The sequence below is a fragment of the Robertmurraya korlensis NBRC 107688 genome (assembly GCF_001591645.1).
Taxonomy (GTDB): Bacteria; Bacillota; Bacilli; order Bacillales; family Cytobacillaceae; genus Robertmurraya_A.
Genome location: NZ_BCVH01000011.1, coordinates 115,343 through 161,054, shown reverse-complemented (window position 1 = coordinate 161,054; position 45,712 = coordinate 115,343). Strand labels below are relative to the sequence as shown.

Genomic DNA, 45,712 nt, shown 5'->3' with positions numbered 1-45,712 from the left:
CGATTATATTTACTATTACAACAATGTACGGATGAAAGGAAAATTAAAAGACATGAGTCCGATTGAATACCGGACTCATGTCCAACAGGTCGCATAGAATATTTGTCTAACTTTTTTGGTTCACTTCAACCAGGACGTTTTTCATCACAAATTATTTCTTTCCAGCTAACCACTCTGCAACGGTCGAAGCATCTGCACCTTCGAGAAGTCCCTTCGGCATTGCGCCCTGGCCATTGGCAATTACATGTTCAATCTCTTCTTTTGATAGACTAGCACCAATCGCATCAAGCTTTGGCCCTACTCCACCTTCAAGGTTTCCACCGTGACAGCTTGAGCATTTTTGCCCGTATAGCTTTTCAGCGTCTCCCCCAGTAGCTGTCGCCGTGTCATCGCTTGCTTCTTCTCCACCACCACAAGCAGCTAGTACAAATAGCGATCCCATCAATACTGCAAGAAGCTTCTTTTTCATCCAAACTCCCCCCTAAGGAAAAAAATACATAGTCGGTAATATTATACCAATACTAGGCTCGTTTGAAACCCTCACCGAGCACCTCGGAGGCATCCATAACGATGACAAATGCAGATGGGTCAATGGTTTTTACTAGTTGTTTCAATTTAGTGAACTCTGTTTGGTCAACCACACACATAAGAATAGGCCGCTCGTGATCCGTATACCCACCGTATGCTGATAGTTTTGTCACACCACGGTCGATTTTATTCAGTATGCCTTCGCGTACTTCCGCCTGTTGGTTCGTTATAATCATCGCCATTTTCGAGCGCCCAAGACCAATTTGGACGAGGTCAATTGTCTTTGTTGTTACATACAAGGCAATCAATGCATACAAGCCGCGTTCAATATCAAACACGATCGCAGCAGACAGGACAATTAACCCGTCGATAATCGCTACGCATGTTCCAAGTGTGAGCCCCGTGTATTTATTAATAATCTGAGCCGCCAAATCCGTCCCACCTGTTGACGCTTTTCCACGGAACACAATGCCTAACCCAAGACCCACTCCGATTCCTCCGAACAAGGCACCTAACAAGGGATCATTCGTCCAAGGCTCAGTTTGATTTGTTAAAAAAACGACCAAGGGAAGAAAAATCGTTCCTACTAGTGTTTTCATACCAAAATTCTTCCCTAGCAAAAGAACCCCAGCAATAAATAAAGGAATATTAAAAGTCCATTGAACAATAGCTGGTTCAAATCCAAACAGGGAATATAGAATGGTCGATATCCCACTGACTCCACCAGAAGCGATTTGATTGGGTAATAAAAATAAGTTAAACGCAACCGCCACGATAGCGGATCCAATTAATACATATATGTATTCTAATAATACTTCTACCTTCGGATGGACCCCAGATGTCTTTTTTCGATTCATAAACCGTGTCTCCTTTACCAATACCTCTTTTCAATAACTAGGCGAGTATAGCATGGAGCAAAAAGGTTGTAAATGCCACTGTACCAACGTGTTAAAGGGCTAAAAAACCTTCTTATTAATATGTGAGTTTCCCTATAGAAACATACAAATAAGACCGGGCATGTAACATGCACGGTCTTATTACTGTTTATTGACGATTCCAACAGCAATCGTTTCTAGAAAAGGACGAACGTTGGTGGATCGGATTTTCGCATAACGAATCATCATAATGACATCGTGTAGCTCCTGTGGTGATAGAAGCTCAATGGACCAATCAACAAATTCCTCATTGGAGATGGTGTAGTTTTTCGTAGGGACTTTAATTTGTTTATATGTACGTAATTCGTCACGTAAAAGTCGTTTATAATATTCATACTTTAGCTCCACCAGTTCATCCTCTTTGCGGAGTTTATCTGTTAGATAGAGCATGGATTGCTCGTTAATCATAACTATTCATTTCACCTCTGTCTAGCACTGCTCGCATTCCCTTCATAATGATATCAAAAAATTAGCAATGTGCCTATTTCTTAAGCCTTTCTTTATTATTTTTGAAATCCTTTTATCTATCAAGGGCATTTCGTATTAATTTTACCGCTTTTTTCCTTCCTCTCAATCGTATCCCTTGACATACGAATGAATAAATAGAAACATTATATACTAAATGGGAATGAACTGTAGGAAGGATGATTGCATGAATGAAAAAAAACTTGGTTCGGTATTTTACATATCCGTCATTATTATTAGTTTATTTGTTTTATGGGGACTATTTGCACCAGAGAACTTGGCAGCGTCTGCAACTGCGGCACTCGCCTTTACAACAGGGGCTTTTGGATGGTTTTACCTATTAGCTGCCTTTATCTTTTTAGTATTTGCGGCATACTTGGCATTTGGACCATATGGGAAAATCAAGCTTGGGAAGGATGATGATGAGCCCGAATACTCATACTTTTCATGGTTCGCTATGCTATTTTCTGCAGGTATGGGGATTGGACTGGTTTTTTGGGGAGTCGCTGAACCCATTACTCATTATATTGATCCCCCGCTAGATTTGGCAGAGGGGCAAACAGCAGAAGCAGCTCGTTATTCGTTACGATACTCCTTTTTCCACTGGGGTCTCCATCCATGGGCGATTTATTGCATCATTGCCCTTGGACTAGCTTATTCACAGTTTAGAAAAGGAGAATCTGGACTGATCAGTTCCACCTTTCGTCCTCTTCTTGGAAATCGGGTCGAGGGTCCGATTGGAAAAGGAATTGATACATTTGCTACGATCGCTACGACGTTTGGTGTGGCGACTTCACTAGGATTAGGGACACTTCAAATTAACAGTGGCCTTTCCCATGTAATGGGAATACCAAACAACACTACCATTCAAATGATAATTATCGCTATTGTCACCGTCCTTTATATGGTTTCTGCCACCACAGGGCTTGATAGAGGGATTCGTTATTTAAGTAACATGAACTTAGGACTGGCTGTCGGAATCTTATTATTTGTGATTATCGTTGGCCCAACCTCCTTTATCTTTGATGCCTTTACCACTACGATTGGGGGCTATTTAGGAGACATCATTCAGATGAGCTTCCGATTATCTCCTTTTACACAAGGAACATGGGTAGGCGCTTGGACCTTATTCTACTGGGCATGGTGGATTTCGTGGGCGCCATTTGTCGGAACGTTCATTGCTCGCGTGTCTAAAGGAAGAACCATCAAGGAGTTTGTCCTAGGGGTATTACTTATCCCTACACTGTTTGGTACCATTTGGTTCTCAGCTTTTGGAGGCTCTGCGCTTTTCTTTGAGCTTTTTGAAAACAGAGGAATTGTCGATGCCGTGAGTAACGACGTAACAACTGCGCTCTTTATCACCTTAGAGCAATTCCCACTCGGAACCATTTTAGCTGGCTTAGCTACATTGTTAATTATTACGTTCTTCATTACCTCTGCCGACTCGGCTACGTTAGTTTTAGGAATGCTTACGTCCAAAGGGGTGTTGAATCCGGCGAATTCGACTAAAATCATATGGGGTTTTCTGCAATCAAGCATCGCTGCGGTGTTGTTGTGGAGTGGTGGGTTGAATGGACTTCAAACCGCTTCCATTGTCGCCGCCTTGCCATTTGCCGTGATTATGGTATTTATGGTCGTATCCTTGAGTAAGTCCTTAAATGAGGAAGTACGTGAGCAGAAGAGGATTGAGAAAAAGCGCAATAAAAAACTAGATGAGCTTTTAAAAGAGAGTGAGTTATAGTGAAAAAGCCTTCTAAGCAAGTGTGCTTAGAAGGCTTTTGTTTTTATAGACTTAACTTCGAACGTAAGTAGGCGTTGATGAAGATATCCAGATCTCCGTCCATAACCGCCTGCACATTTCCTGTTTCTGTATTGGTACGGTGATCCTTTACCATCGAATATGGGTGGAAGACGTAGGAGCGAATTTGTGAGCCCCATCCGATTTCCTTTTGCTCTCCACGAATTTCTAGAAGCTCTGCTTCCTGCTCTTCGATCTTTTTCTGATAAAGCTTAGCTTGTAGCATTTTCATCGCACGCTCACGATTTTTAATTTGTGAACGCTCCGTTTGGCACGTTACCACCACGTTGGTCGGAAGGTGGGTAATACGAACGGCAGAGTCAGTCGTGTTAATATGCTGTCCACCCGCACCACTCGCACGGTACGTATCAATTTTCAAATCCTCTGTACGGATATCGATTTCAATTTCATCATTGAACTCCGGCATAACTTCACAAGATACGAAGGAAGTATGACGACGACCAGATGAATCGAACGGTGAAATACGAACGAGACGATGTACCCCTTTTTCTGCTTTTAGGTAGCCGTAGGCATTGTGGCCTTTGATGGCTAGAGTAACACTTTTAATCCCCGCTTCATCACCTGGTAGGTAGTCCAGTGTTTCCACCTTGAAGCCTTTCTTCTCTGCCCAGCGAGTGTACATACGAAGAAGCATCGAACCCCAGTCCTGCGACTCGGTTCCACCCGCACCTGGGTGAAGCTCTAGGATCGCGTTGTTTTTATCATATTCCTCACTTAATAACAGCTGAAGTTCGAATTGAGCAAGACGCTCAGAAAACTCCTTCAACTCAGTTGCAAGATCGTTTTGCATTTCTTCATCTGTTTCTTCACGAACAAGTTCATAGGTTAGATCTAAGTTTTCGTACACTTCGTATAGGTCATGAAATTCATGTACCTGATCCTTTAATGCATTTGATTCCGAAATAACCGCCTGTGCAGCCTGCTGGTCATTCCAAAACTCTGGTTGAAGCATGACATCGTCAAGCTCCGCAATTCGTGCCTCTTTGTTTTCTAAGTCAAAGAGACCCCCTAAAGTCCGCTAATTTCTTAGCTGTTTTTTCAAGCTCATTGCGAATATCCGCTAATTCCATGTGTGTGCCACCTCTATAAGAATTTTAATATAATCGTATTCCATAAAAAGAGGACGGTAGATTCCGTTGCTACCGACCCTCTATGTTTGTGTTTGGTTGAATTGGGAGCTGTGTTGCGAATCGCAAGTATTTTGTGAGGATCGCAAATATATTACTAAAATCGCAAGTAATTCCTGAGAATCGCAAATATATTACTAAAATCGCAAGTATTCCTCGAAAACAACTGCAATTTCAACCAAGAAATCTCCAAATCCAACCACTAAACCCTTTATTTTGCCACTAGTCTAGGCTTCCGCAGCAGTTTTTATACTTTTTGCCGCTTCCACAGATACATGGGTCGTTACGTCCAACGTCAAGTGCCTTTGTTACAGGCTTTTTCTTAACTGCCTTATCGCCGTCTTCCTTCGGGTTCACCGCTTGACCCTTTGCAACCTCTTGACGCTCCAGGTTGTTGCGGATTTCAGCCTTCATGACGTACTTCGCTACATCCTCTTCGATGGCTGTGATCATGCTTTCAAACATTGCAAATCCTTCGTGGTTGTATTCGCGAAGTGGGTCAATTTGACCGTACGCACGTAAGTGAATCCCTTGACGAAGCTGATCCATTGCATCGATGTGGTCAATCCACTTCGAGTCAACTGCACGAAGCACAACAACCTTTTCGAATTCACGCATTTGCTCGAATGAAAGCTGCTCTTCTTTTTCGTCGTAGCGCTCCTTCACTTTAGCAAGGATTAACTCAGAGATTGCCTCTGGCTCTTTGCCACGAAGGTCTTCAACCGTTACGTCACCCTCGTAAAGAAGATTTCCGTTCACATAGTCAATGATTCCTTGTAGGTTCCACTTATCGCGGTCCTCAAAGCTTGGTGTGTGAACTTCTACGCTTCTGCTAACGACCGTTTCAATCATTTTCTCTACGATCTCTCGTAAGTTCTCAGACTCAAGAACTTCGTTTCTTTGAGTGTATAAAATCTCACGCTGCTGACGAAGTACATCGTCGTAAGACAGAAGCTGCTTACGCGCATCGAAGTTGTTTCCTTCTACACGTTTTTGTGCGGATTCTACGGCTCTTGATACCATTTTACTTTGGATCGGCTGAGAATCATCCATTCCAAGGCGTGTCATCATTGCCTTCATGTTGTCTGATCCGAAGCGGCGCATCAGCTCATCTTCCATAGAAAGATAGAATTGCGTTACCCCTGGATCTCCTTGACGACCAGAACGTCCACGAAGCTGGTTATCGATACGACGGCTCTCGTGTCGTTCCGTACCAATTACAGCTAATCCGCCAACTTCTTTCACACCTTCACCAAGCTTAATGTCCGTACCACGACCAGCCATGTTAGTAGCGATCGTTACCGAACCTTTATGACCTGCTTCCGCAATAATTTCTGCCTCACGCTCGTGATTCTTCGCGTTTAATACATTATGACGAATACCTTTTTTAGAAAGATATTTGGAAATCAATTCAGAAGTTTCGATTGCAACGGTACCAACAAGTACTGGTTGACCCTTGCTGTTTCGCTCGGCAATATCCTCTACAACGGCACGGAATTTTCCGTCCATCGTTGCGTAGATTAAATCGGCACGGTCATCACGAGCAATCGGACGATTCGTAGGAATAACAACAACATTCATGTTGTAAATGTTGCGGAATTCCTCTTCCTCTGTTTTCGCCGTACCCGTCATACCTGATAATTTTTCATACATACGGAAGTAGTTCTGGAACGTAATCGTAGCAAGCGTCATGCTCTCGTTCTGAACTTCAAGACCTTCCTTCGCTTCAATTGCTTGGTGAAGACCATCGCTATAACGTCGGCCCTTCATCAGACGACCCGTGAATTGGTCAACGATGACGATTTCGCCTTCCTGAACGACATAGTCCACATCTAAATGCATGCTCGCGTGAGCTTTAAGCGCTTGTCCGATATGGTGATTCAATGCTACATGACGGATGTCGAATAAGTTCTCAATCCCAAAGGCACGCTCCGCTTTGTTGATTCCGTCTTCTGTAAGCTGAACACCCTTTGTTTTTTCATCGTATGTGTAGTCTTCTTCTTTTTTCAGTGTACGAACGAATGCATTCGCTTGAATATAAAGAGCTGTCGACTTTTGGGCAGAACCAGAAATGATTAATGGTGTACGTGCTTCATCTATAAGGATCGAGTCCACTTCGTCAATTACCGCATAGAAAAGCGGACGCTGTACCTTTTGCTCTTTGTACAGAACCATGTTGTCACGAAGATAGTCAAATCCAAGTTCATTATTCGTTGAATACGTGATATCACAAGCGTAAGCTGCTTGCTTTTCTTCTTTTGAAAGACCGTTCGTATTTAGACCAACTGTTAAGCCTAAGAACGTATAAAGCTGACCCATTTCCGTCGCATCACGACTAGCCAAGTATTCGTTCACCGTTACGACGTGAACACCTTTTCCAGACAAGGCGTTTAAATACACGGGCATCGTAGACGTTAACGTTTTCCCTTCACCTGTCTTCATCTCGGAAATGTTCCCTTCATGAAGAGACGCGCCCCCCATTAGCTGAACAGGGTACGGGTATAGTCCAAGAACACGCTTGGCCCCTTCGCGCACAACCGCAAACGCTTCAACAAGCAGATCGTCCAGTGACTCTCCACCTTGATAACGAGACTTGAACTCCTCCGTCTTAGCACGAAGCTCATCATCGCTTAATGCTTCCATCCTTGGTGCCAGTTTTTCAATCTCTTCACTCAGTTTTGTCAGGCGTTTTAATTCTCTTTTATTCGGATCAAACACTTTATTTAACATTCCAAGCATTTAGAACGCTCCTTTTTGGTAATGGCTATTATGTAAAAAAATCGCCAGCTTGCATGGCGAAGCTTCGTTATTCGAATGTTTACCTTTTATTTTATCACTTTTGGGTACTCAGTGCCAATAAGAGTCAGAGAGTATTACTTTAAATACTCGTCCTCTTCCAGTTCAATCTGTAGGTCTTCTAATATCAACGCTCGTAGCTCTCGTAACTCAGGAGTTAGCGTGGTCTTTAAGTCCTTGACGATTCTTCCAAGACTAGTAGAAGATACCCCCGTCTCTAAGGCAAACTCATTGATCGTCAAATCCACCAACGGGTGAACCTCCATTGCCACATACTGAACAGCCGCTATGTACACAGATTTGTTCTTCACCTGCTTCGGCTTGATTTGACAATAACGATTCCAAAGGGCGATTCCCGTTCCTGTTAGTTCCGGAGGAGAACCGTAGCTCTTAAATTCTTCAATTAATAGCTCAGCAATCACCTTGTGAACCGGAAGTGGCCAGTTAAAGTTATCAGTATTTACTTCAGCTGATAAAAACTGAATTTCGTTCATCACATACAGGAGCTGATTTTTCAAAAACTCGATCGGATCATCGTATTTACTCTCAGCGAACTCATGCTTGATAAACTCCTCATCCCTTTGATCGGACTCACCTTCAAGGTCAAAGAAGGTCGGGAAAAAGATCCACTCATCGCGATAAGGAACAATAAATCCGAAAATGAAGGAGTTCGGCTCGGCCGCTGATGGCTGAAGAAGCTTAATATGAAGATGCTCATCCGTCAGCGTGTCCTTCATCTCCACACTGGCTGGGGTTAGCTCGAGCATTCTCCCCGCCACTGGTCGCGGGCTATGCCAGGAAGCAACGATGTCTCGCAAACCCGCTCTTGTAACCGTTTTATCACGGTGATTAATGAAGTCTTGTAAAAACGTTTGTCCTTGATTCACTTGTTTGAAAAGTGCGAACCACACCGTGTGAATAAATCCAAAAAACTCTATTTCTTTTTCATCGTCAACAAGTGCTGGAAGAACATACCGATCAAAATCTTCATCGATTTCATCGCCATACATATAGTCGACATCACTAATCACTTTTGCCTGAATTTGCTCAATCTCACGTTCAATTAATGAGTTTATCGATATGGCTTCTTTTAAGCCACAACATTTTTTATACTTTTTCCCGCTCCCACATATACATGGGGCATTTCGGTTAAATGATGCTGCCATTCGGTTCTCCTTCTTTATCAAGGCTCTTTTCTTAAACTTTGTTGTTTTGGAGATAAAAAACGCTTAACCTGAGCTACAATACATAGCAAAATAGACTCCAATTGTAAGAAAAGAGCTTGCATTCTTAATTTCAAGCACAAAATAGCTAGTTTCCACGTTAAAATCGGCTTTTAGATTTTAACAACAATCTATGTGGACATAGCCTTTATCCAAATCTCTTACCCTTTAGTGTAAACGATTCTGTCCAAATACAAAAGCTATTCGGAAGAAAATGGGTGGAGTTTTTCCATATAAAAAACACTTCTTCACTTAGGAAGAAGTGCTGGGCTATTATTTTACTAGTTCTAACTCAATCGGGATAAACTCTTCTACAGTCTCCCCATTCGCTACTTTAATCGCAGCTGTGATTCCATTCTGACCAATAAGTGCTGGTTTTTGTGCAACCGTTGCTGTCATTCTTCCGTCTTCTACCGCCTTGACTGCATCCTCCGTTGCATCAAATCCAACTACCACTACATCTTTTAAACCTGCTGCTTCAATTGCTTGAAGAGCACCTAAAGCCATTTCGTCATTATGAGCAAATACTGCTTGAATGTCTTTGTTTCCTTGAAGAATATTTTCCATAACTGATAATCCTTTAGCACGGTCAAAATCAGCTGTTTGTTTCGCAGCAACTTCTAATGTGCTTACTGCATCTACTGCTTCGTGAAAACCTGCCCCGCGTTCACGTGCGGCTGATGAACCTGGAATCCCCTCGATTTCAACTACTTTTCCTTCATTTCCGATTTGTTCTAGAATAAATTCCCCAGCCATCTTTCCTCCAGCGGTATTGTCAGAAGCAATATGTGAAACGACTTCTCCGCCTTCAGCACTTCGATCTAACGTAATAACTGGTACATCTGCATTGTTAGCAGATTCAATCGCTGCCACTACGGCTGCTGAATCTGTTGGGTTAACAAGCAAGACGTCCACCCCTTGTTGCAGTAAATCTTCGATATCATTTACTTGCTTTGCTGAATCATTTTGTGCATCTACCACTACGATGTCAATTCCTTGTGCCTTTGCTTCTTCTTCAGCGCCTTCTTTTAATGTCACAAAGAACGGATTGTTTAGAGTTGATATAGAAAGACCGACTTTAATCGCATCACTTTTCGTTCCACTCGCTTCTTTTGCCTCTTTAGAAGAACCTGGTGGCTCTGTTGAACAGCCAGCTAACAAAATCATAAACATCGCAAGGAATACGAAACCTTTGAACATCTTCTTCATATAAAGACCCCCTAATAATAGTTGAATGGTTTATGCTGCTTTTTTTCGATCTAGTAAGACGGCAAGTAAAATGACACCCCCTTTAACCACTTGTTGATAAAAGGAGCTCACATTCATGATGTTTAATCCATTATTTAATACCCCAATAATTAGAGCACCTATTAACGTTCCAAAAATCCAACCTCGTCCGCCAGAAAGACTCGTTCCGCCTAGTACAACTGCTGCAATGGCATCTAATTCATAGGAAGCTCCTGCTGTCGGTTGAGATGAATTCAATCGTGAAGCGAGAATGATCCCCGCTAATGCAGATAAAAGACCAGTGATCGAGTAAATCCAGATTTTCACTCGATCGACACGAATGCCGGATAGAATGGTTGCTTCCTCATTCCCACCAATCGCATACACTCTTCGGCCAAATGTTGTTTTCTTTAAAATAAAGTACAAGATTCCGTATGCGACCATCATATAAATCACGGGTACCGGGATCCAAGACACATACCCTTTCCCCATCATTTCAAATAAAGCACTTTCAGATAGTCCGGTAATCGGTCGTCCATCTGAATACACCAAAGTTAACCCTCTAAAAATCGTCATGGTAGCGAGTGTGGCAATGAATGGAGCAACCTTCCCTTTGGTAATGATGAATCCATTAATCGCACCCATGATCGCTCCTGCCAATAACCCAATCAATATCGCTAAAATCGGATCCATTCCTCCAGCTAGTAAACTAGCAGTTATCGCAGAAGATAATGCCAGGATTGAACCAACAGATAGGTCAATTCCACCGGTTAAAATAACAAAGGTCATACCAAATGCAATAAGTGCATTAATGGATACCTGACGCATAACATTTAAGATATTATCAACCGTCATAAAATTATCACTGACAATTGCTAAAACGAACGTGATAATAAATAATCCGATTAACGGCCCTAATTTTTGAAGATTGAACACCTTTAATGAGGACGCTTTCATTTTAATTCCCTCCAGTTGCTGCTTGCATGATTTTTTCCTGATCTGCTTCGTTTCTTAACAGAGTCGCTGATACCCTTCCTTCATGAATAACTAAAATTCGGTCACTCATCCCTAATATTTCAGGCAACTCCGAAGAGACCATAATAATCGCAACACCTTGTTTTGTCAGTTCATTCATTAATTGATAAATTTCCTTCTTTGCCCCCACGTCAACTCCTCGTGTTGGCTCATCTAAAATTAAGATCTTCGGTTTAATGCCTAACCATTTTCCAATCACGATTTTCTGTTGATTTCCACCACTTAATGACTTAACCGATAAATGTTGGCTCGCTGTCTTTACGTGCAGCTTTTGGATCAGATCCTCTACAAAATCTTCTTCTTTTTTCGCAGAGATGACACCCTTATTCGAAACGCTTGCGAAGTTGGTTAACGTAAAGTTTTCTCGAACAGATAGCCCTAGAACGAGCCCTTCATTCTTCCTGTCCTCTGTAATAAAGCCAATTCCATGCTGAATCGCCTCGTAAGGAGATTTAATGTTGGTTTCCTTTCCATCAATCAACACTTTTCCACTTGAAATCGAGCGGTATCCGAAAATGGCCTCCATAATCTCTGTTCGACCTGCTCCCATTAACCCTGCTACACCGAGGATTTCCCCTTGTTTAACGGTGAAACTAATATCTTCAAAGCTTCCTTTGCTCGTTACATTCTCGACTTGTAATCTAGTAGGCCCTAGCTCCGTCACCCTTTCTGGAAAACGCTCACCCAATTGGCGCCCTACCATCATTTTGACAATCTCATCAAAGTTGGTTTCTGGAATCGCCTTCGTTCCGATAAACTGACCATCCCGGAGAACAGAAATACGGTCACAGATTTCAAAGATTTCATCCATTCGGTGAGAGATATAAACAATTCCTACTCCTTGTTCTCTTAAGGAGTTAATGACTTGAAATAGAGCATGGATTTCTCTATCTGTTAAAGCAGCTGTCGGCTCATCCATAATTAGAACCTCGGTATTAGCTGCAACCGCTCTAGCAATCTCGATCATTTGCTGTTGACCGACCGAAAGAGTACCTGTTTCCACATCTGGGTCAATATCTATACCGAGACGATGTAAATATTCCCTTGTTTTGGTCTTCATTTCTTTATACTTAATAATCCCGGTCTTCCCGATCGTTAATTCTTTTCCAAGAAACATATTTTCTGTAACCGATAGATAAGGGATTATATTAAGCTCCTGATGAATAACAGCGATTCCTGTATACTCAGCTTCTTTTGTATTTTTAAAATGAACCTCTTTTCCTCTAACAAACACGGTTCCAGCATCTCTTTCATAAATCCCAGTTAAAATCTTCATTAACGTCGACTTGCCCGCTCCATTTTCGCCCATTAACGCATGAACTTCCCCTGGTAAAATCTCAAATTCTACATTTTCTAACACCCTGTTACCCGAAAACGCTTTACTAATTCCGCGCATCTGAACTAAAGGTTGTTGTGTCATATTAGAAAGTCACTCCTGCGTGTAGAATAATATTGGCGTATGGTGTGATCTCACCCGTACGAATCACGGCTTTTGCTTGTTTGGTTTGTTTTTTAAATTCTTCATGGGACACATATGTAATCGGTTGGTGTTGGAATAGATCTACAATCTCTTGTTTTACCTCAGGGTTATTTTCATGTATCTCTTCTGCTAGCGTGATTTTTTCAACCACCATATCTTCTAAAAGTACCTTTAACGTATCTATAAAATTAGGAGTGCCTTGTTTTAAGGAAAGATCGATACGAATCGTTTCATCAGGGATGGGCAACCCACAATCGGCAATCACAATGGTATCTGTATGACCTAGTCGTGATAATACCTCTGATATATGGCTGTTTAATATTCCTTGTCTTTTCATTTATCTTCACCCTTCCTGCTTTTAAGAAACTCTTCTACCTCTGCTTTTGTTGGCATTCCTCCCTGAGCCCCAAGCTTAGTGACAGATAATGCCCCGACAGCATTAGCAAATTGACAAGCTTCCTCTAGTGACATTCCTTCACTTAGGGACAACGCAAGTGCCCCGTTAAAGGAATCTCCAGCTCCCGTTGTATCAACCACATCTACTTCGAAACTAGGAATCTCTTTTTCTACTCCATCCTGATACAGCATGACTCCCTTTGATCCCTTGGTAACAATACACCTTGCTTTGACTGATTTTAGTTCTTCCTCTGTTAACTCTGGTGAGTTCAATAATAATTCTTGCTCATGCTCGTTTGGTGTGATGTAATCGACTTTCTCTAATAAATCCTTTGGTAAAGTCTGAATCGGAGCCGGATTTAAAATTACTTTTACGTGATGCTGTTTGGCGATATTCACTGCCTCAATCACACTTTCTAGTGGAATCTCCAGTTGGAGCAGCAGGATATCACTTTCAGCAATGACCTGTTCAAAGCTTTGTACATATTCAGGAGTAACAGCGAAATTCGCACCAGGAACAACAATAATGCTGTTATCACCGTTGGATAAGGTGATGGACGCTGTCCCTGTCGTCGTATGTGTAACCGGTTTCACATAAGAGGTAATAACTCCTTCCTTCGTTAAACCTTCCGTCAACTGGTTTCCAAAAGCATCCTCACCTACACAGCCAATCAACGTTACCTCCGCTCCAAGTCTCGTTGCAGCCACCGCTTGATTGGCTCCTTTTCCACCTGGAATGGTGAAAAAGGCTTCTCCGATCAATGTCTCCCCGATCTTTGGTACTCTGCTTGTTTTCGTAACAAGATCCATATTAATACTTCCTATAACCAATACCTTCTTTTTCAATTCATTCACCTCTTGTTTTCGTTGATTGACCTTTACTTATCGTCACCTCTAACTGGTAATGCTTCTTTTCAATTACCCTACCCTCAATGAGATCTAATAGCGTTTGGGCTGCTACGGAACCAATTTCATAGATCGGCTGGGCAATGGTTGTTATTTCTGGATTGGTCATCTTACAGAGACTGATTCCATCAAAACCAATAACAGAGAGGTCTTCAGGAATTCTTTTTCCAAGCTGCATAGCCGCTTTTATGACGCCGACGGCCATCATATCATTTCCGGCAAAAATTCCATCAACATCTGGGTTTTCTTCTAACAGCTTTCTCGTAACCTCAATGGTTTGGTCTATATTGAAGTTTCCACATCGTACATAGTCCGTTTCAAACCAATATTCACTTTCTACCTCCTGCAAGTACCCGAGGTAACGATCTTCCGCACTTGTAATGTTTTTAGGACCACGGATATGGGCAATTCTTTTACATCCTGTTGATTTTAAGTATTGAACAGCTCTCTTCGCACCCTCCATATTGTTTACCGATACACAAGGGATAGATGGATCAATGAATCGGTCAACTGCAACAATGGGAATACCCTTTTCCTCTATGTACTGAGGGGTTAATGTAGATGTCACAACAATCACGCCATCGACATACTTTTGTTTCATGACCTCAAAGTATTTCTTTTCTTTCTCTGAGTTATCATCAGAATTACATAAGATTAATGTATACTCTTTACTGCTTAAAACATCCTCAATCGCTCTTGCCACCTCTGGGAAGAAAGGATTCGTTATATTCGGGACAATTAATGCAATTGTCATGGATTGTTTTTTAAAAAGGCTACGTGCTACTGAATTCGGTTTATAGTCTAATTCCTCAATGACCTTTAACACTTTCTTTCGTGTTTCTTCATTTACATAGCCCGTGCTGTTTAACACTCTGGATACAGTTGCAACTGAGACCTTCGCTTCTTCTGCAACCTTCTTGATTGTACTCAATTACTTCACCCCAAGTTTCCAACTGTGTAATGTATGTGTAACCGGTTACACATTGGATAAAAAAATAATCTAACATTGATATGGTTTATATGTAACCCGTTACACATATTGTAAACGCTTACCGTTTAGGTTGTCAATCATAAATATAATACTTTGTTACACTGTTAATCAGTCTTTCTTATCTATATTAAAAGGACTTCTCTCTCAAGAAGTCCTTTCCTTAACACTTTATTTCTTCACAATTGCTGATGCTTTTCCAACTACTAAATACGTTCCTACATATCCTCGTAATTCAAGCTGTGCTTCTCCTGGAGTCCAAGTGAAGTCTGAACGTTCAAACTTGAAATGTCCTTTTTCAGCTTGCTTATACAAACCGTTATTATCTGTAATAGGAGATACACCATCTAATGTTACGGTTGAGACATTAAATGTGTAGGATTGAAATTCTTTTGGTAAAGTTGCTTTTACCGTAAAGATTCCTTTGTTTCCTTTGATCACTCGAGGTAATACCTCAAGAGAAACTGGAATATATACTACAATTGATTTCTCTACGACTGTTGACCAACCCGCGGCATCTGTCACTTTTACACTTAATTTGTACTCACCCGGCTGATTTAACGTCACTTGATCTCCCTTTTTATAGGTTTGACCATTAAATGTTACTTCTTCCACCGCTATTCCAGATAAATCATCATTTGCTAGGTAGTTTAAAGTAACGGTTTCCCCTAACTCATACTCCCCTTTTACACCAAGTAAAAGAGTTGGAGCTGTTTTATCAATCTTTACTTCAACTGATTTCGCTTCCTCTACATTTCCTGCAGCGTCAACGGAGTAGTAAGAAACATAGTTAACCCCTTCTCTATCTACAGTAAATGTCGTTCCTTCCACATACTCTGCTCCATTAATTGAATAGAATGTTGATATAACCTGACTATGTTTATCTTCAGAGGATAAAGAAACCAAGACAGAATCCTTTGACCACTTGTCCGATACATCCGAAACAGTTATCGGTGCTGTCTTGTCCAGCTTCACCTCAGCAGTTCTCATATCTTCCTTGTTTCCAGCTAGGTCCACTGAGTAGTAAGAAATTGTATTAACTCCTTCCTTATCTACTAAAAGACTTGTACCTTCTACAAAGTCAGATCCATTGATAGAATAATAGGTTGTTTCTACTCCACTATTATCATCAGTAGCAACTAACGTAACATTTACATCTTCCTTCACCCAAGTAGTCGGAAGGTCAGCTGTAGTAGTTGGAGCTGTTTGGTCAATATTCACTTCAACCATTCTACTTGCTTCCTTGTTACCTGCAGCATCCACTGAATAGTAAGAGATGTTGTTTAGTCCTTCATCAGTAACTGCAATAGACGTACCTTCTACATACTCTGACCCGTTAAGTGAGTAATAAGTTTTTGACACTCCACTTAATCCATCACTTGCAGTTAACTCAACTGTATAGGATTGTGCAGCTGTAGGGATCTCATTTACTAGTGTGATTGGAGCTGTTTTATCAATGTTCACTAGTGCAGTTTTTACTTCCTCCATATTGCCCACTTTATCAATGGAGTTATAGACAATTTTATTGATACCTTCTTGTGTTACTAAAACTGATGTTCCTTCAACGATTGGTCCAGCATTTAATGAGTAATACGTATGAGCTACGCCCACTTCATTATCCGTTGCTGTTAATTCAACTAACTGATCTTGATTAACCCACCCAGTTGGAGCATTCACTGTTGTGACAGGTGCCTCTTCATCAATGATCAGCTTGGCTAAGACGGTTTCAGAAGGCTTAGATTCTCCAAAAGAGTTACTATAAGAAGTTACATAATATAAGTGATTAGCATAGGTCAGATTATTAATAGTGTAAGAAAGATTATTAATATTCTTCGCAACTAGTACCGGCTTACCATCAATCACTTCATAAATATTGTATCCATTAGCATAAGTAACGAAATCCCAAGTGATTCTTGCACTCGTATCACTTAGAAGCTTTAAGCTAGCGACAGGAACTCCCATTACAGGATAAACAACTGTTTCCTCAATCGTATTTGAAGGTACAGATTCCCCAAAGCGAGTACTCAAGGCGGTTACCTCATATGAATGAACACCTTCTGATAAGTTATATACTTTATGGTTTAGCGTTTTTCCTTTGTAAACCAGTTCCTTTTCTGAACCCGTTACTTTGTACACGCGATATTCATCTGCCCAAGTAACAGCTGGCCACGACAACGTAAAATTATTTACATTTTCAACTCTATTGCTTACTACTGGAGCCTGTACAACTGGCCAAGTAAGGTTAAAAGCAAGAATACTTCCTTCTGGTGACTCTCCAAAACGACTGCTATAGGAGTGTACGACGTATTCATAGTCACCTTCTGGCATATTCGTATAAGTAATTGTTCTCGTGGTTGTTGGAAGTGTTTTTAATAATACTAATTCTCCATCAACTTTTTGATAGACTTTGTAATTGGTTGCATATGTTGAAGCATCCCAGCTTAACTTAATATCATTTCCATTTACTATCGATTTCGTTAATTTTGCTGGGGCTTGCATAATTGGATGTACCAATGGGAACTCAAGCTTACTTCCCTCTGGTGACTCCCCGAAACGGTTACTGTAAGAGTGAATGACATACTCATAGTCACCCTCTGGCATATTCGTAAATGTAAAGGTTCTAGTTGTTGCTGGAAAAGTGTTGAGTAATACTAATTCTTCATCAACTTTTTGATAAACTTTGTAATTGGTTGCATACGTTGAAGCATCCCAGTTTAGTTTAATATCATTTCCATTCAATATCGTTTTTGTTAAAGTGACTGGGGCTTGCATAATTGGATGTACCAATGGGAACTCAAGCTTACTTCCCTCTGGTGACTCTCCAAAACGATTGCTATAGGAGTGAACGACGTATTCATAATCACCTTCTGGCATATTCGTATAAGTAATCGTTCTCGTTGTTAATGGAAGTGTATTAATTAATTCTAATTCTCCATCAACTTTCTGATAAACTTTGTAATTGGTTGCATACGTCGAAGCATCCCAACTTAACTTAATATCGTTTCCATTCAAGATTGACTTTGTAAGATTTGCTGGTGCTTGCATTACTGGATGTACCAATGTAAACACAAGCTTACGTCCCACTGGGGACTCCCCGAAACGGGTGCTATAGGAATGCACCACGTATTCATAGTCTCCTTCCGGCATATTTGCAAATGTAATGGTTCTCGTGGTTGCTGGAAGTGTGTTTAGTAATTCTAATACTCCATCAACTTTTTGATAGACTTTGTAATTGGTTGCATAGGTTGAGGCATCCCAATTTAACTTAATATCGTTTCCATTCAAAATTGACTCTGTATGATTTGCTGGCGCTTGCATTACTGGATGTACTAATTTGAACACAAGCTGGCTTCCCTCTACTGACTCTCCGAAACGATCACTATAAGAGTGAACGACGTACTCATAATCACCTGCTGGCATGTTTGCAAAAGTGCTGGTTGTTCCTGTTACTTTACGAACAAACTGCTTTTCTCCATCGACCACTAAGTAGATTTGGTATGCTGTTGCGTACTGAACACCGTTCCATTTAAGAGTTATATCATTTCCATTTGAGATCGTGTAGCTAGCATTCTCAGGCATAGCCATGTCAGGATGCACTAAAGTCCCCTCTACTAACGCTCCTTCAGGTGATTCACCGAATAAAGTAGAGTTAGCCTTAATGCTGTAACGGAATTCACCTTCTGCCACATTGGTTAATATTGTACTCGTCCCCGTAACTGTTTTTAGTAACACTTCTTCTCCATCAACCGACTGATAGATTTTATAGTTATTTGCGTACTGTACCGCATTCCATTTCAATGTAATGTCATTTCCATTACTAATGGTGTAGTTTGGATTTTCTGGAGTAGCTAGTGTTTCTCCACTTAAAGTGAACTTGATAAAAGTTCCCACTTTTGATTCACCGAAACGAGAGGAATATGAATAGATCTCATATTGATACTCACCTGGTGCTATATTTGTGTAGGAAGCTTTATTTGTATAAACGGTACTTCTTAAAACTTTCTTGCCATCTATAACTAGATAGACTTTATAACTATTTGCATACTCTACTGTGTCCCAATTTAACGTAAATGCAGCTGGACCTGTGATGGTATAAGTTCCGTTTGCAGGTGCCTTCATCTCGGGATGTACTAATGGTAAGTCTACAACAGCTCCCACAGGTGATTCACCAAATCTACTGTTATACGCATAGATCTCGTATCTATAATCTCCTGCGGCAAGATTAGTTAAAGTTGTAGCTAAAGAAGAAACTGTTGTTTTTAAAACCTTCTTCCCCTCTACTACCTGATAGATTTTGTAACTATTAGCAAACTCTACTGAATCCCAGTGCAGATACAAATCATTTCCATTTTTAATCTCGTATCTTGCGTTTCCTGGTGTCTCTAACACTACTTGATCTAAGACAAAGGAAACAACAGCACTTTCCCCTGATTCTCCAAATCGATTGCTATTTGTGTGAACTTCATACTTGTAATTCCCTGCTGGCATATTAGTATAGCTAACCGTTGTTCCTGTTACCGTGCTCTTTAATACCTTTTGGTCTCCAACCACTTGGTAAACCTTATAATTCGTAGCATTTTCAGCTGCTTTCCAGCTTAAAACAATATCATTACCATTTTGAATTTTATACGTTAGCTCAGAGGGTGGATTGACTATTACTGTCTCAATCGTAAAAGTAACTTGCGAGCCCTTTTCAGACTCTCCAAAACGGTCGCTATATGAATGAACTTCATACAGGTAGTCTCCACCTGGTAACATAGACGCAGAGTATGAAGTGTTTGTTACCGTTCCTTTTAGCACTTTTTCACCATCGACAATTTGATACACTTTATATCCTGTCGCATACGGTACTGCGGTCCAACTAACGACTATATCATTTGTGTTTTGAATTTTAGCAGTTACATTTTCAGGAGCAACCATCTCGATAGATTGAACGGAAAAAGCAACCTCGCTGCCTTCTACAGATCTTCCAAAACGTGAGCTATTTGAAAACACCTGATAGACATAGTCACCTGCAGGTAAATTCTTAAGTGTAAAACTTGTACCGGTAACTATTTGAAGCAATTCTGACTGTCCGTTGTTTACTGAATATATACTATAACTATCTGCAAACTCTGCTGCTTGCCATTTCAATGTAACATCGGTCACGTTAGCAATTGTAAAAGAAAGATTCGTTGGAGCTTTCATTTCCGGCTTTACCACTTCAATACTTATTGGGGATGAAACTACTGATTCCCCATAAAGTTGGTGATTAGAAGAAATCGCGTAAAAGTAAACACCCTCATCCACATTAGAAAAACTGTACATCTGTGCATTAGTAGATGCTACAAGTGACTTTTCACCACTCTCTAACACCTGATAGATATTGTAATTCTCCGCATAAGAAGAAGTTTCCCAGCGCAATACAACGTCATTCCCATTTTGAATCGTTGCTGCAAAGGCTGTTGGTGTTTGCATTTCAGGGTAACTAATTTCTGCGCTTACCGGGGCAGATGGACCAGACTCCCCTTGGCTAGATAAAGTAGAAACTACATATCTATATGAGCCTTCTAGCAAATCTTTAAGTTCATACGAGGTACCTGTCGTTTTCCCAAGGGCTATAAGCTGTCCGTCTTTAATTTCATAAACTTGATATCCACTTGCTCCAAATACAGCACTCCAAGTTAGCTTTCCGTCATCTGGAGTAATTGATTGATAAGCTAGATTACTAGGAGGAAGCATAGTTCCAGTATCTGCAGAAGCTCTTATACTACCAATTGGGACAAGTAGCTGATAGGTAAGCATAAAAACAACTACAAGGACTGGAACATTAAACATTCTTTTCAACATAAAATTCACCCTACCTTTCATGTTAAAAAAGGCAAATAAAAAAGAACCCCATAAGAAAGGTTCATAGAAAAACAATCTATGATTTCTTGTGGTAACTGGCTGCCATTCGCAATTCTGCGGTAAGGCCCTCTTAGTTTTGCGTCTCACAGTTTCCCGTGATTTGCCCTTTTCACTTCATTAAGTACAATCATTTTTGAAAAACATCTATTACTAAGTATTTCACCTCCAAACATTTGCGTTACAAATCTATTATCGGCAGTTAACGGGAGTTATTTAGGATTAACTACCTAAATTTAGTTCAATTATACCACTTTATTTTTATGATACGCTAGGTATTTCCGCATGATCCTGTTGTTATCTCCCATCGTCCACAACATACCAGTATAAAATAAAAACCCCCATTGCTGGGGGCTATGCTTAACTATTGCTAATTCATAAAATCAAGTACGTCCAAGTCAATTTTTCCACGCTCTAACTCACGCGCTTCAAAGTTCTCCGTATGTATATAACGAGTAAGCGCCTTGTGAACACTGTCCTCATCTACATACAACTCTAAATAGCCATGACGTCTTAAGCAAGCAACCAACTCTTCCTTTACATGCCCTTCAATCGAGGCAATTCGCTCTGGCTTTGGAGGAGCAAAGTATAGCTGTTGCAAACCAAATACACGAATTAGTTCTTTAATCGGCTCCGGATGGTCGTCAACACGAAGATCAATATAGCGATCATTGTACCCCCCGTAACCGCCCGCTTCCTTTACAACTAACAAGGCTGCTGATTGCTGACCACGACTATCTCCACCCGCTTCTTGACCCGCATTCAACGCAGCTAGTAAGCGTTCGGCTAATGTTCCGCTTGTCCCTTGAAACGTTTTTGCCATTGCTTGTACGGTCTTCTCGTCTACTAATATATTCCCCTGTGCGGCAAAATTCTCTCCAGTCACTCCACCTGCCCAGTCATAGCATTTTTCACCGGTAAAAGTCGCTGCTTGTCCGTTCGCATCGATGACTCCAACCTGGCGGAGATCTCTGTCCTCATCACGTGATGTAATAATTTCGATGACCTCTTCCGCAGACTTCCCTTCTGAAAACAGCTGTAATGCCTCCGGACCATAAGCTGTATTCGCGTAAGATTGTGTTGCAACGGCCCCGACTCCTGCCTTCGCGAACGGGACTACGGCCCCCACGCCTAAAAACTTCGATTGCACCGCAATTCCCCATTCTTTCTCCTTTGGGTCATAGCCTACGATTGAAAACGTCATGTTTCTTCCTCCCTAATACTAAATAAGGATCGTTTCACCTAAAGTAAGCCTTTGTTGCAATTGGAACACCAGCATACGGAAGGAGAAACGATTCCTTTCTACCCTAAGAAAATTCCACCATAAATCAACGAACCGGCAATAACGTATGCCGGATGAACCTTCAGCCGCTCCATTAACACAAAGGCAATGACACCAATCCCGATTGTCTGCCAGATGCCTACTCCTTCATATGAGGAGAAAAAGAATTCATACGTCATGACGCCTAGCAATACAGCGATGACAGGTCGAACCAACACAGTAAGTCGCTTCACCTTTGGAGATTCCTTAAACTTCATCAACAAACCAAGTAGAGTGACCATTAAGATTAACGATGGTGCCACAGTAGCAAAGACGGCAATCACTGCCCCAAAAATCCCGCCCACTTCATAACCAATATAACCGGCCATTTTCGTTGCGATAGGACCTGGTAAAGCATTGCCTAACGCAAGCACCTCACTAAATTCGCTCACTGATAACCAGCCGTACCGATCCACCACTTCATTTTCAACTAGAGGAATGGACGCAGGTCCCCCACCATAACCGAGAATTCCCGGGATAAAAAACGCCAAAAATAAACTCCAATAAATCATGCGGACGTCTTCTCCTTTTCTTTAGAATTCTCTGGATCCTTTTTTAATAACGCACTTAATAGTAAAGCAAAGATTATGATTGCAGGATGTACGTTTAATAATTCAAACAACACAAGGGAGACAACGACAAACAACAAAGTCCAACCCCACCCAAGACTAGAGGTAGAAGATTTTTTTACAAAATCCCATGTCAATGTAGCGAGCATAACTGCAACTACTGGCACGACCGCCATCGACATGCCGCGGACCCATGGCTCATCCTTGTATGTATTTAATACATTTAGCAAAACAATCATTAACAAAATGGTTGGAAGAGTAGAGGCGAAAAGAGCATTAATCATACCGAGGATTCCACCTACGCGATAACCAATATACCCCGCCATCTTAGTAGCTATTGGACCTGGTAACGCATTTCCAAGGGCTAATACATCACCAAATTCATCCGAGTCCATCCATTGAAACGTATCGACAACTTCCTTTTTTACAAGAGGAATTGATGATGGCCCTCCACCATAGCCCAAGATTCCTGAGCGGAAGAAAGCAATAAAAATGTGTACGTGCTTCATAACATTCCTCCTAAATTATAAAAATTCAGATAGCTTTATCATACCAAATAACCGTGATTATGGTAACTATTTATTTCGGAAATCGAGATATTCACAAAATCGAAACAAAATACTTAAACTTGTCGAATTTTGTCCGATACATAAGAGGTATGTACAACTATGAGGAGGACAAAAACATGCTAAAAAGAATATTCTTATTGTTCCTAGTCGTGAACGTTTTAAGCGCTTGTTCACTCAACGCTGAGAAAACACAGACTGAAAAAGAATACAAAATTGGGATTCTTTTATCGGATAGTGGCCTTGGGGATGAGTCCTTTAATGATTCTGCGTTTCGTGGACTCGAACGCGCTCGCGATGAGTTTGGGATTTTATTTGACTATAAAGAAGCTCCAGATGGAAACTTCGAAGAAAAACTAACAGAGCTTGCGGAGGAAAAATATGACCTGATTATTGGTCTTGGTTTCTCTGTAAAGGAAGCGTTAGAAAAGGTAGCAAAGGAACATCCGAATCAGCAATTCATGATCATCGATGAGGGTTCCGAGCTTGAAAATGTTGTTTCTCTAACGTTTAAAGAATACGAAGGAAGTTTCCTTGTCGGTATGGTTGCTGCTATGAAAAGCACCACTGGAAAAATTGGATTTATCGGTGGCTTTGATGTTCCTGTCGTGAATCACTTTAAAGCAGGTTACATACAAGGAGCAAAATACGTCAACTCGAATGTAGAAGTAATTGTTGAATACGCGAACTCATTTGGTGATGCAACACTTGGTGGCACCATTGCGGAAAAACAAGTCGCAGCTGGCGCTGACTTTATCTACCCTGCCGCAGGGTTCACAGGTTTCGGTGCACTTCAGACCGCTCAAAAGCTTGGGAAGTTAGCAGCTGGTGTGGACTCTGACCAATTTTTCGTTGCAGAAAAAGCAGTTACCACTTCCATGCTGAAAAATATTGACGTAGCCGTATACGATATTGCCAAAGAATTAAAGGAAACAGGAAAAATTGGTTCCTCTACGTATGTTCTTGGTCTAGCTGAAAACGGTGTAGGCTTAGCTGACATTCGCGTTGTGCAGTTAACTGACGCTGAGCAAAGTCAACTTGAGGAAGCAAAAGAAAAAATTATTTCTGGCGACATCACCGTCGAAATGGAATAAGGAGGGAATGACATGAAACTTAGATCTCGTTTATTAATCATCGCTATCATTCCACTTTTATTATCAACAATGATTATCGGATTTATGATTTCCCAGCTTGTTAGTATGCAAAGCTCCGCTAAGGATGACGTCCAGATTTTAATATTAGTTGAAGACATTCAAGGAGAGCTGGTTGTAGCAAAACAAGCACTATCTAACTATGCATTTAATCAAAGTGAAGCAAATAAAACCGAGGCAGACAGTCAGTTACAATCCATTGGGGAACAAATCACATCTCTGACCAAATTGGTACGTGTTCAAGAACATAAAGACATCCTAGCGAAAGTTCAGGAGAAATTTAATGCCCTTTCTTCTGAGGTCAACACAGGATTTGAGAATAATGACCGCCACGCAATCAAAAGACAATCCATCCGTACCTCTGGAGTCCTAAATGACATGTATGTATTGGACAAGCGGACGGGTGAATGGTACGACGAAATGCTTCAGCAAACAGAGAAAAAGATTCATTTTGTTGTTGTATTCTCAATCATTGCGATTGTTTTATTAATTGTTTTATCTGCCCTTTCTACATGGTTCCTAGCTATGCGTATCGCGAAGCCATTAAGCGAAGTCGTCGATCATGCAGTTAAAGTAGCTGACGGAGACCTCACGGTTGAAGTTGGTGAGGTGAAGGAAGACAGTTCATACGAGCTTGACCAATTAAAATCAGCTTTCGCCCTAATGATTACAAATGTAAAACAAACCGTACAATCCATCGAGCAGGTGGGAGAACGAGTGACTGGCTTTACTGCAGAAGTATCTGGACATATGGTAAGCTTACGTGAAATCAGCAACCAAGTGGCAGTTTCAACGGAGGAGCTCGCTCGTGGTAGCCAATCGGTTTCAGAAGACATCCAATCGACCGCTGGTTCTATGGGAGCAATGAACGAAGAGTTTACTCGTGTTCAATATAAAACAGAGCAATCCTCACAGGCTGGATCTGCTGCGCTGGATTCGGTTCAAACTGGCCGAGTATCGTTAGAAAAACAAGTTGAACTTGCTTCACAATTGTCGCAATCAACAGAGCATATAAAAGCATCAGTTGAAGGCTTCACACAGTTTGCAGGACAAATTGAGGAAGCAGCAAGATCCGTACGTGATATTGCCAATCAGACAAACTTATTAGCCTTAAATGCGGCCATTGAAGCAGCGCGCGCAGGAGAAGCAGGAAAAGGCTTTGCTGTGGTTGCAGACGAAGTTCGCAAGCTAGCAGACGATTCAACAAAGGCAACAGAACGTATTACAACCATGGTTAGCCATATGAAAAAAGGAATTGCAACGATTGTGGAAGCAACGGACCTTGGGTATGAGTTATCAAATCAACAGCAATCTTCTATGAAGGAAACAGAATCTTCGTTTGAAGTGATTTCTATGAACGTAATGGCAATCAATGAGCAATTGGATGCATTGGTTGAAGGTATGAAAACTTCTAGCAGCATGAGTGCTTCGGTGATTTCTGCGATTGAGAATATCTCGGCGGTTACTGAGGAAACAGCTGCTGGGACTGAAGAGATTAGTGCTTCTACAGATGCCCAGCTTCAGGCATTTGAGCAGGTGAATGAGAAGATGGAGCAGCTGCAGGAGTTGACTGTTGAGATGAAGAAGGAATTGGCGAAGTTCAGTTTATAATTAAGATTATAAAATCAAAAAGACCTTTGAGAGAATCCTTGGTCTTTTTGATTTTGTAAAGAATAACATGCAAACCCAAAGTAGTTTAGAGTATCAACTATTAAAACTAAACTCAAAGATAGGTAAACCTTCACTATTATTTATATTTACCTTAATTCCATCAAGATGTACTATGTAGTCCTTTTCTAATTCCATACTCTTGGTTTTAGGGTTCTCAAAGCTTAGAGCATAATCAAATAATTTTAAAAAGTCTGCCTCTAAACCATGGGTATTTGATTTATATTTTTGACTGTCTACATCGTATTTAGTAACTAAAATAAAAGTTGAGTTACTGATATTTTCTATAATTCCCCTCTTTTCAAGGTGATTTACTAAATGATCATCATCCCCCTGAAAAGTAATAATTTGAGTTGATCCTTTATACCGATTATATAGCTTTTTTAAGTGTAAGCATTTTTTATTTATTATGAGATTCTTACCTATATATTCTATTTCTGTAACAACTTTAATTCCCTGATAACTGTTATGAAGATACCTATTAGAATACAAGTACGCCGGTTTGACCCAAGCTGAGTTATCAATTATAAGTGAGTACATATCAGGAGACAATATATTACTTAAATGAAGTAGGTATGCCCCATGAGAGTGCCCGTACCCTATAGTTCGCTCTGAGTTGAACTTAAGACTATTATCTTTTAATAGTACTTTAACCGTTTTTACAGCTGTTAAAATATCAATTGCCTGCATGAATGACATATCATTAAATTCATCTATCGTTTCATTTAAGCAATGCTTATTATGAAGAACTGCATTCTTACCTTTTAGGAAATATTCCAATTTACCAGGATCAAGTTCAATTAGTTTAATTTCATCAACAGTTAGCCATCTTCTTAAATCAGTTTTATCCACGTTAAACCTGTTAACATCTTGCATAAATTTATTACCAAAGTAATCACATTGAATAGTAACTACATTGTATTTATCTGCGAATAGTCCCCTCATTTTTTTATATACCTTAGAATCAATGTTACCCCCAAAACCGGGAACAAATATTAACAGCCCCGTATTCTTGGTAACCCCCTCTTGTGGTATACAAAAATCAATTCTCAACTCTCTTCCATACCCTCCAGTGTATATATTTGGATGTGCAGGAATATTTATTGTATGATCCTCAGACATATTGCTCTCCTTTACTCACTTACATGTAATTCTATACTAGTTAACAGCCTACAAACATTATATATGATAAATACCCTATACACTTAAAATGTATAGGGTATTTATCATATTGCTTTTTTTCTATCTTATTGAGCTTCAATCAGACCATAACGGCCATCTTTACGCTTGTAAACAACATTTGTACGGTTTGATTCAGCATTAGTAAATACGTAGAAGCTATGACCAAGTAGGTTCATTTGAAGAATTGCCTCTTCACTGTCCATCGGCTTTAAATCAAAGCTCTTTTGACGAACAAGCTCTAAATCACTCTCATCCTCTTCTACGGCTACACCGCCACCTAGATCTTCAACTGGAGAAGCAAATAATTCATTCAGGTTCCCTTTTTCACGGAATTTTCGGTTCACTTTTGTTTTATGCTTACGGATTTGACGCTCTAATTTATCAGTAATTAGATCAATCGCCGCATACATATCATCATGAACTTCCTCGGCACGAAGCACCAGATTCGCCATCGGAATCGTTACCTCTACTTTGGAGCGCTTGTCATTGTACGTCTTCAAATTCACATGAACATTTGCATTAGGAGTCTCAGTAAAATATCTTTCCAACTTGGCAATCTTCTTTTCCACGTACTCTCTAATTGCTGGAGTTACCTCAATGTTTTCACCACGAACGTTGTAATTCATAAGTGAACTCCTCCTTCACATTATACAAATTTGGTTACCTTACTGTTATGCTTAGATCAGCTTGTCCTACGCCACTTTTTCCAAGCATTCCTTAAAAATAACCACCGTCTTAATATGATAATTAAGACTATGTATTTATACTTCTATTTTACCCCTAGGAATTCCTGCTGAAACTTGAAAAGTAATAAATAATTATGTCGAATTGGTGAAGTTCCAGTTACGATACTAACGCCATAAAAATAGAAGCTAGCTCAGCTAGCCTCTATTTTTTACGATCGTAGAACACTCCATCAGGATTATAGTTCTCGTATGGATTTACATATTTATTTGTCGTTACTTTTTTGACTTTCAATTCTTTAATATCTTTTTGAATGTTTAGTCTTTCTTTTGTAAATAATGCGTTTAGATGATCGTTTAATTGCATACATTTTTTCACAAGTTCACGATCCGCCTCTGATGCTGGTGGTGTAGCATCTCTCATTGCACCCTCACGAAGCTCTAGTAAACGCTCGGTCTCTTTAAGTCGTTCATCCCTGTCCCCTGCTGACTGATAAAGCTTTATTAATTGGACCGTTATATCAAAAAAAAGCCCTAATCCGTTCACTAAGCTTGACCGCCTTGTGAGAATTGTTTTTGACGATTTATCTGGATTACTTGTTTCCAAGTATCTCGGTATTCTGTTACAAATCCTGCGACTTCATCCAGAATCTCTAAATCGTTCTTCATATTCGCCTCTACTAGACGACGGTTTAAGTAGTCGTACATTGCCATTAAGTCTTTTGATAAAGGAATATCCATATTTAAGGTAACCATAAGTTCTTGAATGATTTTTTGGGCCTTAATAAGATTTGTATTCTTCTCTTGGATATTCTTGTTTTGAATAGCCAACTTTGCTTGTTGTATAAATTTCAAGCAACCGTTATATAACATTAAAGTTAGTTCCCCAGGTGAAGCTGTATTTAAAGAGTTTTGCTGGTAAGCTTGGTAAGGGTTATTGACTGCCATTTTTATACTCTCCTTTTGTACATAATATTTAGAACTATTCAAATTGGTTATAAACTCAAACTCTATTTCTTAGACGTAGATAATACATTGACCATTCAATAACGATTTATATCTTTTTATCTATCATGACTCCAATAAATTCTGTCATTGCAGCATAAAAGTCCAGCATCTTTTTTGAAGGTATTTCCTTAACTACTTCCTTCGTATTATCATCAACTAAAGTTACATAGTATTCATTTAACTTATCATGAAATTCAAACTTTAAGGAAGTATGAGATGGGATCAGAAAGTCATTCAAACTATCTACCACTTTTGCTACTTTATCTTTTTCATTGGGATTTAGCCTTTCTTCACTGTCTACCTTAGGTTTTGAACCTTCTATGTTAGTAGATGATTCTTTACTATCTAATGAGTTTGTTGCTACTTTTACATTCTGATAAGTACTATTAGTAGATGATGTACGCTCCAACATTTTTATCCTCCAAGATATAATCGCTTTTTAATAATATCGGACAAGTCTATATTTTTTTTAGTATTAAATTTATTTGGTTAAGAGTTATCTAGATAACTCTTAACTTATTATAAATAGTACCGATATATATTATATGAATATGCAAAGTAGTTTAACAAACTATTCGTGAGGAGGAAGAACTATGGCAATAAGAATCTCTGGGCTAGCGTCTGGGATGGATACGGACACAATGGTTAAGGAATTAATGACTGCACATAGAAAACCTTTAGATAAGATCTATAAACAGAAGGAATTGGCTAATTGGAAAATAGATGCTTATAGGGAAGTAAACACAAAGTTATTAGAGTATCGTAAATCAATGGAGGACTTAAGGCTCCAGCGCCCATTTAATAGTATGATTGCCACTTCATCAAACCCTAATGCAATAACTGCAACAACAACCGGTACTCCTACACAATCCAGCTATGAAATTAAAAATATCTCATTAGCCAAACAGGAAAGTGCTGCTTCTGTAAAATTTTTCACATCTGGGTTTGACACTACCAAAACTTTGACAGAACTTGGTATCAATGTAGACAGCACAACAAGCAAAGTAGAATTATCTGTTAATGGGACAAACGTATCACTCGATCCAACTATGAAACTTAGTGATGCTCTAAATGCTATTTCAACTCAAGCAGCTGTATCAGTATCTTATTCAGCAACTGATAAATCTTTTACATTTACAGATAGTACAAAAGGCTCAAACTCCAAAGTTATAATCTCGGAAACAACTACAAATGGAAGTAATTTTTTAAGCACATTAAACATGGTATCCGGAGAAGTAAGCTCAACCCAGAATACATTTGGGAATTCTAGTACAATTTCATCGGTAGTTGGAAGCGATAAACAACAAGCTTCTGCTGAAATTAATGGACTTTTATATAAGTCTGATACAAACTCTATCACATATGATGGAATGCAATTTGATTTGCTTGGTGTTCCCCAGGACAATACTGTTCCTATTACAGTAACTGCTAAACCAGATAACGATAAAATTTTTGAAAGTATAAAGACATTTGTTGATGGCTATAACCAACTAATTGAAGATTTAAATACCCTTTATTCAGAGAAAAAGAGCAGAAGTTATCAACCACTAACTTCCGATGAAAAGGAAGCAATGACAGATAAAGAAGTAGAGCTTTGGGAAGAAAGAGCAAAAGTCGGGCTTCTGGGAAGAGATCCAATATTGAGCAAAGTTTTAACATCAATGAGATCAGCAATGTATACTCCTGTTAAAGGAGCAGATGCAGGAGCAACAAATCCAATCGATACACTCGAAGAAATAGGTATTAAATTAAGTACAAAATGGGAAGAAAACGGTAAATTAGAACTTGATGAAAATAAATTAAAGGGTATGATTAGTTCAAATTTAACCAAGGTAGCAGAAGTATTTAACAAGAGTACCAGTAGTTTAGCAGCAACTGATGATTCCAATACTATAAAGAGTCAAACCAAATTTTCTGAGAGCGGAGTAGCCGACAGAATCTACGAAAGACTCGAGGCAACTATGAAGGAATTTACCAAGCAAGCTTTAAGTGGCTCACAAAGTACTATCGGAAAACAACTTACTTCATTTGATACTAGAATTGCAGCTTTCGAGAGTAGGCTTGTTAATATTGAAGATCGCTATTATAGACAATTTGCAGCGATGGAGAAAGCAATCCAACGGGCAAATAGCCAGAGTAGTTGGCTCTCCCAGCAATTGGGTTAGTGACTAATTAGATTTTATACCCTTATAACTAGAAAAACCAATGGGTCTTATTATTTGTACCCATTGGTTTTTCGGTCTATACAAAGAGCTTATTACAATCAAATCGATTTAACCAAAAGGAATTAGTGTCCTCTATTGCACCACTAAGAGTAGTAAAGGCTCCCTTATAACCAGCTGATAATAAGTTCTCCTTAAGTTTGTCGAGCATAACCATTTTATTTTCTCCCCCGCCGAAAGGAGGCGTATACCATACCGGCTTAATATCTAATTTCTCTTTCATAAAGTTTGCACAAGGTAAAATCTCATTATTATAGTATTCATCGGCTTCCCCATTAAAAGGTGAGTGCTGTGCACCATGAACACCTAATGTCATTCCTGCTTGTTTCATTCTTTTAAATTCCTCAACATTTATATACATAAAATCTATAAATTTCTGTTTTGATCCAAACTCGGTGAATACTATATCTTCTAAGAAGCTCTTGCTTTCTTGGGTATCCAAAATAAAATTTAAAGTATATTTTATATATCTCCTTAAAATCGATTGTTCGTAAGAGTAGATATCTTCCGAAGACTTTAAGTTAAGTAATTGTTTAGGAGTTAATATGTTACGCAAATTTTCCCATATAGTATCTTCATTTACCTTGGATAGAGCAGCATGTACTAAGTGAAAAACTGGTACATTTTTATCTACTAAAGGCCCCGACATAACAGTAAAATAACCCGTTACTCCTTTTCTTTTCATAATATCAAAAGCAATCTCATATTGATCTTTTGTTGCATCATCAAAGGTTAATATGCACTTAGGTTTTGTAGTTTTCTTATTTAATTCATCCGGACCCACAAATTCATGTGTCCTACCAATTCTATCAATTTGTTCTTCGAATGCCTGGGGAGAAATAGGAACACTCCCTTTCCACGTTTCTGGTTCCCTGACATAATGATACATGATAGCAAAATTCACTTTAATCCTCCTAAATGCTTGTTTAATTGCGGTTAACTGCACTTTTTTACTACTAGGAGATAGAATTAAAAGTACCCACCAATAAATAAGGTAGGTACTTTCTGACTGAAAAACTAATCAATCCTCAAACTTTTTTCTTTTCAGCTATCTTAGTTTCAATAAGTTTTTTCAATTGTCCTACAACCTGAAAGGATTGAGAAGACAGCTCTTGCTCTGAAAACTCAATGTCAAACTCATCCTCTAATTCACAGACAAACTGAATGATTCCTAGAGAATCCACGTAACCACTTTCCACATAATTTAACGTTTCTAAATCAACAGAATGGTCAATCGTATGTTTTTTCTCTAAATACTTAACAATAAATTCTAATATATCCATCTAGCATCTCCCCACATTCATTATAATACATGATTTTATATGGTATGTATAAGCTGGGCTCTTACAAGTTTACCCATTGAATTTTTGGGTAATTCGTTCAAGAAAATTATCTTATGAGGTTGCTGGAAATCGGCAAGATTTTTCGCACAATGCCTTTGTACCTTACGTTGGTTAATCTCCGAACCTTCGTTTATAACGATTGCAAGGGCAACTATTTCTCCGAGCTTTTCATCCGGATAAGAAAAGGCAGCACATTCCCTTACCTCTGGAAGTTCAAAAACACACTTTTCTATATCCTGTGGATACACATTAATACCACCAGTAATAATTATTTCCTTTTTCCGTCCAGAAAAATATAAATACCCGTCTTCATCCAAATATCCTACATCACCAGTTTTAAAGTAGTTATTTTGTATGGATTTTTCAAATACCTCATCCATTTTATAATATCCTTCACACAAAAGTCTTGTTTTACACCCAATTTCACCGATCTCACCAGCTGTTGCAACCTCCCCGTTATCCTTAAAGATTACCACATCTGCACCGGGTATTGGTTTTCCCACCGATTGTTTCTTATGAATAGACTCACTTAAATTAATGCTAGTTACAGTTGAAACTTCTGATGTTCCATACATTTCATGGAAATCACAATGTAATTTTTCAATAAGTTGATTCTTAACATGCGATTCTAGTAATGAGGAGGAAGATACGAGACATCTCAAACTAGTACCATTAAGGCTATTATCATTAACAGCTGCTATTTGATTAAGCTGAGCAGATACAGCAATAGTAAAAGTAACTGACTGCTCTTTTACACAATTTATCCATATATTAGGAGTGAAGCGAGGAAGTAAGACACTTGTCCCACCTAACAGTAGTGGGATAAGGACAAGTCTTTCTGCCAATGAATGATAAAGTGGCGTTGCCGCTAACACATTATCGTCTTGGGTAATCTTATAAAGGTCTATATGAGCCATTGCTCTTTCATATTTATTTTTTTGTGATAAACTAATAGGCTTCGGTGCACCAGTTGATCCAGAGGTCATTGTTATAATCAATATCTCATCCCCTGTTACATGTTCGACAATCGGCCTTTCCTTTGACATTTTATCCGCTTCTAAAAGGGATTGCGTGCCTTCTAGTTTCCCATCTATACAAATCTTTTCTCCTAGAATCTCAAGACCACCATTTTTATCACAGTTTTCAAAGAACGCTTGTCGTGCTATTAGGTGTTTTATGTTTGCAGAGTAAAATGCAGCCTTAATAGCATCTATAGGCAAAGTTGGATTAATCGGCACTAATCCTACACCAAGATTCGCTGCAGCCAAAATTAATGCTACTGAATGAATACTATTGGTCATAGGAATACCAATGTGGTCACGGTAAACTATATTATTACTCAGAAGAAAATTTGAATACTGACTAACCAGGTCTACAAGCTCTCTATAAGTAATTGAGTTATTATCACACCAGATTGCTGTTTTATCTGGTTGGATTTCTGCGGCTTTATAAAAGATATCTGCTAATTTGTACATATATAATCCCTTCAAAACTTTTTCTATTTTTCGTTTATTACTAACCTTTCTCCTATTTCAGCAGATTTATATGCAGCATATGTTACCTTTATTGTATCGTATGCTAGTTTGAACCCAGATTTAGGCTCTCTATCATATTGAATAGCCTCCATAAAATCTTGCATTTGATCTGTATAACCACGTATGACTTCATCTGCGATAAAAGGCTTATTCCAACCAAGTTTTGAAGGAAGCATTTCTGAAAGATAGACATCCTCTAGACCGTTTTCATCAAGGAAATAGGTGGTCATCATATCATTCATGGTCAAAACACAGTTTATATTAGCATCATTACAATATAATTCTACATAGTTTTTACTCCCACCCAAACAAACATCCGTAGCAATAATCACAGCCCTTGAACCATCTGAGAAAGTAAGTATTACAGTACCCATATCCTCAACATCATTAGGCCTTGCCATAATATGTCTATGCTCATAATCAGATAATGTTGGAGTTACTCTAGCCATATCTCCTAAAACACTCTCAACTGATATTTCTACTCCTCTTGCTCTAGCTTCTTGCTCCTTAAGCCATAAAACTGCAGATAATGGATGAGATCCTACCCGGAGAAATGATCCTCCCCCAGTCTTTGACCACTCCCCTGCTACAGGAGAACTAGATCCTTTTAAACTCTCCTCACCCTTCATGTATAGAATTTTACTCTTCTTAGCAGAAATGATTTCAGCAGCTTTAACAACCGAAGGAGCATAGACAAAATTCTCTGCGTACATAAACTTTTTTTCTGAAGTATCAACCGTATTTTTTAACTTCTCTAAGGATTTGAGAAGTTTTTCATACATAACAGCTTTAGACACTCTATTACCTACCGATTCTTCTTCACCAAGTTCACCAAAGTACCCTGTTAAAGGCTTTTCGCAGATTACGTGCTTACCGGCCTGCATAGTCTTTAATACCATTTCTTCATGAACATATGGTGGTGTACAAATGTCAATGACATCAATTTCCGGGTCCATAAGTAAGTCATCGAAGTTGTACGATGCGATTTCAAATCCATAACGATCTTTGGCAGGCAATAGCTGTTCTTCCCGTCTTGCAATTATTGTCTTGAATCTTAAAGGTATGCCACTAACTCGCTTTAAAGCATTCATATGTAATTCAGTTGCTCGTCCGGCTCCCACCATACCTATTACTATTGGTTTCAATTAAATCCCTCACCTATATTATTTTATCTATATAAACTTGTTAAAAAGACCATTTTAAAAAAATCAATTCTATCATGTTGGATTTTAAGAATTTATTCTAAATCAGAAGTGAGCCTATCTCTTGGTATTGCATAACAAACTGTTTCAAATGGAACCATATCTTTATAATGTCGGATAAAGAAGGAATAATCCGAATTTAATTCCTTTATTAGTAAGGGTAGCTTATAGAAATCCTCCAAGCTATGGTAAAGGCATATCGCCAAGGTTGGCTTATTATTTCTAATTAATTCACTTGCTCCTTTAATAGCATTTTCCTCCGCACCTTCAATATCCATTTTTAGAAAGGTAACTTCTTTGCCCTTTAAAATATTATCTAAAGAGTCTGCTCTTACTACGCGTTCCCCCGCATCAGAAATTCGACCAGATGTTTGTGCTTGTTTAAATCTTAAATTTGCTTTCTTATCCCAGCATGCAATATTATAAGCTTGTACATTTTTGTACTCATTCACAAAAATTTTATTATTAAGTTCATTGTAAATATCCTCGTCAGCTTCAAAAGCGATGTATTTCCTATACCTACCTCCTGATTCACTAAGAAAAGACTCTAAAGTATCTCCATTATAGGAACCACAATCACAAAAAACCTCGTTGTCCTTTAGAACTACCAAATCTTTATCAAAGTATTGTTCATTAGAAGGGTTTGAAATACCATTCAAAAAATCATTATCCAATGATATTTTATAATTTAGAACTGCTAAATAAACTTCTTTTGAACGTTCGTCAGCAAGTAGAGAATACACTTCTTCGTATTCATTTATATGTGATTTAATAACTTGGTAAGCAGTTGCTTTTTTTTGAAATTCAAAATATTCTTTTGCTAAACAGAAACCCTTTATATCAATTGCATTCTGTTCAATTCCTAGTGATACTAACTGATTTCTTATTTCTACCAAGTGCTCCGCTGCTATAATAATATAAATATCTGGTATATCTTCTTTGATTTGAACCACTTCCGATGGGGACAACACTACCAATTCGTTTTGCTTAGTCCCCCACTTTTCCTCATTATTATCAGCAAAGTACTTTACATTATCTTGAATGTCGAAACTTTTTATAAAATCAAAGACACATTGACCGGTAGTTGCACTTCCCCAAATAATAATATTTCTTTTATCTTTAATTTTATTAGTATAACTAGCAGAATTAATCCAATAAAGATCGTGCTCTAGCAGTTTACTTCTAAATTCATTAACCATTGCTCTGCCACCTTGTTCTTGTATTTTAATCTAGGTTCATTCGGCCTATCCTAATTAGCATCAGCTTTAAAAAAGGGTTCCACCAATTTTATTGAGCAAAATGTAGTATCTTTTACGGTTAACCCCGCTAATCCTATACTATATAGATAAGCTATACCTATCTCTAGGGATAGCATAACAAACTGTTTCAACAGAAAACTCTGAATAATGACGCATCAATAATATATAGTCCTTATTTAAACTTTTCATTATTAACGGAAGTTTATAATAATCATACAAGTTATGATATACACATATTGCCAATAATGGTTTAGAACCCCTAATTAGGTTTGATGCACCTAGCAATGCTTTCTCCTCAGCGCCCTCTATATCCATCTTAATAAAAGTAGGATTTTCATCTTTTAGAATACTATCTAAAGTATCTGCATCTACTTCACTATCCCCTTGTAATGAAACATGCCCAGATGATTGGTTTGATTCAAATTTTAGAGAAGCTTTTCTATCCCAGCAGGCATAATTATAAACTTGTACCCTTTCATAATTTAATTCATTTACTTTATGCCTAATAATATTAGATAATTCTTTATCAGCTTCAATAGCTAGGAATTTACTGTATTTACCCTTTGTTAGAGAAATGAACTTCTCGAGAGTATCACCATTAAAGCTCCCGCAGTCACAAAAAACTTCATTATCTTTAATCTCTATTATCTCTTTATCAAAATATTGTTGCTCTGAAGGTGAGTAAATTTCTTGGATGTATTTATTATCTAACGATATCTTATAATTTAGTAAACCTAGATAAACATCCCTTGACCGTTCATCCGCTAAAGATGAGAATACTTCTTCAAATTCATACAAATAATCATATATTAATTGTAGAGGGGTTTTACCCCTATAGCGTAAATAATCCCAGGCTAGACGAAATCCTATTATATCAATATTTTCTTCCTTTACCCCAAGAGATAACATTTGTTGCTTAATCTCCTCTAATCGTTGACTAGCGATTATAACATATGTATTTTGATCGTTTTTCACAAATTCCTTTACCTCTTTGGGTGATAATATCGATATGCCATCCTGTTCCCCCCCCCACTTTGTTTTATTATTATCTGCAAAGAACTTTACTTTTTCTTCAATATTGAATTCCTTCAAAAAATCATATACATATTGACCAGTTACTGAACTACCCCAGATAATTATATTGGCTTTATCCCTAACTCTATTTGCATACCCTGCAGCGTTTATTGGAAATAAATCTTTGTCTAACAATCTATTTCTAAAATCATTAACCATTACTTTGCCACCTCGTTCATGTATTATAGTTTAGGTTCATTCGGCCTATCCTGATCACCATCTGCTTTAAAAAAAAGTGTTCCGTCAATTTTATAGTGTGCCCAAATGTCAGCATTTTCACGGACAAATGGTTCAAAGTAATTAGGGATAATATTTGTGTCATCTTCTGTTCTTAATTTAAATCCGGCATCAAAAATGTACTCTTCCTTGAAACCTAATGTATAAAAATCTATGTATTCATAGTCATTTTCCTGTAGTAACTTTCTAAACTGATTCCCTAAACCAGCAAAAAGCTTGTGCTCACCTATATAATCAACAATCCTCAGGATTCTCCCACCATTACATGTAATGGAACGGGTCATCATTAATGCTCCAGTGTTACCAGACTCATCTTTAAGGCCATAAATATCGTATGTATAGTAAGGGTGGTTAAAATATCTTTTATTTATGTACCAGAAATCTTTATATGGTATAGCATCAACATTTTCAACATTGAAGTTCTTTTTTACATCCTCTATAGAAGCAAACTTCTCTAAAAAAACATTTTGTTTATTCCTATCTATAGCTTTCTCCTTTTTTTCTTGTATTTCTGCAATATTATAATTTTCAATTTCAGTATTCAAAAAGTAATATTGCTTCATCTTTGCAACCTTTTCTCCAAAAAATATCCTTCTTAACGGAATCGTTGTATTAAGGTTAGCACCATTCCCAATGTGAGTTCTACAGCCAGTCAAGGGGTATACCCTTTTGGCTAGTTCAATTCCTAAAAGTGGGATATTGTCATGATCATCAACCACTTTCCATAAACTTCCCCAAATATCTTTGCGAGTAATATCATTTGTGGCTGAACAATTTAGAAATCCAAAAATACCTTCAATTGACTCAGTATTTCTGTCAATAGCTAGAACAAAATTTACATTGTCACCCTCAACAAATTCATACTCAAATAATTCTCTATCTTTAGACATGATATGTCCTTCACGCCAGTAATCATTTATAAATTTCATAATACTTTCAATATCTGTATATCTCGCGAGCCTGATATCGTATCTTGCATCAAATTTATTCAAGAGATATTCCTCCTTTAAGGGTGGTATCGTTATCGATTCGGAATAATTAAATAAGCAATATGATTCCGAACCTCTCCAAATAATGGATAGTTAGTAAATAAATAATCCCCAATCACCTGCATAAACTCAAAGTCAATTTCATGATCTAGATCAAGAACAGCAGTGTCCATCATTTGTATTACATCACATTTCCCCTCAAATATCCCTTTACCACTTTCCAAAAAGCTTGGAGAATATGCATATAGAGAGGCATTCATATCGTATATTTCTGGTGCCTCCTGCCTCGTATTATAGGAAGACTCTATTACTCGTTCAAACGTGCCATTCGATTTTTTCACCATATTAAAATAAGGATTTCTTCTAGAGGTAGTAACAGAAAAAACAACATCTACGTTTGTGTCTACTTTTTTATTGATTATGTTTTCTAGATCGTCCAAGGTTCTAAGGGGAGCTGTAAGATCTAAATCAACAACCATGTCATAATCTATTGATTTCCTTTTTTTCATTATCTTTAAACTGTTAGAAATGACAGGTACTTTCGGTGTGTTATCTTGCCCCAATTCCTCTTCTCTATCTATTATTTCGACATTTACCTTTAAATCTTGGATCAAATTAATTAATTCTTTACTATCCGTATTTAATACTATATCTACACTATGATTTGGATTTTTCGTCATGTATAGGTCAATAACAGATATACTATAATATGGTAGTGGGAAATCTAGAAATTTCTTTATATTTTTATTTTTTATTCCTTTTGACCCAGCTCTACCGCATATGGTAAATAGTATATTCATTTAGACCTTTCCTTCCTTTGATATATTAAGTATTTGAAGTGCACTTAAAATGTCGTTGTGGTTTTTCCTTTTTCCTTCTAGGGTATCAAAAAAATAAGTAATTTCTTTTCTTTGAAAATCATCCCTTGATTCCTTCAGAGACAATACTCTCCCACTTTTCAAAAACCTTATTTCACTTTTAATCAGATCTCCAACCACTGTTTCATTAGCTGTAAATAACTGAACTTCTCTTATAGGCTCTCGTCCAAAATAATCTAAATGAACCTCTGCTAGCATATCTTTATATCTTGCTATATAGATTGACAAATCCTCACTGTCGATGTGTAACTCTGAAAACTTACCTTTAATATTAAATACTTCTTCAGGCTTACCGAACAAATAACAAAGGTAGTCCCACTCATGAATTAAGTCGATAGGAACACCTCCACCCTGTGATTTACGAGCACTATAGGTAATTTTGTAATCTACATTAGGTCTCCAGTCTGGGAGATAGCTAGAACAAATTACTCTAGCACAATAAACACGAGTAGCAGAAATGGACTCTTTCAAATAACTGATTACATTCGTGTATCTTAATGGGCATGCAACGTAATAAACAGCTTCTTTATTTAATGGTAATTCGTGAATAGGGTGATTAGAGTGATCAAATACAGGCTTTTCAATAAACATATGCTTCGTTTTGAGCGCGTACTGTTTAATAGTATTAAAATGTAAATGCGTGGGATTCGTAACAAAAATGACGTCATAATCTGATGGAACATCCTCATACTTGTAAAAAACTCGATTTACTAACTGATATAAATGACGTTCAATTGGTGTATTACTACTTCTTATTACATCTATTACATATGTAGTTTTTCTCTCGTTTAAAACACTCACTATATTTTTTAAATGTCTAGTCCCTATAGACCCGAGACCAACGATAGCTATTTTATAGTTTCTATTCATGATAACCCTCAATCTCATCAATGAGTGCTAATATCTGCTTATCCTTATCAAAGCTATATATAGGAGTAACTCCAGTTTCTAAGGAGTCAAAAAAAGAAACGATTTCATTATAGTAAGCATTTTCAACCACAAAGTTACTGTACCCTTCTAATTGATCAACTTCCTTATATAAATTAATTACAAGATCCATTTTCTTTTCATAATCATATATTTTTAATCCTTTAGCAGTTCCATCCCAAGATAGGTAGAGTTCCTCTCCAAAAACTTCTAAATTTCTCACTGCCTTCCTAGATACAACATCAACAGCTAAAGTCCCCTTATGACCAGACTTGTGCTGAACAATTACTAGGTAATTATCATAGTAATCAATTTTTAAATTGCTAATCTTATTTCTAATTACATCTACTTTAACAACATCTCCAAACACACTTGTTAACCAAGGGAGTTCGATAGCAAAAATTTCTCGGCAACCATTGGATCGTTTATCTCCCACAAAAAAATTTGTATAATTTTCCCACGGGTGCCAATCAGGTAAATACTGTCCGACGTGATATGTATAATTTAACCGTCCATTTACTGCATCAATTGAAGTCCGGATCTTGTTTATTTCTTCACGGTATAAAAAGGTAGATGACAAAAATAATAAAAGGTTCTTCTCTTTAGCAATAGCAATGTTTTCCTCATATCTATCTGATACTAAATTGAGCTCAGTAAACACATGTAATTGATGGTTTAGACATTGATTAATTATTTGACTATGTGATAGGGGCGATGTACAGACGAATGCACATGTAACCTCCTTTTCTAGAATTAATTCTTCCAGTGTTTTAAAGGTTTCAATTCCATAAAGCTCTTTACATTCATTTCGTCTCTCTTCTTTTGTATCTACCCCAAATATTAGCATGGTGTCATCATATTTCTTTATTAGTCTGATTCTCCTCTTTCCCATTGAACCTAAACCAATAACTACTACATTCAAGTTATTTCACCTCAATATTATAAAATGGTTTTTTTAAATTTATTTTTTTATTTAATAGGTAATCTTTTATGGTACTAATTACTTTCATTGACGTGTTTCCATCTCCGTATGGATTTGTTACATTGGATGCTCTATTTTTGAACTCGTTACTTAATGCTAGTGAAATGGCACTTTCAATATCACTTGTTATTGGTTCACAATTTATTACACTACCAGCCTGAAGACGCCCCTTTTGTCGATCCCCTATATTTATAGTTGGTATCCCAAAACTTGGTGCTTCAATTAGTCCACTTGAAGAGTTGCCAATTACGATAGAACCATACTTTAATGCACTTAAATACCTCTTCATACCTAAGGAATTAAATGCTATAGCATTAGAGTTATCTTCAATAAAATTATCAATCAATTGGTTGATGATTCTTCCATCTACATCAGCATTTGCCTTTGTAAAAATAAAATTCATTTCTTTAAACTTCTTACAGGCATCGAGTAATGACTCAAATTGACTCAATGAACTATTAGCATCTAATGTAACAGGATGATATGTTACGATAGCATAAGGCTTTTCCAAGCTAAAATTGATGGAGGATTCCAGCTCTTCTTTATTTAATAAAGTTTGATTATGGATATTCTCAATCCCCAATGCTCCGACATTAAAGACTCTACTTGGGTCTTCTCCTAACTGAATAACACGCTTCCTATATTCTTCAGTGCTCGTAAAGTGAAGATAACTTAATTTAGTTATGGCATGTCGAATAGATTCATCAATAGCACCTTCCGTCGTCTCTCCTCCATATAGATGGGCTATTGGAACACGTAAATTCATGGCTGCTGTACAAACTGCCAATGTTTCATAACGGTCACCAAGGACAACTAGTAAATCTGGTTTTAACTCGTCAAAATAATCAGCAAAGCTTACTAATGCCAAACCCATAGACTTGGCAATAGCAACTGGAGTATCTGAACTCAAAAGAATCTCAATTTTTTTATCTATTTTAATATCATCTTGCTCAATCTCACTGAAGGTTAGGCCAAATTCGGGAGATAAGTGTGTACCAGTTACTACAACACGCACATCAAATGATGAATCTAAGTTCATTTTTTTTATAATCGGCTTCAATAACCCGTATTCTGCTCGGGTTGCAGTTAATATACTTATCTTCATAATTCAATCAGCTCATCTTCATTAAAGTCTCTAACCGCTTTTTGACCAATGACCTCAAACCATCTCATGGGATTGATTCCATTCCCCGGCCTTTTTACTGTTATATTTTCTTCAGTGAAGATATCGCCCTTTTTTATATTTTTTAGAGCGATAATACTCTTTCTGGCAATGGATATATTTTTTATTTCCGATTCAGCTGGGGATTTTTGATCACTACCAATCGCTAGCTCTATATTTCTAATTGCTCTTACCATCTCTTTTAACTCTTTTGGTTCTAAACTTGCTTTATGATCAGGACCTTCCATATTTCTATCAAGTGTAAAGTGCTTCTCTATAACTGTTGCCCCTAGTGCTACTGCAGCAATTGGAACTTCAATTCCGGTAGTATGATCTGAATACCCGATAGAAACACCAAACTCTGCTTTCATAGTATTCATTGCCAAAAGATTTACATCTTTATACGGGGTTGGATACTCCGTTGTACAGTGAAGTACGGTGATCTCACCAGAACCATTATCTCTTAAGGTATTAATAGCTAATTCTACTTCATTTAATGTGCACATACCCGTAGAAAGAATCACAGGCTTATTAAGTTTTGCAATTTTTATTAGGTAAGGAAGATTGGTAATGTCACCAGATGGTATCTTCCACTTTTCCATGCCTAACCCTTTTAAAAACTCTATGCTTTCAAAATCAAAGGCTGTGGATAAAAATTCAATTTCTCGTTGCTCGCAATAATTATTTAGTTCAATAAATTCATTATGAGTCAGCTCTAGCTTTTTAAGCATACTCAACTGACTTTCTGTGGCATCCGTTTGTTGTTGCTGATACTCAGCTTTCTCAGCATACTTAGATACAATATTTTCTGATACAAAGGTTTGGAATTTAATGCAGCTAGCACCTGCTTCTTTTGCTACATCTACCATTTTCTTTGCTACTTCTAAACTTCCATTATGGTTGACTCCTGCCTCTGCTATGATATAAACACTCACTTAGGTCGTACCTCCTTACATGGATTTCCATAAGCAACCACATTGTCCTCAATATCACTTATTACTACACTGCCCATTCCAATAATAGAATTTGAACCGATATGTATATTCTGCTTTACTACACTTTTAGCACCTATATGTGTATTAGCCCCTATTTTTACATCACCGCAAAGAACTACACCAGGTGCAATATGTGAGAATTCTTGTACAACCGAATCGTGTTCAACAACAGAGGATGTATTAAGAATGGCTCCTTTATAAATAAAGGAGCCCGCATTTACCACCACGTTTTTCCCTATAAAAATTCCCTTTTCCAAAGTAGCATACTTACTAACAATAGCTGAATCATCTATAATATTCGGTAAAGCAAACCCAATTGTTTCTAGCAGTTGAAATAATTTCTTACGAACAGTAGAATCACCAATACTTCCTACTGTAACAAATGCATCTCTGTACCCGCTCTCATAGAGCTTTAGTAAATCACCATCACATCCAATAATCGGAAATGATAATATACTTTTTCCTATTCTTTCCTCTCTATCAATTATACCGATATCAGAGTAGTGTTTTGTTCTAATTATAGAATCAATGACAGATTTACAATGACCACCGCCACCAATTAAAAGAATTCTACTTTGCATCTAACTCCAACCTTCTTCTCATCTTCTCCATCTCATCGATTTGCCCCATATCAAGCCAAGCATTCTCACTAATAGGGTAGACTCCAATTTTTTCTCCAGCTTGTTTATATTTCTCAATGATATCCGGAAAGCCTATAGAAGTATTAGATTCAAGTTCTTCAATTATTTTTGGTTCAACTACATACATACCAGTATTAGTGAAAAATGAGAATTCCGGCTTTTCCTTCATTTTCTCAATCTTTCCGGATTCATTAATTTCAATAACTCCATAAGGAATCTTAACTTTTTTAAGGGAACAGACCATTGTTATCAAGTTTCCCTCTTCTTTGTGGTAAGAATAGATTTTTTCATAATCTTCTTCAATTAAAATATCACAATTAGTTAAAATAAAAGTGGAGTTAATTTTACCTTTTAATAAGCTTAGCCCACCACCTGTACCAAGCGGTAATTCCTCATCGGCGTATTGTACATCATAACTTCTTTCAATTTCATTGAAGTATGCCTTAATCATATTTTTCTTATGGTTTACTATTAAGAAAAATCTTTTATTACCATAAATATTGAAACGATTTATGATATGCTCTATTATCGGTATCTCCCCAATTGGAATTAGTGGTTTAGGTAATATTTTTGTATAAGGGTATAACCTTGTACCTAAACCACCAGCCATAATCACAACAGGAACTTGCATTTTCCTCTCCGGTGTAATTTCCTCATCATTCCATAACACAACCGAAACGATATCTTTTTCCCTATTTAGGATGGGAAGAGCTTCTATAGAGTTTTTGCGCATATATTCTTTTGCTTTTAATTTTTTTTCTTCATATAAGAACTTAGGTTTATAATTTGCGATATCTTTAACTTTTGCATCTAAGTGTCCCTTTTTTAATATCCATCTTCTGATATCGCCATCTGTAATGGCTGCAACAAAACGATTATCTTTTACAACAAATAGAACTTTTTTAGCTACCTTATCTAGTAATTCCATGGCTTCAATCATGGTGGATTCTTCATCAATTAAAAAGGCCTTAACATCCAACTGCTTCGCCTCCATCATTATGACCCTAAGCTTTTAAGACAATTAATTATGTATTGAACATCTTCTTCTGTTAAGTTGGAGCTACAAGGTATATTCACTACATTCGCCCAATATTTCTTTGCGTTTTCTATTTTATATACCTGATTAGAGAGATATGGTTTTTGCTCATTTATCAGACCCCATACGGGTCTTGCTTGTATTTTATTCTCGTTTAAATATTGAATGAGATTTTCTCTATTAAGGGGATAATCTTCACTAATAAACAATGAATAAAACCAATAGTTACTCCTTATATCTTCACGAAATGGTAGCATTTGTAGGCCCGGGA

Annotated in this window: 41 protein-coding genes and 1 riboswitch (1 of these 42 only partly in view); of the genes, 5 read left to right on the top strand and 36 right to left on the bottom strand. The window is 38.0% G+C overall.

The genetic code is table 11. The features are described 5' to 3' along the window. The coding region (locus tag BKO01S_RS24010) for an IS3 family transposase (RefSeq protein ID WP_157077390.1) at nt 1–97 on the top strand (97 nt) is incomplete at its 5' end. A 54-nt stretch (nt 98–151) separates the two neighbouring features. Here the strand turns inward: BKO01S_RS24010 and cccB are convergent. The 3 genes from cccB to BKO01S_RS15605 all read right to left on the bottom strand — a co-directional run bounded on the left by cccB (nt 152) and on the right by BKO01S_RS15605 (nt 1,871). Beyond that, the gene (cccB, locus tag BKO01S_RS15615; RefSeq protein ID WP_066056007.1) at nt 152–469 is read right to left on the bottom strand and encodes a cytochrome c551; all 318 of its coding nucleotides are present in this window, start codon (nt 467–469) and stop codon (nt 152–154) included. Between the two features lie 52 nt (nt 470–521). Then, complete coding sequence (locus BKO01S_RS15610) at nt 522–1,385, bottom strand: YitT family protein (RefSeq protein WP_066056004.1); 864 nt, start codon at nt 1,383–1,385, stop codon at nt 522–524. Nucleotides 1,386–1,565: 180 nt separating this feature from the next. Next, complete coding sequence (locus BKO01S_RS15605) at nt 1,566–1,871, bottom strand: hypothetical protein (protein ID WP_066055999.1); 306 nt, start codon at nt 1,869–1,871, stop codon at nt 1,566–1,568. A 244-nt stretch (nt 1,872–2,115) separates the two neighbouring features. On the opposite strand from BKO01S_RS15605, the gene BKO01S_RS15600 reads away from it, so the two are divergent. Beyond that, nucleotides 2,116–3,669 (top strand): glycine betaine uptake BCCT transporter, encoded by a 1,554-nt coding sequence (locus BKO01S_RS15600; protein WP_066055995.1) that lies wholly within the window; start codon nt 2,116–2,118, stop codon nt 3,667–3,669. Between the two features lie 43 nt (nt 3,670–3,712). Here the strand turns inward: BKO01S_RS15600 and prfB are convergent. From prfB to BKO01S_RS15535, 13 genes are all read right to left on the bottom strand, one after another. Further along, a protein-coding gene (gene prfB / locus BKO01S_RS15595) for a peptide chain release factor 2 (RefSeq protein WP_157077389.1) occupies nt 3,713–4,817 on the bottom strand; the annotation gives its coding sequence in 2 pieces (ribosomal slippage) (nt 3,713–4,744 and nt 4,746–4,817; 1,104 coding nt in all). Between the two features lie 279 nt (nt 4,818–5,096). After that, the gene (gene secA / locus BKO01S_RS15590; protein WP_066055987.1) at nt 5,097–7,613 is read right to left on the bottom strand and encodes a preprotein translocase subunit SecA; all 2,517 of its coding nucleotides are present in this window, start codon (nt 7,611–7,613) and stop codon (nt 5,097–5,099) included. 134 nt (nt 7,614–7,747) lie between these two features. Further along, entirely contained in the window at nt 7,748–8,836 is a 1,089-nt protein-coding gene (locus BKO01S_RS15585) for an SEC-C metal-binding domain-containing protein (RefSeq protein ID WP_066055984.1), read from the bottom strand. A 330-nt stretch (nt 8,837–9,166) separates the two neighbouring features. After that, nucleotides 9,167–10,102 (bottom strand): ribose ABC transporter substrate-binding protein RbsB, encoded by a 936-nt coding sequence (rbsB, locus tag BKO01S_RS15580; RefSeq protein ID WP_066055981.1) that lies wholly within the window; start codon nt 10,100–10,102, stop codon nt 9,167–9,169. A gap of 30 nt (nt 10,103–10,132) precedes the next feature. Next, entirely contained in the window at nt 10,133–11,077 is a 945-nt protein-coding gene (locus BKO01S_RS15575; RefSeq protein WP_066055975.1) for an ABC transporter permease subunit, read from the bottom strand. A gap of 1 nt (nt 11,078) precedes the next feature. Further along, nucleotides 11,079–12,575 carry a sugar ABC transporter ATP-binding protein gene (locus tag BKO01S_RS15570; RefSeq protein ID WP_066055971.1) on the bottom strand — a complete coding sequence of 499 codons (1,497 nt, stop codon included), beginning with the start codon at nt 12,573–12,575 and terminating at the stop codon, nt 11,079–11,081. 1 nt (nt 12,576) lies between these two features. Beyond that, complete coding sequence (gene rbsD / locus BKO01S_RS15565; RefSeq protein ID WP_066055969.1) at nt 12,577–12,972, bottom strand: D-ribose pyranase; 396 nt, start codon at nt 12,970–12,972, stop codon at nt 12,577–12,579. Further along, nucleotides 12,969–13,877, bottom strand: a complete 909-nt coding sequence (gene rbsK, locus BKO01S_RS15560) for a ribokinase (RefSeq protein WP_084362106.1) — start codon at nt 13,875–13,877, stop codon at nt 12,969–12,971. Before rbsK ends, rbsD begins: the two co-directional genes overlap by 4 nt. Nucleotide 13,878: 1 nt before the next feature. Then, nucleotides 13,879–14,868 (bottom strand): LacI family DNA-binding transcriptional regulator, encoded by a 990-nt coding sequence (locus BKO01S_RS15555; RefSeq protein ID WP_066055968.1) that lies wholly within the window; start codon nt 14,866–14,868, stop codon nt 13,879–13,881. A 228-nt stretch (nt 14,869–15,096) separates the two neighbouring features. Next, nucleotides 15,097–20,754: an OmpL47-type beta-barrel domain-containing protein gene (locus BKO01S_RS15550; RefSeq protein WP_066055965.1), complete on the bottom strand. Its 5,658-nt coding sequence runs from the start codon at nt 20,752–20,754 to the stop codon at nt 15,097–15,099. Between the two features lie 87 nt (nt 20,755–20,841). Further along, nucleotides 20,842–20,929, bottom strand: a riboswitch (cyclic di-GMP riboswitch). A gap of 252 nt (nt 20,930–21,181) precedes the next feature. Then, nucleotides 21,182–22,015, bottom strand: a complete 834-nt coding sequence (locus BKO01S_RS15545) for a DUF1028 domain-containing protein (protein WP_066055962.1) — start codon at nt 22,013–22,015, stop codon at nt 21,182–21,184. Nucleotides 22,016–22,113: 98 nt separating this feature from the next. Then, entirely contained in the window at nt 22,114–22,644 is a 531-nt protein-coding gene (locus BKO01S_RS15540) for a chromate transporter (protein ID WP_066055960.1), read from the bottom strand. Then, on the bottom strand, nt 22,641–23,210 hold the full coding sequence (locus BKO01S_RS15535; protein ID WP_066055955.1) for a chromate transporter: 570 nt from the start codon (nt 23,208–23,210) through the stop codon (nt 22,641–22,643). Before BKO01S_RS15535 ends, BKO01S_RS15540 begins: the two co-directional genes overlap by 4 nt. Before the next feature lie 176 nt (nt 23,211–23,386). On the opposite strand from BKO01S_RS15535, the gene BKO01S_RS15530 reads away from it, so the two are divergent. Both BKO01S_RS15530 and BKO01S_RS15525 read left to right on the top strand, forming a co-directional pair. Next, on the top strand, nt 23,387–24,361 hold the full coding sequence (locus BKO01S_RS15530; RefSeq protein WP_066055952.1) for a BMP family lipoprotein: 975 nt from the start codon (nt 23,387–23,389) through the stop codon (nt 24,359–24,361). A gap of 12 nt (nt 24,362–24,373) precedes the next feature. Beyond that, complete coding sequence (locus tag BKO01S_RS15525) at nt 24,374–26,029, top strand: methyl-accepting chemotaxis protein (protein ID WP_066055945.1); 1,656 nt, start codon at nt 24,374–24,376, stop codon at nt 26,027–26,029. 93 nt (nt 26,030–26,122) lie between these two features. On the opposite strand, the gene BKO01S_RS15520 is transcribed toward BKO01S_RS15525, so the two are convergent. The 5 genes from BKO01S_RS15520 to flaG form a co-directional block, all read right to left on the bottom strand. Continuing rightward, the gene (locus BKO01S_RS15520) at nt 26,123–27,208 is read right to left on the bottom strand and encodes a DUF2920 family protein (protein ID WP_066055942.1); all 1,086 of its coding nucleotides are present in this window, start codon (nt 27,206–27,208) and stop codon (nt 26,123–26,125) included. Between the two features lie 125 nt (nt 27,209–27,333). Next, entirely contained in the window at nt 27,334–27,894 is a 561-nt protein-coding gene (gene hpf, locus BKO01S_RS15515; protein ID WP_066055939.1) for a ribosome hibernation-promoting factor, HPF/YfiA family, read from the bottom strand. A gap of 262 nt (nt 27,895–28,156) precedes the next feature. Then, the gene (fliT, locus tag BKO01S_RS15510) at nt 28,157–28,498 is read right to left on the bottom strand and encodes a flagellar protein FliT (protein ID WP_066055936.1); all 342 of its coding nucleotides are present in this window, start codon (nt 28,496–28,498) and stop codon (nt 28,157–28,159) included. Next, nucleotides 28,498–28,899 carry a flagellar export chaperone FliS gene (gene fliS, locus BKO01S_RS15505; protein ID WP_066055933.1) on the bottom strand — a complete coding sequence of 134 codons (402 nt, stop codon included), beginning with the start codon at nt 28,897–28,899 and terminating at the stop codon, nt 28,498–28,500. The genes fliT and fliS overlap by 1 nt, the downstream gene beginning before the upstream one ends. 106 nt (nt 28,900–29,005) lie before the next feature. Then, nucleotides 29,006–29,371 carry a flagellar protein FlaG gene (gene flaG / locus BKO01S_RS15500; RefSeq protein WP_066055930.1) on the bottom strand — a complete coding sequence of 122 codons (366 nt, stop codon included), beginning with the start codon at nt 29,369–29,371 and terminating at the stop codon, nt 29,006–29,008. 181 nt (nt 29,372–29,552) lie between these two features. On the opposite strand from flaG, the gene fliD reads away from it, so the two are divergent. After that, the gene (gene fliD, locus BKO01S_RS15495; protein WP_066055927.1) at nt 29,553–31,124 is read left to right on the top strand and encodes a flagellar filament capping protein FliD; all 1,572 of its coding nucleotides are present in this window, start codon (nt 29,553–29,555) and stop codon (nt 31,122–31,124) included. A 76-nt stretch (nt 31,125–31,200) separates the two neighbouring features. Here the strand turns inward: fliD and BKO01S_RS15490 are convergent, their stop codons facing one another. The 15 genes from BKO01S_RS15490 to BKO01S_RS15420 form a co-directional block, all read right to left on the bottom strand. After that, nucleotides 31,201–32,085 (bottom strand): polysaccharide deacetylase family protein, encoded by an 885-nt coding sequence (locus BKO01S_RS15490; RefSeq protein ID WP_232311253.1) that lies wholly within the window; start codon nt 32,083–32,085, stop codon nt 31,201–31,203. A gap of 124 nt (nt 32,086–32,209) precedes the next feature. Next, nucleotides 32,210–32,464 (bottom strand): phosphopantetheine-binding protein, encoded by a 255-nt coding sequence (locus tag BKO01S_RS15485; protein WP_066055924.1) that lies wholly within the window; start codon nt 32,462–32,464, stop codon nt 32,210–32,212. Nucleotides 32,465–32,499: 35 nt separating this feature from the next. Next, entirely contained in the window at nt 32,500–33,999 is a 1,500-nt protein-coding gene (locus BKO01S_RS15480) for a class I adenylate-forming enzyme family protein (protein WP_066055921.1), read from the bottom strand. Nucleotides 34,000–34,022: 23 nt separating this feature from the next. Continuing rightward, nucleotides 34,023–35,204, bottom strand: coding sequence for a Gfo/Idh/MocA family protein (locus tag BKO01S_RS15475; protein ID WP_066055917.1), 1,182 nt, complete (start codon nt 35,202–35,204; stop codon nt 34,023–34,025). Between the two features lie 92 nt (nt 35,205–35,296). Continuing rightward, entirely contained in the window at nt 35,297–36,460 is a 1,164-nt protein-coding gene (locus tag BKO01S_RS15470) for an FkbM family methyltransferase (RefSeq protein WP_066055914.1), read from the bottom strand. Nucleotides 36,461–36,598: 138 nt separating this feature from the next. Further along, entirely contained in the window at nt 36,599–37,753 is a 1,155-nt protein-coding gene (locus BKO01S_RS15465; RefSeq protein WP_066055911.1) for an FkbM family methyltransferase, read from the bottom strand. A 23-nt stretch (nt 37,754–37,776) separates the two neighbouring features. Beyond that, nucleotides 37,777–38,823: a hypothetical protein gene (locus BKO01S_RS15460; RefSeq protein WP_066055908.1), complete on the bottom strand. Its 1,047-nt coding sequence runs from the start codon at nt 38,821–38,823 to the stop codon at nt 37,777–37,779. Nucleotides 38,824–38,852: 29 nt separating this feature from the next. Continuing rightward, nucleotides 38,853–39,620 carry an acylneuraminate cytidylyltransferase family protein gene (locus tag BKO01S_RS15455; RefSeq protein WP_066055904.1) on the bottom strand — a complete coding sequence of 256 codons (768 nt, stop codon included), beginning with the start codon at nt 39,618–39,620 and terminating at the stop codon, nt 38,853–38,855. Continuing rightward, on the bottom strand, nt 39,621–40,568 hold the full coding sequence (locus BKO01S_RS15450; RefSeq protein WP_066055901.1) for a Gfo/Idh/MocA family protein: 948 nt from the start codon (nt 40,566–40,568) through the stop codon (nt 39,621–39,623). After that, nucleotides 40,561–41,547, bottom strand: a complete 987-nt coding sequence (locus BKO01S_RS15445; protein WP_066055898.1) for a Gfo/Idh/MocA family protein — start codon at nt 41,545–41,547, stop codon at nt 40,561–40,563. The genes BKO01S_RS15450 and BKO01S_RS15445 overlap by 8 nt, the downstream gene beginning before the upstream one ends. A 1-nt stretch (nt 41,548) precedes the next feature. Then, nucleotides 41,549–42,712 (bottom strand): UDP-N-acetylglucosamine 2-epimerase, encoded by a 1,164-nt coding sequence (gene neuC / locus BKO01S_RS15440; RefSeq protein WP_066055895.1) that lies wholly within the window; start codon nt 42,710–42,712, stop codon nt 41,549–41,551. Next, on the bottom strand, nt 42,709–43,704 hold the full coding sequence (neuB, locus tag BKO01S_RS15435) for an N-acetylneuraminate synthase (protein WP_066055892.1): 996 nt from the start codon (nt 43,702–43,704) through the stop codon (nt 42,709–42,711). The genes neuC and neuB overlap by 4 nt, the downstream gene beginning before the upstream one ends. Next, nucleotides 43,701–44,345 carry an acetyltransferase gene (locus tag BKO01S_RS15430; protein WP_066055888.1) on the bottom strand — a complete coding sequence of 215 codons (645 nt, stop codon included), beginning with the start codon at nt 44,343–44,345 and terminating at the stop codon, nt 43,701–43,703. Before BKO01S_RS15430 ends, neuB begins: the two co-directional genes overlap by 4 nt. Further along, complete coding sequence (locus BKO01S_RS15425) at nt 44,335–45,384, bottom strand: sugar phosphate nucleotidyltransferase (RefSeq protein WP_066056021.1); 1,050 nt, start codon at nt 45,382–45,384, stop codon at nt 44,335–44,337. Before BKO01S_RS15425 ends, BKO01S_RS15430 begins: the two co-directional genes overlap by 11 nt. 17 nt (nt 45,385–45,401) lie before the next feature. Next, nucleotides 45,402–45,712, bottom strand: the 3' end of a protein-coding gene (locus BKO01S_RS15420; RefSeq protein WP_066055884.1) for a LegC family aminotransferase. The gene runs 859 nt beyond the window's last position; the window shows 311 of its 1,170 coding nt (coding positions 860–1,170); its start codon lies beyond the right edge, outside the window — the gene reads right to left on this strand; its stop codon occupies nt 45,402–45,404.

Bases quoted from the DNA above. Each gene is read 5' to 3' on its own strand.
- fliD (WP_066055927.1), top strand. From the start codon at position 29,553: ATGGCAATAAGAATCTCTGGGCTAGCGTCTGGGATGGATACGGACACA.
- hpf (WP_066055939.1), bottom strand. From the start codon at position 27,894: ATGAATTACAACGTTCGTGGTGAAAACATTGAGGTAACTCCAGCAATT.
- BKO01S_RS15465 (WP_066055911.1), bottom strand. From the start codon at position 37,753: ATGGTTAATGATTTTAGAAATAGATTGTTAGACAAAGATTTATTTCCA.
- BKO01S_RS15535 (WP_066055955.1), bottom strand. From the start codon at position 23,210: ATGAAGCACGTACACATTTTTATTGCTTTCTTCCGCTCAGGAATCTTG.
- BKO01S_RS15600 (WP_066055995.1), top strand. From the start codon at position 2,116: ATGAATGAAAAAAAACTTGGTTCGGTATTTTACATATCCGTCATTATT.
- secA (WP_066055987.1), bottom strand. From the start codon at position 7,613: ATGCTTGGAATGTTAAATAAAGTGTTTGATCCGAATAAAAGAGAATTA.
- BKO01S_RS15480 (WP_066055921.1), bottom strand. From the start codon at position 33,999: ATGTACAAATTAGCAGATATCTTTTATAAAGCCGCAGAAATCCAACCA.
- neuC (WP_066055895.1), bottom strand. From the start codon at position 42,712: ATGAAGATAAGTATATTAACTGCAACCCGAGCAGAATACGGGTTATTG.
- flaG (WP_066055930.1), bottom strand. From the start codon at position 29,371: ATGTTGGAGCGTACATCATCTACTAATAGTACTTATCAGAATGTAAAA.
- BKO01S_RS15550 (WP_066055965.1), bottom strand. From the start codon at position 20,754: ATGTTGAAAAGAATGTTTAATGTTCCAGTCCTTGTAGTTGTTTTTATG.
- BKO01S_RS15570 (WP_066055971.1), bottom strand. From the start codon at position 12,575: ATGACACAACAACCTTTAGTTCAGATGCGCGGAATTAGTAAAGCGTTT.
- BKO01S_RS15520 (WP_066055942.1), bottom strand. From the start codon at position 27,208: ATGTCTGAGGATCATACAATAAATATTCCTGCACATCCAAATATATAC.
- cccB (WP_066056007.1), bottom strand. From the start codon at position 469: ATGAAAAAGAAGCTTCTTGCAGTATTGATGGGATCGCTATTTGTACTA.
- BKO01S_RS15575 (WP_066055975.1), bottom strand. From the start codon at position 11,077: ATGAAAGCGTCCTCATTAAAGGTGTTCAATCTTCAAAAATTAGGGCCG.
- rbsD (WP_066055969.1), bottom strand. From the start codon at position 12,972: ATGAAAAGACAAGGAATATTAAACAGCCATATATCAGAGGTATTATCA.
- BKO01S_RS15455 (WP_066055904.1), bottom strand. From the start codon at position 39,620: ATGAATATACTATTTACCATATGCGGTAGAGCTGGGTCAAAAGGAATA.
- BKO01S_RS15525 (WP_066055945.1), top strand. From the start codon at position 24,374: ATGAAACTTAGATCTCGTTTATTAATCATCGCTATCATTCCACTTTTA.
- BKO01S_RS15470 (WP_066055914.1), bottom strand. From the start codon at position 36,460: ATGGTTAATGAATTTAGAAGTAAACTGCTAGAGCACGATCTTTATTGG.
- BKO01S_RS15585 (WP_066055984.1), bottom strand. From the start codon at position 8,836: ATGGCAGCATCATTTAACCGAAATGCCCCATGTATATGTGGGAGCGGG.
- BKO01S_RS15540 (WP_066055960.1), bottom strand. From the start codon at position 22,644: ATGATTTATTGGAGTTTATTTTTGGCGTTTTTTATCCCGGGAATTCTC.
- BKO01S_RS15485 (WP_066055924.1), bottom strand. From the start codon at position 32,464: ATGGATATATTAGAATTTATTGTTAAGTATTTAGAGAAAAAACATACG.
- fliS (WP_066055933.1), bottom strand. From the start codon at position 28,899: ATGGCAGTCAATAACCCTTACCAAGCTTACCAGCAAAACTCTTTAAAT.
- BKO01S_RS15430 (WP_066055888.1), bottom strand. From the start codon at position 44,345: ATGCAAAGTAGAATTCTTTTAATTGGTGGCGGTGGTCATTGTAAATCT.
- BKO01S_RS15450 (WP_066055901.1), bottom strand. From the start codon at position 40,568: ATGAATAGAAACTATAAAATAGCTATCGTTGGTCTCGGGTCTATAGGG.
- rbsB (WP_066055981.1), bottom strand. From the start codon at position 10,102: ATGAAGAAGATGTTCAAAGGTTTCGTATTCCTTGCGATGTTTATGATT.
- BKO01S_RS15530 (WP_066055952.1), top strand. From the start codon at position 23,387: ATGCTAAAAAGAATATTCTTATTGTTCCTAGTCGTGAACGTTTTAAGC.
- BKO01S_RS15610 (WP_066056004.1), bottom strand. From the start codon at position 1,385: ATGAATCGAAAAAAGACATCTGGGGTCCATCCGAAGGTAGAAGTATTA.
- BKO01S_RS15545 (WP_066055962.1), bottom strand. From the start codon at position 22,015: ATGACGTTTTCAATCGTAGGCTATGACCCAAAGGAGAAAGAATGGGGA.
- BKO01S_RS15605 (WP_066055999.1), bottom strand. From the start codon at position 1,871: ATGATTAACGAGCAATCCATGCTCTATCTAACAGATAAACTCCGCAAA.